35 protein-coding genes are annotated in these 57,671 nt (G+C 61.0%); 24 read left to right on the top strand and 11 right to left on the bottom strand.

The window, feature by feature from the left end; genetic code table 11:
- The first annotated feature begins 588 nt into the window (after positions 1–588).
- The 14 genes from AU192_RS12120 (at position 589) to AU192_RS12065 (ending at position 20,900) form a co-directional block, all read left to right on the top strand.
- The gene (locus AU192_RS12120; RefSeq protein ID WP_064396427.1) at positions 589–1,008 is read left to right on the top strand and encodes an MmpS family transport accessory protein; all 420 of its coding nucleotides are present in this window, start codon (positions 589–591) and stop codon (positions 1,006–1,008) included.
- Entirely contained in the window at positions 1,005–3,890 is a 2,886-nt protein-coding gene (locus AU192_RS12115) for an MMPL/RND family transporter (protein ID WP_064396403.1), read from the top strand. Before AU192_RS12120 ends, AU192_RS12115 begins: the two co-directional genes overlap by 4 nt.
- A gap of 9 nt (positions 3,891–3,899) precedes the next feature.
- Positions 3,900–6,851, top strand: coding sequence for an MMPL/RND family transporter (locus AU192_RS12110; protein ID WP_064396401.1), 2,952 nt, complete (start codon positions 3,900–3,902; stop codon positions 6,849–6,851).
- A 106-nt stretch (positions 6,852–6,957) separates the two neighbouring features.
- On the top strand, positions 6,958–8,085 hold the full coding sequence (locus AU192_RS12105; RefSeq protein WP_082695000.1) for an NAD-dependent epimerase/dehydratase family protein: 1,128 nt from the start codon (positions 6,958–6,960) through the stop codon (positions 8,083–8,085).
- A gap of 244 nt (positions 8,086–8,329) precedes the next feature.
- Positions 8,330–9,136, top strand: coding sequence for a TylF/MycF family methyltransferase (locus AU192_RS12100; RefSeq protein ID WP_064396399.1), 807 nt, complete (start codon positions 8,330–8,332; stop codon positions 9,134–9,136).
- 83 nt (positions 9,137–9,219) lie between these two features.
- On the top strand, positions 9,220–10,488 hold the full coding sequence (locus tag AU192_RS12095) for a glycosyltransferase (RefSeq protein ID WP_064396396.1): 1,269 nt from the start codon (positions 9,220–9,222) through the stop codon (positions 10,486–10,488).
- A gap of 221 nt (positions 10,489–10,709) precedes the next feature.
- On the top strand, positions 10,710–11,975 hold the full coding sequence (locus AU192_RS12090) for a glycosyltransferase (RefSeq protein WP_082694999.1): 1,266 nt from the start codon (positions 10,710–10,712) through the stop codon (positions 11,973–11,975).
- A gap of 105 nt (positions 11,976–12,080) precedes the next feature.
- Entirely contained in the window at positions 12,081–12,869 is a 789-nt protein-coding gene (locus AU192_RS12085) for a TylF/MycF/NovP-related O-methyltransferase (protein ID WP_082695002.1), read from the top strand.
- A 162-nt stretch (positions 12,870–13,031) separates the two neighbouring features.
- Entirely contained in the window at positions 13,032–13,799 is a 768-nt protein-coding gene (locus tag AU192_RS12080) for a TylF/MycF/NovP-related O-methyltransferase (protein ID WP_064396393.1), read from the top strand.
- A 977-nt stretch (positions 13,800–14,776) separates the two neighbouring features.
- Complete coding sequence (locus tag AU192_RS25095; protein WP_341271748.1) at positions 14,777–15,460, top strand: class I SAM-dependent methyltransferase; 684 nt, start codon at positions 14,777–14,779, stop codon at positions 15,458–15,460.
- A gap of 157 nt (positions 15,461–15,617) precedes the next feature.
- Complete coding sequence (locus tag AU192_RS12075) at positions 15,618–16,868, top strand: polysaccharide biosynthesis protein (protein WP_064396392.1); 1,251 nt, start codon at positions 15,618–15,620, stop codon at positions 16,866–16,868.
- Between the two features lie 840 nt (positions 16,869–17,708).
- Positions 17,709–18,053, top strand: a complete 345-nt coding sequence (locus tag AU192_RS26125; RefSeq protein WP_278183962.1) for an acyltransferase — start codon at positions 17,709–17,711, stop codon at positions 18,051–18,053.
- Positions 18,050–19,636: a GMC oxidoreductase gene (locus AU192_RS12070; protein ID WP_082694995.1), complete on the top strand. Its 1,587-nt coding sequence runs from the start codon at positions 18,050–18,052 to the stop codon at positions 19,634–19,636. Before AU192_RS26125 ends, AU192_RS12070 begins: the two co-directional genes overlap by 4 nt.
- Positions 19,575–20,900, top strand: a complete 1,326-nt coding sequence (locus AU192_RS12065; protein WP_278183961.1) for a DegT/DnrJ/EryC1/StrS family aminotransferase — start codon at positions 19,575–19,577, stop codon at positions 20,898–20,900. The genes AU192_RS12070 and AU192_RS12065 overlap by 62 nt, the downstream gene beginning before the upstream one ends.
- Before the next feature lie 204 nt (positions 20,901–21,104).
- Here the strand turns inward: AU192_RS12065 and AU192_RS12060 are convergent, their stop codons facing one another.
- From AU192_RS12060 to AU192_RS12030, 7 genes are all read right to left on the bottom strand, one after another.
- Positions 21,105–21,770, bottom strand: coding sequence for a NeuD/PglB/VioB family sugar acetyltransferase (locus tag AU192_RS12060; RefSeq protein ID WP_064396387.1), 666 nt, complete (start codon positions 21,768–21,770; stop codon positions 21,105–21,107).
- A 2-nt stretch (positions 21,771–21,772) separates the two neighbouring features.
- The gene (locus AU192_RS12055) at positions 21,773–22,537 is read right to left on the bottom strand and encodes a phytanoyl-CoA dioxygenase family protein (protein WP_064396385.1); all 765 of its coding nucleotides are present in this window, start codon (positions 22,535–22,537) and stop codon (positions 21,773–21,775) included.
- 8 nt (positions 22,538–22,545) lie between these two features.
- A complete protein-coding gene (locus AU192_RS12050; RefSeq protein WP_064396383.1) occupies positions 22,546–23,391 on the bottom strand; it encodes a class I SAM-dependent methyltransferase in 846 nt (281 codons plus the stop codon).
- The gene (locus tag AU192_RS12045) at positions 23,388–24,320 is read right to left on the bottom strand and encodes a glycosyltransferase family 2 protein (protein ID WP_064396381.1); all 933 of its coding nucleotides are present in this window, start codon (positions 24,318–24,320) and stop codon (positions 23,388–23,390) included. Before AU192_RS12045 ends, AU192_RS12050 begins: the two co-directional genes overlap by 4 nt.
- Before the next feature lie 55 nt (positions 24,321–24,375).
- Positions 24,376–25,542, bottom strand: coding sequence for a dTDP-4-amino-4,6-dideoxygalactose transaminase (gene rffA / locus AU192_RS12040; protein WP_207544935.1), 1,167 nt, complete (start codon positions 25,540–25,542; stop codon positions 24,376–24,378).
- Between the two features lie 106 nt (positions 25,543–25,648).
- Positions 25,649–26,347 (bottom strand): WbqC family protein, encoded by a 699-nt coding sequence (locus AU192_RS12035; protein WP_064396379.1) that lies wholly within the window; start codon positions 26,345–26,347, stop codon positions 25,649–25,651.
- A 305-nt stretch (positions 26,348–26,652) separates the two neighbouring features.
- On the bottom strand, positions 26,653–28,188 hold the full coding sequence (locus tag AU192_RS12030) for a glycosyltransferase family 87 protein (RefSeq protein ID WP_082694994.1): 1,536 nt from the start codon (positions 28,186–28,188) through the stop codon (positions 26,653–26,655).
- A 435-nt stretch (positions 28,189–28,623) separates the two neighbouring features.
- On the opposite strand from AU192_RS12030, the gene gmd reads away from it, so the two are divergent.
- From gmd to AU192_RS12010, 4 genes are all read left to right on the top strand, one after another.
- Positions 28,624–29,646: a GDP-mannose 4,6-dehydratase gene (gene gmd, locus AU192_RS12025; RefSeq protein ID WP_064396376.1), complete on the top strand. Its 1,023-nt coding sequence runs from the start codon at positions 28,624–28,626 to the stop codon at positions 29,644–29,646.
- On the top strand, positions 29,643–30,617 hold the full coding sequence (locus AU192_RS12020) for a GDP-L-fucose synthase family protein (RefSeq protein WP_064396375.1): 975 nt from the start codon (positions 29,643–29,645) through the stop codon (positions 30,615–30,617). Before gmd ends, AU192_RS12020 begins: the two co-directional genes overlap by 4 nt.
- Before the next feature lie 56 nt (positions 30,618–30,673).
- Positions 30,674–31,405: an FkbM family methyltransferase gene (locus tag AU192_RS12015; protein ID WP_064396374.1), complete on the top strand. Its 732-nt coding sequence runs from the start codon at positions 30,674–30,676 to the stop codon at positions 31,403–31,405.
- Positions 31,406–31,522: 117 nt separating this feature from the next.
- The gene (locus tag AU192_RS12010) at positions 31,523–32,329 is read left to right on the top strand and encodes a glycosyltransferase family 2 protein (RefSeq protein ID WP_064396371.1); all 807 of its coding nucleotides are present in this window, start codon (positions 31,523–31,525) and stop codon (positions 32,327–32,329) included.
- A gap of 32 nt (positions 32,330–32,361) precedes the next feature.
- On the opposite strand, the gene AU192_RS12005 is transcribed toward AU192_RS12010, so the two are convergent.
- From AU192_RS12005 to AU192_RS11995, 3 genes are all read right to left on the bottom strand, one after another.
- Positions 32,362–33,057, bottom strand: coding sequence for an ABC transporter permease (locus AU192_RS12005; RefSeq protein ID WP_064396420.1), 696 nt, complete (start codon positions 33,055–33,057; stop codon positions 32,362–32,364).
- A gap of 95 nt (positions 33,058–33,152) precedes the next feature.
- Positions 33,153–33,896 (bottom strand): ABC transporter permease, encoded by a 744-nt coding sequence (locus AU192_RS12000; protein WP_064396369.1) that lies wholly within the window; start codon positions 33,894–33,896, stop codon positions 33,153–33,155.
- On the bottom strand, positions 33,893–34,840 hold the full coding sequence (locus tag AU192_RS11995; RefSeq protein WP_064396367.1) for a daunorubicin/doxorubicin resistance ABC transporter ATP-binding protein DrrA: 948 nt from the start codon (positions 34,838–34,840) through the stop codon (positions 33,893–33,895). Before AU192_RS11995 ends, AU192_RS12000 begins: the two co-directional genes overlap by 4 nt.
- A gap of 535 nt (positions 34,841–35,375) precedes the next feature.
- Between AU192_RS11995 and AU192_RS11990 the strand changes: the two genes are divergently transcribed.
- The 6 genes from AU192_RS11990 (at position 35,376) to AU192_RS11965 (ending at position 56,209) form a co-directional block, all read left to right on the top strand.
- A complete protein-coding gene (locus tag AU192_RS11990) occupies positions 35,376–35,639 on the top strand; it encodes a hypothetical protein (protein ID WP_064396366.1) in 264 nt (87 codons plus the stop codon).
- A gap of 1,124 nt (positions 35,640–36,763) precedes the next feature.
- Positions 36,764–36,994, top strand: a complete 231-nt coding sequence (locus tag AU192_RS11985) for an MbtH family protein (protein ID WP_064396364.1) — start codon at positions 36,764–36,766, stop codon at positions 36,992–36,994.
- Between the two features lie 26 nt (positions 36,995–37,020).
- Positions 37,021–47,280 (top strand): non-ribosomal peptide synthetase, encoded by a 10,260-nt coding sequence (locus AU192_RS11980; protein WP_064396361.1) that lies wholly within the window; start codon positions 37,021–37,023, stop codon positions 47,278–47,280.
- A complete protein-coding gene (locus AU192_RS11975) occupies positions 47,277–54,938 on the top strand; it encodes a non-ribosomal peptide synthetase (protein ID WP_064396360.1) in 7,662 nt (2,553 codons plus the stop codon). Before AU192_RS11980 ends, AU192_RS11975 begins: the two co-directional genes overlap by 4 nt.
- 2 nt (positions 54,939–54,940) lie before the next feature.
- Positions 54,941–55,738 (top strand): GAP family protein, encoded by a 798-nt coding sequence (locus tag AU192_RS11970; RefSeq protein ID WP_064396358.1) that lies wholly within the window; start codon positions 54,941–54,943, stop codon positions 55,736–55,738.
- 132 nt (positions 55,739–55,870) lie between these two features.
- Positions 55,871–56,209, top strand: a complete 339-nt coding sequence (locus tag AU192_RS11965; RefSeq protein ID WP_064396355.1) for a hemophore-related protein — start codon at positions 55,871–55,873, stop codon at positions 56,207–56,209.
- Positions 56,210–56,239: 30 nt separating this feature from the next.
- Here the strand turns inward: AU192_RS11965 and AU192_RS11960 are convergent, their stop codons facing one another.
- Positions 56,240–57,508: a glycosyltransferase gene (locus AU192_RS11960; RefSeq protein ID WP_064396352.1), complete on the bottom strand. Its 1,269-nt coding sequence runs from the start codon at positions 57,506–57,508 to the stop codon at positions 56,240–56,242.
- Positions 57,509–57,671: the final 163 nt, after the last annotated feature.

The following is a 57,671-nucleotide window of genomic DNA, read 5'->3' as shown; positions in this document are numbered from 1 at the left end:
CGTCTGTCAGACATTCCATTACGGAGTCGGCGAAGCGAGGGTGTCCGGACTGCATCCCGAATCTTGTTCGTACACAAGCTGGCTCAGGCTCGACCGGAGTAAGGACGTGGTGTTGGACGCCCGACAAGTCTTTACCTGCAGCAGCTGCGAAGGGGAGTGCTGAGGTACCTCTGGCATCTTCGCGCGCCTGTGGGGTTACCTGGGGGATAACCCCCGTAACAGTTTGTTTTCTTTTCCGTCGCATCGCTGACCGGTACACTTCCCCGCCTATTGGGAAGGCCTACAACAAGATTTGCGGGATGGTGGCTTGTTTCGTATCGTGCCTTCGCACACTGCGTGTGTGTTCCGATCCCATATCGCCTTGGGAACGGGCGGATATAGGGGGACACCGGCATGGTTTACTCGTCAGGACCGCGTCGCGTCGCGGGGGCGCTATTTGTTTGCGGTGATGGTCGTTCGCCCAGCGTGCGACGGCAGCCGCAGCGAGGGAGCCGTTCCTTGCGTGGCGTGTCCGGTGTGTAGTTGCATGGTCGCCGGAACAGTGCCGGGTGTGGAACTAGGTGGAGGGGGTCTCCCATCTTCAGGCTTCTGAAGCGGGTGTGGATTCCGCTGGTCATACTAATTGTTGCGGTCAGCGGTGGTTTCATCGTGTCGCGGCTGCACGGCATGTTCGGCTCCGACCAACGTCCGTCCTACGCCGACACGGCAGTCGCCGACACCAAGCCGTATGACCCCAAGCGACTGACATACGAGGTCTTCGGCGCTCCGGGAACCGTCGCCACCATTAGTTATTTCGATGAAGAATTCAATGTGCGCACGGTCCGAGGGGCAAGTATCCCCTGGTCGTTGGATTTCGAGATCGGTTCGGCTACCGCAGTGGCGAGCCTCGTCGCCCAGGGCGACACCAACACGATTGGGTGCCGCATTCTCGTCGACGGTGAGGTCAAGTCGGAGAAGGTGTCAAATCAGACGAACGCCTTCGCATCATGCGTGCTCGAGGCCGCATGACCGGCAGGCACGTCGGCGAGGAGACCACGCCGCGACCGTTCATCGCACGGTCAATCCGTAGATTTTCAGTGCTGGTCATCTTGGGGTGGCTGGCAATCACCGTCGTGACTACTCTCTTCGTTCCTCCGCTGGAAGTAGTCGAACGCGAGAAGTCAGTGCCTCTAGTGGTTCAGGATGCGCCGTCATACGAAGCGGCTGTCCGTATGGGGGACCTCTTCGCGCAATCCAGCGCCGAAAGCATGGCGGTCATTGTCCTCGAGGGCGAGCAACCCCTGGGCGAAGACGCACACGGCTACTACACCGAATTAATTCGTCAGCTAGAAGCTGATACAGAGCACATCCAGCACGTTCAGGACTTCTGGGGCGACCCGCTTACCGCAGGCGCCGCGCAGAGCACTGACGGTAAAGCGGTTTACGTTCAGGTCAATCTGCGTGGGGCCACGGGTTCGGCGGCCGGCAACGAGTCCGTCGCGGCGATTCAGGGCATTGTCTCCGGGATTCCGCCGCCGCCGGGTGTGCAGGCGTATGTGACGGGTCCGGCCCCGATCGTTGCGGACATAGGCAAGAGCGGCAATAGAACGGTCATTTTGATCACGGTCGTCACCTTTGCGGTGATCTTCCTGATGTTGCTTCTGGTCTACCGCTCAGTGACAACTGTGGTGCTGCTGTTGCTCATGGTTGGCATCCAATTGCAGGTGGCCCGCGGGATTGTCGCGTTTCTCGGACTTCACGGCATTGTGGGTCTGACGACCTACGTCGTCAACCTGATCGTGTCTGTAGGAATCGCGGCGGGAACCGACTACGGCATCTTCTTCACAGGTCGTTATCAAGAAGCGCGTCAAGCCGGCGAGGATAAGGAAAGCGCCTACTACACGTCTTATCGCAGCGTCGCCAAAGTTGTTTTAGCCTCCGGTTTGACCATCGCCGGGGCAATTGCGTGCCTCAGCTTCACTCGCCTCCCGTTCTTCCAGCCTCTGGGAACCGCGGGCGCGCTGGGCATTCTGATTGCAGTCGCGGTGGCCCTCACGCTGATTCCAGCAGTGATAGCTTTAGGTAGTCGTATCAACTTGTTCGAACCGAAGCGCCTTATCGTCACTCGCCGCTGGCGACGAATCGGGACTTCGGTTGTTCGGTGGCCCGCGCCCATCTTCGTCGCGACGCTGGCGATCTCATTGATTGGGCTGCTCACACTGCCGGGATATAACCCGAGCTACAACGACCAGGAGTTCATACCCGAAGACATTCCCGCAAATCAAGGGTATGAGGCCGCAGCCCGACATTTCCCGGAATCGCGTCTGGCAACACCCGACATCCTGATGATCGAGGCCGACCATGATTTGCGGAACCCGGCCGATATGCTGATCTTGAACAAGCTCGCCAAGGCGGTCTTCGCCGTTCCCGGTATTGCCGATGTTCAATCGATTACTAGGCCGGAGGGGACCCAGATCCCGCACACGACTATTCCCTTCATGTTGAGTGTGGGACAGGCCAATCAAGCTCTCCAAATGCCGTTCCAAAAGGACCGCATGGATGACATGCTCAAACAGGCCGAGGAGATGTCCACCACCATCGGCATCATGACGCGGATGTATGAACTGATGCAACAGATGGTGGCTACGACGCACAGCATGGTCGAGACCACACACGAGCTTCAAGAAACCACCGACGAACTGCGCGACGCATTAGCTAATTTCGACGACTTCTTCCGTCCGATCCGCAATTACTTCTATTGGGAGCCGCACTGCTTCAATATCCCGATTTGTTGGTCGTTGCGGTCGATCTTCGACGCACTTGACGGTGTCGACCAGATCTCCCTGAAAATGGACTCGCTCGTCGAAAATCTCGACCGGCTCGATGTTTTGATGCCGCAGATGCTCGCACAGTTCCCGCAGATGATTGCGACGATGGAAAGCACACGCACCATGATGCTGACCATGCACAGCACGATGTCGGGAACCATCGGTTCGATGGAGCAGACGGCCGATACCGCGACTGCGATGGGTAAAGCGTTCGACGCCGCCAAGAATGACGATTCTTTCTATCTGCCCCCGGAGATCTTCGAGAACGAAGACTTCAAGCGCGTAATGGAGATCTTCCTGTCGCCAGACGGGACGGCCGCTCGCATGCTGATTTCACAAAAAGGTGATCCCGCAACACCGGAAGGGATCTCCCGAGTCGAACCGATCGAGATCGCCGCCGAGGAGGCACTCAAAGGAACGCCGCTGGAGAATGCCAATATTTATTTCACAGGTACCGCGGCGAACGTCAAAGACCTGGTCGACGGGTCCAGATACGATTTGCTGATCGCGGCGGTATCGGCAGCTTGTCTCGTGTTCATCATCATGCTGCTCATCACGCGAAGCTTCATTGCCGCCCTTGTCATCGTCGGAACGGTCGCTCTTTCACTGGGTGCATCGTTCGGGTTGTCAGTTCTTTTCTGGCAATACCTCCTCGGCATACAGATCAACTGGGTCGTCCTGGCGATGTCTGTGATCGTGCTTCTCGCCGTCGGTTCCGACTACAACCTGATGCTCGTCTCGCGAATGCGGGAGGAGATAGCCGCAGGTCTCAACACAGGAATCATTCGGGCGATGGGCGGCACCGGCAAGGTCGTGACGGCAGCGGGCCTGGTGTTTGCGGCAACGATGGCTTCGATGGTGGTGAGTGATCTGCTCACAATCGGTCAGGTCGGCATGACCATCGGCTTGGGTTTGTTGTTCGACACTCTGGTCGTCCGTGCGTTCATGACGCCCTCGATCGCCGCGCTGCTCGGCCGGTGGTTCTGGTGGCCCATGCGGGTGCGTCAGCGCCCGGCCAGCGCACTTCTTCGCTCGGTCGGCCCCCGCCCGTTGGTCCGTTCCCTGCTGCTGAGGAACGACTAGCGCGAGCACATGAACAACGAACGCACGCGCCCACCCTTGATCCCCCGGGTGATACGCAAATTCCCGGTCTTCGTCATCCTGGCTTGGCTACTGCTGATTGTGGTCACGACATTGGCGGCGGTGAACGGCAATTGGGGTGCCGCGATCCCGGCTCTGGAAAAAGTCGGGCGAGAGCAGTCCGTTTCGGTGATGCCCGCGGATGCACCTTCGGTGCGCGCGATGACACGCATCGGCGAGGTCTTCGAGGAATCCCACTCGGACAGCTTCGCGATGATCGTGCTCGAGGGGCAGGAACCCCTTGGCGAAGATGCGCGCCAGTATTACGCAGAGCTTGTTCGTGAACTCAGAAGCGATCCCGAGCACGTCGAACATGTGCAGGATCTCTGGGGCGACCGGCTCACCTCATCCAGCGTGCAGAGTCCGGACGGCAAGGCCGCGTATGTGCAGTTGAACCTCGTGGGAAACCAGGGCACGTTCGTCGGGGAAGAATCGGTGAACGCGGTCCGCGAGATCGTCGACCGGACATCGCCGCCGCCGGGTGTCGACGTTTATCTGACGGGTGCGGCGCCACTGGCATCGGATATGCAGCGTGCCGGTGACAATTCTATCCTGAAGATCACCGCGGTAACGGTGGTGGTCATTTTCGCGGTGCTTCTGCTCGTATATCGCTCAATCGTCACAGTGATTCTGCTGTTGGTGATGGTTGGCGTAGAACTGGCGGCGGCCCGTGGTGTCGTCGCGTTCCTTGGCCACAACGAAGTTTTCGTTCTTTCGACATTCGCAGTCAATATGCTGGTGTTCCTCAGCATTGCCGCCGGGACCGATTACGGCATCTTCTACTTCGGCCGTTATCACGAAGAGCGAGCGGCGGGCGTGGATCTGGAAACTGCGTACCACAAGACGTATCGCAGCGTCACTCCGGTGGTTCTCGCATCCGGCACAACAATCGCCGGCGCTCTTTTCTGCCTGAGTTTCACCCGCCTGCCCTATTTCAAAACAATGGGTATCCCGTGTGCGTTAGGAATGTTGGTCGCCGTTGCGGTCGCGGTGACGGTGGTTCCCGCGGGGATCGCGCTGGCCACCCGCTTCGGCCTCTTGGAGCCTAAACGTAAAATTCGGGTCGCTCGGTGGCGGGGACTCGGTACCGCCATCGTTCGCTGGCCCGCGCCGGTTCTCGCGGCAACCTGCGCGGTGACCCTTGTCAGTCTGCTCACGCTGCCGGGCTACACGACGAGCTACGACGATCGCCTGTACGTTCCCGATGACATTCCCGCCAACGCGGGGTACGTGGCTGCGGAACGCCACTTCTCTCAGACGCGGTTGATGCCGGATATCCTTATGATCGAGACGAACCGAGATTTGCGAAATCCAGCCGACTTCATCACTTTGAATAAATTAGCCAAGGCCATCTTTCGAGTTCCGGGGGTGTCGCGGGTCCAGGCGATTACGCGGCCGGAGGGAACCCCTATAGAACACACATCGATCCCATTTATGATCAGTTTGCAGAGCGCTGGCCAAGTTCAGATGATGCAGTTTCAGAAGCTGCGCATGGACGACATGCTGAAGCAGGCAGAAATGCTGCAGACGATGATCGACATCACAGAGAAGCAATACGTCCTGATGCGAGAGATGGTGGGGCTGACTCAGCGGATGACGGAGCAGACGCATGAGCTCAAGATCGTCCTCGATGAATTGCGTGATTACATCGCCAATTTCGACGATTTTTGGCGACCCTTGCGCAACTATCTTTACTGGGAGCCACACTGTTTCAATATTCCGATTTGTTGGGCGATTAGGAGTCTATTCGACACACTTGATGGCGTCGATGCGATCAGCTTGCAAATGGAGGATCTTCTTCAAGATCTCGACAGGATGAACGAGATCATGCCGCAGATGGTCAGATTGATCCCACGTATGATCGAGTTTCAGAAATTCATGAAGCAATCGATGCTGACCATGCACAGCACGATGTCCGGCTACATGAGCGGGCTAGACGAGGCCAGCAAGAATGTGGCGGTCCTGGGGCAGGCGTTTGACGCCGCCCAAAACGATGACTCTTTCTTCCTTCCGCCGGAGGTCTTCGAGAATCCAGATTTCAAGCGGGCGATGAACTCTTTTCTCTCTCCGGACGGAAAAGCGGCCCGCTTCATCATTTCGCACCGTGGTGATCCGGCGACACCCGAAGGGATTGCGCGGGTTGACCAGATAAAGCACGCGGCGGAGGAAGCGCTCAAAGGTACGCCGTTGAAAGACGCCAAAATCTATATGGCCGGGGCCGCGTCGACGGCCAAAGACTGGCACGACGGATCCACGTATGACCTGTGGATCGCCGGCATTGCTGCAATCTGCCTTGTCTTCACGATCATGCTCATAGTCACGCGAGGTTTCATCGCGGCTCTCGCCATCGTCGGAACGGTGGCGCTGTCGCTCGGTGCATCCTTCGGTGTGTCAGTCCTGCTCTGGCAGTACATTCTCGGAATCCATTTGCACTGGATGGTCCTCGCGATGACGGTGATCATCCTCTTGGCCGTGGGATCCGATTACAACCTGCTCCTGGTTTCACGAATGAAAGAGGAGTTAGGCGCCGGCATCAACACGGGCATCATTCGGGCGATGGGGGGCACCGGCAAGGTCGTCACCACGGCGGGCTTGGTATTCGCCGCCACCATGGCCTCGATGGTCGTGAGCGACTTGTTGATCATCGGGCAAATCGGAACCACCATCGCATTGGGCCTGATGTTCGATACCCTGATCGTGCGAGCGTTCATGACACCGTCGATCGCTGCTTTGCTCGGACGATGGTTCTGGTGGCCGCAAAAGGTGCGGCCGCGACCGGCCAGTGCCCTCCTCGAGTCGGTGGGTCCTCGCCCCCTGGTGCGGTCCCTCCTACTCGGGGAAGGTCGACAGAGGACCGAGGACGACGATCCCCCCACGACAGAGATTCCGAGGCAATCGCCGTAGATCGATTCCGAAGGCCGACGGCGTCGCCATGGTACGCAGTCTCGGTAACGCTTGCGGGTAGCCGCCCGCCAGATGGATGAGAGGGCGCCGGCATTTGTCAACATCCGTGCTGATCACTGGTGGGGCCGGGTTCATCGGGTCCGCACTTGCCCGCCGCCTTGTTCGCTCCGGCTACGAGGTCGGCGTATTGGACGTACTGCACCCGCAAGTCCATAGCGGCAGTCAACCGCTCGATCTCCCGGAGTCCGCGCGGTTGTTCACCGGTGACGTCACCCACGGACCGGATCTGGATGCGGTGCTGCGGCTCTTTCGTCCCACCCAGGTCGTCCACTTGGCGGCTGAAACCGGGACGGGACAGTCGCTCGCCGAGGCGACGCGTCACGGCTCGGTCAACGTCCTGGGTACGACCCAACTGCTAGATGCCCTCACGCGTTCGAACTATGTGCCCGCCCAGTTCGTTTTGGCCTCGTCGCGGGCCGTCTACGGTGAGGGCGCTTGGCAGTCCGCGTCTGGAACCTTCTATCCGCCGCCCCGCAGTCACGCGCAGTTGCAAGCGGCGGTGTGGGATCCTCGAGGGCCTGCCGGCGAAGATGCGAGGCCACTTCCCAGTTGCGCTGGTCAGACGGAGCCTCGTCCCACGAACATCTATGCCGCGACCAAGCTCGCTCAGGAGCACATACTGAGTGCATGGACGGCGGCGCATGACACCAATCTCAGTGTGCTCCGCCTGCAGAATGTCTATGGCCCAGGACAGTCGTTGGCCAACTCGTACACCGGGATAGTCACTCTTTTCGCGCGGTTGGCCGGGGAGGGACAACCGTTGGAGGTCTACGAAGACGGCAACATCATTCGCGATTTTGTTTTCATCGACGACGTGGCAGACGCGCTGTTCGCAGCCGTCCAGGCGCCTGCAAACCAGCAACGGTGCGTCGATATCGGATCGGGAATCGGTACGACAATCTTGGAGCTGGCCCAGAAGATCGCGGCGATTTGTGATTCTCCTGAACCGACCGTCGTATCGAAATTCCGCGACGGTGACGTACGCGCTGCGAGCTGCACCGTGGAAGCGGCCAGGGTGGAGCTTAACTGGAGCCCGACCTGGTCTCTCGACCAGGGCCTGCACGCACTGCTGGAGTGGATTGCCAGCAAGCACCTGTTTCCTGACCAAGGTCGTTCGGTGGTCAACTCAACTATCGCTCCAAGCCAATCGGGGTATTGGGACAGAGCCCGCTGACTGGCGGGCAAACGATGTCAGACATCGGAGCGGTAATGATTCCGCGTAACGGAGACGTGGCTCGGCATGGCCGGAATGCCTGCAAGAACTCCCTATCCAACGAACGTTGAATGAGTCTGGGTCTCTTATTGGGCGGGCGTGTCTCTGTCGGGCAGCAATTTATCTGCGTTCGCAACAGGGTAGACTGACGCGGATCGAACCGCTCACCGGTGGGCGGGCGCCGACGTAAGACAGGAGCAGTTTCTTGACTGTGACCGAGAACGACACGAGAGCTGCGTACCTCGATCTACTTCGACGGGATCTCACGAACTACGGCCGTGACGAACTGGTGCCTATCGGGTGGTACCGCCTCGGACGCCCCATCTTCAAGTTCCGCAACGTCATGGTCGTCCGCAAGCATCCCTTCGACAAGCGTGGGCGTGACTTAGGCCTCGACTGGCCGGCGGAGGCGCTGACGATGATCGGAATGCAGCGGCTCACCAGTCTTCAGCACTGTGTGGAAACCGTCCTTGAAGACAACATTCCCGGCGACCTGGTCGAATGTGGAGTCTGGCGCGGAGGGGCGTCGATCCTGATGCGCGCAGTCCTCAGCGCGTTTGGGGATCAGACGCGTCGGGTGTGGTTGGCGGATTCTTTCGCCGGTGTACCGCCGCCGGACCCCAAGAACTTCAAGGCTGATAAGGGAGACAAGCTGTACCGTGCCGCAGCCGTCCTGGCGGTGCCTGAAGCTGAAGTCAGGGCGAACTTCGAGCGTTACGGACTGCTGGACGACCAGGTGCGGTTCCTGCCCGGATGGTTCAAGCACACGCTGCATGACGCTCCGATAGAACGCATCTCGGTGTTGAGGCTCGATGGCGACCTCTACGAGTCGACCATCCAGGCCCTCGATGCGCTGTATCCGAAACTCTCCTCCGGAGGGTTCTGCATCATCGACGACTACCACCCGATCCCGGCCTGTAAGCAAGCTGTCACCGACTACCGCGAAAAGCATGGAATCTCGGCGGAAATAGTCGAAGTCGACGGAACCGGCGTGCTGTGGCGCAAGGAATGAGCGCTGGTCGCGCCTAGGTCGATGCTGAACTTGATGCCGGTGCGTATTCGCCGCCGTGGCATAACCGGTAATCTTCCCGACCGATGAAGTTTGTGCTGGCGAGCTACGGGACTCGCGGCGACGTCGAACCGTCTCTCGTCGTCGGGCGTGAATTGCAGCGCCGGGGGCATGACGTACGGATGGCCGTGCCCCCGGATCTAATGACCTTCACCGAGTCGGCGGGGCTTCCGACGGTGGCCTATGGACTCGACACGGGGACTTGGCTGGATATTTACCGAAATTTTTGGGGTTCTGCCTTTCAGACGTTTTGGAAGGTCCGGCAGCTGCGGAAATTGTGGCGCGAGATGTGGGACGTCAGCGACGAGATCTGGGCGCACATGAATACCACCCTGACTTCGCTGGCTGCCGATGCTGATGTGTTGTTGGCAGGCCAGAGTTATCAGGAAGCCGCGGCCAACGTCGCGGAGTATCTCGATATCCCATTGGTGACGCTTCACCACGTTCCGATGCGGCCCAACGGACAACTCGTCGCCGTCCTCCCTCCCGTCGTCGGTAGGGCGGCGATGACGGGATTCGACTGGGTTGCTTGGCGCTTGAACAAGAAGGTTGAGGACACACAACGCCGTGAACTGGGTCTGCCGAAGGCAACGGCTCCCTCGACGCGGCGGATCACGCAACGGGGATCGCTGGAAATGCAGGCGTACGACGAGGCGTGTTTTCCCGGGCTCGCTGCCGAATGGGCTGAGTGGGGCGGCCTCCGCCCCTTCGTCGGGCCGCTGACGATGGAGTTGAGCACCGATGTCGACGAGGAGGTTTCCTCGTGGATTGCGGCCGGGACTCCGCCGATATGTTTCGGTTTCGGCAGCATGCCGGTCGAATCGCCGGAGAAGACGATCGAGATGATCGGTTCGGCCAGTGCCGAACTGGGTGAGCGGGCGTTGGTGTGCGCCGGATGGAGTGACTTCAGCAAGGTACCGCACCATGAGCACGTCAAGGTTGTGGGGAGCGTCAACTACGCCGCCGTCTTCCCGGCCTGCCGGGCTGTGGTCCATCACGGGGGATCGGGAACGACGGCCGCGAGCCTGCGCGCGGGGATTCCGACCCTGATTCTCTCGATGGACGCGAACCAAGCGCTGTGGGGCGGACAGGTTAAGCGCTTGAAAGTAGGGACGACTCGGCGCTTTTCGGCTACCACGCGGGACTCGTTGGTGAGGGACCTACGCCGTATCCTCGTTCCGGAGTACATCACCCGCGCGCGGGAGCTCGCCACCCGGATGAGTGCACCGGCCGCAAACGTCGCTCCGGCGGCCGATCTCGTAGAGAAGTTCGCGAACTCGAGTCCCTCTGCCTGACCGTAAAGGACACGCTTATTTGCGCTCCCGCTGATTTATGTTTGCGATTTGCAACGCTTCTCGCGAGCGGACACCTTGCCTCCACGCGACGGACGTGGTACTGCTACGGTCGAGATGGAAACTGTAAAGGTAGGTAGCACTCTTTCGAGGAAAGTGTGTCTTCTGACGCTGCCACCCGTAAACTGTCGCGCAGAGTAGATAGTGTGGACTGGGGGGTCCCGATGAAGTTTGTGCTGGCGAGCTACGGGACTCGCGGCGATGTCGAACCCGCTCTTGCGGTGGGGCGCGAATTGTTGGGGCGCGGACACGACGTTCGCATGGCCGTCCCACCGAATTTGATCGAACTCGCTGAGTCGGTTGGGCTTACTGCGGTTTCCTACGGGCCGCCCCCAGACGATTTCTGGGACGAAGACATGCTCCGCAAGTTCTCGGATCTCTACCGCAACTGGTGGACGATCCGCGAGCCGATCAAGATGATGCGCGATGCTTGGGAGCCGGTCACCCGGCACTGGGCGAATATGAGTTCGGCCCTCGTGGAGGCCTGCGACGGGGCCGATCTGCTGTTCAGCGTGCAGCTGTACCAGGACCTCGCATCCAATGTCGCGGAGTATTACGACATTCCGCTGGCAACCCTGCACTACTTCCCAATGAGGCCGAGCGGCAAGATCGTTCCACTTGTGCCGGCACCGTTGGCGCGCATGGGAATCCGCGCCTATGACTGGATTTGTTGGCGCATGGGCAAAATCGCTGAGGACGCGCAGCGCCGCGAACTCGGCCTGCCGAAAGCGAAGGCGCCGTCACGGCAGCGCATCATGAACCGCGGATCGCTCGAGATTCAGGCTTACGACGAGGTCGTGTTTCCCGGGCTGGCATCGGAGTGGGCACGGTGGAGTGAACAACGGCCCTTCGTCGGCGCGCTGACAATGGGGCTCAACACTGAGATCGACGAGGAAGTCGCGTCGTGGGTCGCCGCGGGCTCGCCTCCGATTTGCATTGGGTTCGGCAGTATGCCGGTGAACGATTCCCCGGCCGACACTGTGAAAATGATCAGTGCCGCATGTGCCGAGCTCGGCGAGCGAGCGCTGGTCTGCTCGGGATGGTCCGATTTCAGCGACGTGCCTGCGAGCGAACATATCAAGGTCGTTGGCGCCGTGAATTACGCGAAGATCTTCCCCGCCTGTCGGGCGATCGTCCATCACGGCGGCTCAGGTACCACCGCCGCGGCCTTGCGTGCGGGAGTACCGACGTTGATCTTGTGGACGGCGGGTGATCAACCATTCTGGGGAAACCAACTCAGGCGCTTGAAAGTTGGTGCTGCTCGGCGCTTTTCGAACTCCACGCAGGAAACGCTGGTCAGCGACCTGCGTAAGATACTCGCCCCGGAATACGCACGGAATGCCCAGGATCTCGCCGCTCGCATGACCAAGCCTGCCGAAAGCGTGGGCTGCACAGCCGATCTCTTGGAGAAGTTCGCCAGCTCGAGGTGAATCGCTGACTAGGCAACGACCGGGGAGTTTCGTGACCGTTGCAACGGCGGCGATGCCATCGTTCCGGCCGCCGAGGCGGTGGTGGCCGATGCTATCGTTGCCGCCGTGGCTTCCGGACTGTCGGCCAGGACCCGTCTCTGGCTGCGAGCGGTGCGCGTCGAGTACTGGCTCGCGCGCACGCTTCTGCCCAAGGTGTATGCGAACGATGCGCTGATTTGCTTCAACAGCTACGCATTCGTGGACGACCCGGCGTTCCAGCGCGCCTACCGTCGTGGTGCTCGGGCGCTCGGCGGCGAGGACTGGTATCAGTGGCAGTGGCGGGTGCACGTGGGGCTTTGGGCGGCGGCCAGTGCCAGCAAGCTGAAGGGTGATTTCGTCGAGTGCGGTGTCAGCTACGGCTTCTTGAGCAGCGCCATCATGGAGTATCTCGACTGGGATCGGCTCGACAAGACGTTCTACTTGCTCGATACATTCTCGGGCTTGGACCCGCGCTTCGTCACCGCCGCCGAGCGGGAGGCGGGGGCGCTCGAGGTGAGCGAGCATCACATCAACAGCGGTATGTACGTGAACTCGGTGGACAGCGTGCGGGCGAACTTCGCGCAGTGGAAGAACCAGCGCATCATCGTGGGTGCGGTTCCGGAGACACTCGATGAGGTGGATGCGGACACGGTGGCGTACCTGCATATCGACATGAACTGTGCGCCACCAGAAGTGGCGGCCCTGCGCCATTTTTGGCCGCGGCTGACTCCGGGAGCGTTCGTACTGCTGGACGACTACGCCAATCGTGGACGTGATGAACAACGCCTGGCCATGGATGAGGTGGCGAAGGAGTTGGGCGTCTCCATTGGCATGTTGCCTACGGGACAGGGGCTTCTCATCAAACCGGCAGTCTGAGGTCGGGCACGTTTAAGTGTCCGCGCCGTTCCAAGCTCCTGGTGGTCTGGTGGCTCCGCGTTGTTTCTCGCGTTTGCTGCCAATCCGTATCAATCGCCGTCTCACTCGATGTATGTTGATCGCGTGGGGATCAAAAAGACATGGCCCATCCGATTTCGGCTTATGTGGCTTGCCTTGAGGGCCGGGTATTGGTTCCCACGAACTTTTCTCCCAGACGTCTATTGTGACGATGCGTTGCTCTGCTTCAACAGCCATGCCTTCCTGGATGACCCGGCTTTTCGGCGTGCCTACAACCGTGGTGTTCAATCTATCGGTGGTGAAGACTTCTATCACTGGGAATGGCGCTTTCACGTCGGACTATGGGCCGCGAGCAGCGCCAGCAAGCTCGAAGGGGATTTCGTTGAATGCGGCGTCAGCCATGGATTTCTGAGCAGCGCCATAATGCAACACCTCGATTGGGATCAGCTGGGTAAGACCTTCTACCTTCTGGACACCTTCGGCGGGATGGATCCGCGCTTCGTCACGGATATCGAACGCCAAACGGGTGCCCTCGCCAAGAGCGAGGCAGCGATCGACTTCGGCATCTACGCGAATTCAGTCGAGAACGTAAAGAGGAATTTCGCCGAGTGGCAGAACGTCCGCATCGTCCCGGGCACGGTTCCAGACACGCTCAATGAAGTCGATGCGCAGGCGGTGGCCTACTTACACATCGATATGAACTGTGCCCCTCCCGAAGTCGAGGCACTCCGCTTCTTCTGGCCGCGGCTCACTCCAGGCGCCTTCGTGCTGCTGGATGACTATGCACAGAGAGGCCGCGACGAACAGCGCTTGGCGATGGACGCAGTGGCTAACGAGTTGAGTGTTTCCATCTGTACGTTGCCGACCGGTCAGGGTTTATTGATGAAGCCGGCGTCAAAGGTGGGTGCGTGATGGATGTTTCGCCGGTCAACGTGTTGAGCGCCGAGCGTTCGGCGGGCCGTTAGTGGCCCGCATGTGATCTTCTCGAGGAAAATCAGTATTGCATGGGGGCGGGGAGACACCGGTCTGCGCGGCAGAATCGCGGATGATGTAAGCGATCTTCTCCCGCGGCTTTGCTCCGGTGCAGCGCGGCATCGGCTTTCTTGAGCCTGGCTGACCTTTGACAGGAGTTCAATGAACCATCCGTCGCCCTACACGCGACAACGCGAAAGCCCCTCGGTAAGGCGGAAAACCTCGCCGAGGGCGATGCTGGCGCCAACGCCACCCGAGAGCCGCGATGCGCCCCCCTTCCTCGCGTTGTTCGACGGAATGCAGGTCTCGCTAGACGCCGAAGACACGTGCCCGACAACGCTGCCATGGTTAGGTTGCATCAACGAGGCACCACTGTCGATGTTATGCGGTGATGGAAGAACCGCAGAGGTGCCGAGACTACGGCCCTCGGGGTTAGTCCTTCGTGCTCGGTAGGACGACTTCGTCGCTGCCTCCCTATGGATCACTTCAGATCCGCTCCGAGCTAGCAACCAGCTGAAGAGTTCACTACTCGCGCCCGCACCCAGAAATCCGCCCGAGTTCTATCGCTTCATCCGAGAAAACGCGGGTACAAATCCGTTCTACTACCAATGTCGAGCCGGGTGTGTGACTATATCGTGATTGTGGCCGCAGGCGCTTACGATCACTGCATCGATTGTTCGATGATGTGAAATGAGCGCGCCACGGACCGCTTGCCGCTCAGGGCGGCGTATTAGACATACTGGATACCACGTTGCACGGGTTAATTTTTCGGACCAGCGCGTCGGGTGCGCGTCAACTTCGAGGGGCGGGATTCAATGTGGTGAGTGGATACGCTGGGCCGTCTACCACGGCTCCGCCGGCCCCCAGTCAACTCGGATGGCCACCGGCATCCCGTCGACTGGCTTTGCCTCCGTGCCATGACCCAAGCCATATCCTCGCGATGTTGCAGCCCATCGCAACTTTCTCTTTGGGGGGAAACTGACGTGGGGCAGGTGACATCGGGTGTTCGGGCTGTACTTTCGCATCCAGTTGTGTACGAGGCGTTCCAACGGATCATGGGTGCCAAACGTGGGCGTGAGTGGTTGGTATGCAAGTTCATCCGCCCGTTCCCAGGCATGCGGATTCTCGACCTAGGTTGCGGTCCAGCAAACATACTCGCGTCCTTGCCTGCGGATGTGGCATATACGGGGTATGACATGAGCGCCGAATATATTGCGGCGGCAGAAGAGAAATTCGGTCGACGCGGGACATTTCATTGTCGCCTCCTGGAACAGGCGGAAGTGGCGGCCCTGGAACCGTTCGATCTCGTCATGGGCATTGGCGTTCTGCACCACCTCGATGACCGCTCGGCGCGCCAATTCATGACACTGGCGAAGGCTGCGTTGAAACCCGGTGGGCGGGTGCTTACACACGATGCATGCTATGCGCAGGGACAGAACCCTATCGCACGCTTCCTTATCAACAGGGATCGAGGCCAGCACGTACGCGGTATGGCGGACTATCGCTCATTGGCAGAAGGGACATTCACAACCATCACTGGTGCAGTAACACATTGGGCGTGGCCGCCTTATACACACTGGACCATGGAGTGCAGCGGGTAGCGCAACGCTGGCCGAGAGCAGCACCTGCGAGTCGCGTATGACTATCTGATGAGCTATCCGTCGATAGCGTGCACTTTGAAATCCGTTGAGGGTCAGGGCGCGGTGGCGCACGTCTGCACGAAATGTGGGCCGGCGCCGCGCCTGCGTGCCGGCAAAGATGACTGACGTCGGGGGGACAGGGGCCTCCACCGGGCCAGTCGCGCGAGGCAGCGTCGCGCGGGTGGGCGGTTCGACGGTGTTGATGGTCGTTTGCGCATACGCAGTCATCTACCTGGCAGCCCGTGATCTTTCCCCTGATCGCTTTGCGGTATTCGGTGTGTTCTGGGGGGCTCTGGGTATGGTCACAGGCGCCACGAATGGTCTCCTTCAAGAGACGACACGAGAGGTCCGCTCGGCGCGATACGCCGAATTGGGTTCAGGTCCTCGTGTTTTCCCCTTATACGTAGCGACCGTGATCGGTGCGGTCGCCGCCGCAGTAATCGTGGTCACTTCGTCGGTATGGGGCGCCTTCGTATTCAGCGAGGCTGGTACTTTGTCAGTGGCGTTACTCAGCGTTGGATTGGCTGGATTCTGCGGGCAAGCGGCCGTGATGGGCGCGTTGGCGGCCCTCAACCGGTGGACTCAATACGGTGCACTGATGGTGACCGACGCCATTCTACGTGTATGTGTGGCTGTGACAGCAGTGGTGATGGGATGGGGTTTGGGCGGGTTCTTGTGGGCCATCACTGCCGGCGCTGGCGCCTGGCTCTTACTCCTGGTCGTATCACCTACGGTGCGTGCCGCCGCCCGGCAGCAGACTCCAGGGAGAATCGTCACGTTTCTGCGCGGCACCGCTCATTCGACTACCGCCGCCGGCGCCAGCGCCATTCTGGTTATGGGCTTTCCGGTTCTGCTCAAAGCGACCTCCAACGAGTTGGGGGCGACGGGTGGCGTAATCATCCTGGCGGTCACCTTGACTCGCGCGCCATTACTAGTCCCCCTCAGTGCGCTGCAGGGCAACCTGGTCGCCTATTTCGTCGACCAGCGCGCAGGAAGGCTCCGCGCATTGATCGTTCCTGCGCTGCTCATAGTCGCGATCGGCACCGTCGGGGTGCCTGCGGCAGGGCTTACCGGCCCCTGGTTGCTGCGCGTCGGATTCGGTCCCGACTACCACGTCAGCGGGGCATTGATGGGCTGGTTGGCGGCGGCGTCTGTGGTCCTCGCCATGCTGGCCCTCAGCGGTACCGCCGTGGTAGCGGCTTCACTCCACCGGGCATATTCATTAGGCTGGGTTGGCGCGACGGTGGCATCAACGTTTCTCTTGTTATTGCCCTTGCCATTGGAGACGCGCACCGTGGTCGCGCTTATGTGCGGCCCACTGTTAGGAATTGGCATCCATTTGGTAGCGCTCGGGCGAGCACCCGTATGAGGCAACCATTTTCACACCCACCCGCCCGCGCACTTACCGAAGTTGTCGCTACGCGTGCTCGTATCGAAAGGCGGCGCGTGAGTTGCGTACGCTTTCCGGATACGGCCGCTGCCGGGTTGCGTCTTCTTCGGGCGAGGTATGTCTCCCAGAATCGGCATCGCGACGGTTGACGGTACGTAACATCTCCGTCGTGCAGAAAACTATCGCGCTCTTCGACAGTTCGTTCGCACGAGCGATCTGCTACGGCGCGCGCATTGGCGAAACCCCAGCAACAGAGGTTGCCGCGCGGGGCGCGCGCACAGCGATGCCTGGCTATGCGGTCCCTTGCGCGCAGAAGCGCAACCCATTCGAGAAGAGCGTTACATCAAGGGGTGGAGTCGATTGCGGCAGCGCTCATTTCGATAGATGCCAACGCAAGATTACGGCCGTTCCCGAAGGTGTCCGAGTTACCTGGCACTGTCGTTCACTGCGCATGCCGGTTGGCATCACTAGGTCCGAGCTGTTGGCCGGTCCACCGTCTGCGCGTGCGGCATGGAAGCGTCGCTGGGAAATGTCGTGGCTTACGCTTTCCGCCTTGTATGGCGTCGGTCCGTTAGAAGTCGTCGAGTCCCGGTACCTCGGATCCATCCTCGCCTGCCGCTCGGTCGTAGCGACAGTCGCGATATGCCACCTCTCGGGCGCCGCCAGTCGCCGGAGGCCTTGAGCATGACTCCATCGCTTGCTTTCAAATTACTCTTCAGGCGGTTCTTTTGCCTTAAGCTGGCCAATCTTTGCCCATTCACGGCTGGGCGTATTTTCTTATACCGACTTATGGGCATACGAATTGGTGAAGATGTCTACATGGGCTTCGGTATCGAGCTCGAGACAAACTTTCCAGAACTCGTGAGAATTGGCAATCATGTCACAATCTCTCATCGCTGCATCATTTCTGCCCATATGGGCAGCCCTTCCGACACGCCTGTGAAACGTTCCTATCCGCTGAGCTCGAAGCCCGTAGTCATCGAGGATGGAGCCTGGATTTGCATCGGCGCAATAATTTTGCCCGGGGTCACGATCGGCCGAAACGCGGTAGTCGCGGCAGGAGCGGTGGTATCTCGAGACGTGGAGGCGGATTCCATGGTCGGCGGCATTCCCGCGCGGTTTATCAAGCGTCTTGAGTCCGCTAACCCGGAGGCCGGAGAATGACGACGGTTGGCATAGTAGGTTCGGGGCACACTGCGATTGCCGCTGCAAAAGTGCTCGTACAGCGCGGAGTTCGCCCCACCATCCTCGACGTCGGAGAGACACTCGACCTGGACCGACAAGCCGTCGTCGCGCGGATGAGCGCGCAACAGAAGACGGAGTGGGACGCCGAGGATTTAGCCGTGATCACCCACAACCCCACCGTCTCGCACGAAAAGGTGCTGCGCCTCGCGTTCGGATCGGCATATCCGTACGCCGGCACCAGGGAGAGCGCACCGCTCGATGTTGCCGAAGATGGGCCGAGCCCTTCGATGGCACGCGGTGGTTTCAGCACGATTTGGGGTGCCGCAATGCTGCCCGCCGCGTATTGTGATCTGAAGGCATGGCCATTCCCCTCAGGCGATCTCGATCCGTACTACGAGCTCGTCCTACGAGATCTGCCGTTCTCTGCAACGAAGGACAGACTAGCGGGCGAGTTCCCGTTGTATCGAGATGACACAGAACCGCTCGCCCCGTCTCCCATCGTGCGATCGTTTCTGCAGACGCTCGACCGCTCGCACTTCCTTCGAGGTCGCAACGATTTGGCCTACGGACAGGCGCGCGTCGCGGTTCGCGCACACGATGGTCCAGACGGCCGTGGGTGCGTTTACTGCGGGCGCTGCCTGTCGGGCTGTGTCTACGGATCAATCTATTCCGCTGAACAAGACCTTCAAAAGATGATTCAGCGTGGGGAAGTCGACTACCGGGCCGGCCGAACGGTACTTGAGTTTTCGGAGCGTGGCAACGATGTGGAAGTCGTCTGCGAAACCAAGGGAGGTCTCGAAAATATCCTAGTGAATCGTCTTTTCGTCGCGGCGGGGGCGCTGAATTCGACGCGTCTTGTGCTGGAATCGAAGCGGCTTTACGACCGACCGGCCGTCTTGAAGACGACTCAAGGCTTCGTAGTCCCGATGATCAATATTCGGGGCGCGCCGTTCGAGTGGCCAAACGCTAATACGCTCTCGGGAATCTTCTTCGAGTTCAAACTACCCTCGGTTTCAGACAATTGGGTTCACTCGCAGATCAGCCCGGCCAACGAGCTCATCTTGGCGAAGGTGGGTTACCAAGCAGGTACCGGTTTTCTCCAGTACATTCGGAAACTGGCGCTCGGGCGGCTCCTCGTTGCCCTCTGCAATTTCCACTCGGATCTCGCGGGATCCTACTCGCTGCGCCTACAGCGCGGTTCCGCCAGTAAGCGAAGTGTGCTTTCGATTGCGAATCAGCCGTCTTCGGACTTTGCAGATGTTATGAAATTGGGGTCGCGACGCCTTACACGGCTTCTATCTAGGGTCGGGGTATTTCCTGTCACCCCGTTGATGTACGGCGACCCCTTGAAGCCGATCGGCTGGCACTTCGGCGGTTCGCTGCCGATGACGCGCGACCCCAGAGACGAGATGCACACCGATGTATTCGGACGCCCCAAAGGGTGGCAGCGAATTCACGTCATCGACAGCAGCGTGTTTCCCTCCGTGCCAGCAACGACGATTGCCTTACTCGCCATGGCGAACGCAACTCGAATCGCTCAAACCGTTACACTCGAAGATTGAGGTCCTCTTGGCCATTCCCCGCACTATCGTTTATCACTCCCTATGGTTCGACGCGCGGAACTATTTCGGCTCATACCGGGGAAGCCGCATCGCCGGTCGTCATACGGCCGGAAAAGTCGCAGAGTTCGAATTGGCCTTCGCACGCTACATGGGTGTGAGCAGCGCCCGCGCGTTTCCGTTCGCGAGGACAGCGCTCTACTTTTCGTTGAAGGCTCAGAACTTCGAACCGGGCGACGAAGTAATCATGCCGCCCATCACGATCAAGCCGATGATGGATGTCGTGATCAGCCTCGGCCTGAGACCAGTTTTCGTCGACATCGAACTCGACACGCTTTGTTTCGATCCCGATGAAATGAAGAAGGCGATAACTTCCAGAACACGCGCGGTCCTCATCACTTATCTGTTCGGAGTGGCGCCCGACATGAGCCGGCTCGTGTCCGTGTGTCGCGAACACGACTTGTTCGTGGTCGAAGACTTCTCACATGCCCTAAACGCCTCATGGAACGGTAGGAAGCTCGGGACATTCGGAAACGTCGGCATCTATTCGTGCTCAAGGACTAAGACCCTAGACGCCTACGGCGGTGGACTGGCAATTACGGACGATGCTGTGCTCGCCCAGCATCTCGAAAAGGCTAAGGGCTCGCTGACCCCGACACCATCCAAGCGCCTCCGCGCGAAGATCGCTGAAACGTTCATCACTAACGTGGCTACACGCCGTCCAGTCTTTACCGCTGTTGTCGCACCGATGCTTTCGATCGTCGGAAAGATCAATCCAGAGAGGGAGAAGGCTCTCACGGGAGCGCGGCAAAACCTCAAACCTGACGCGGTGCTTCCCCAGGACTACTTCGAGCGATTCACCTCCGCACAGGCGGAAGCTGGATTAGCGATGCTAGAGAAGGTCGAAGAAGGGGATGCGAAACGAATATCCAATGCTGCGGAGCTTCGCCGATCCCTAAGGCCGCTGGGCGAACCGTGCGCACGAACTAGCAAGGAGGCACGGAACGTCTACTGGCAGTTCGTGGTGTTCGCCCCCGACCCAGGACGATTCCGGAGAATTCTCGCCCGCCGTGGAATCGACACAGGAACGACTAATCTTTCACTCGTTTGTGGCTTAGGAATCTACCCCGAGTACGAAAAGGAGTGCCCGAACGCCGAACGGCTGAAAAACAATGCCATGTACATTCCTGTCTACCCACGGATCGGCCAAAGAGACTTGGAGCGCGTCACAGAGGCTATTCGACTTGCTCTCCGGCAGTCGGCGTGATTTAAAGCGTCTTCAACAATGGGGACGCCTAGGCTTACAGGCATATTTCTCTTCTCCCGCTAGCGCGAGGTCGCCGCCGGGGCGCGCCCATTAATTCCTATGATCGCGGTGCCAGTTGCTGCAGCATTGTTGCGCCACTTATGGAGAATGCGGCCATGTCTCTAAATGACAACGTAGAAGTAATGAGTGGGCGAACGTAATCCGTCACTCTACGCAGACACCGTGAACTGGGTCGATTGTGCCGCGCTCTTTCGCTGGTACTCCCCAATATTGGCGCAGGCTATCAGTCGGACGGTGGATGAGAGCCTGCGCTCCAATCAGAGTCTCGTCCCCAACAGCGATGTCCTGCAAGACGGTTGCGGAGAAGCCAATGAAATTCGAATCGCCGATACGAACCCGACCACCTAGTGTGACATTTGCGGCAAAAAAATTATGGTCACCTATGACCGAATCGTGGCATATCGTCGTATTCGACCACAGGACGTTGTTATTGCCCAAGAAAACTCCCGGCTCCACGACGACCCCGGGGAAGATCATGTTATTCTCACCGATATGGGAAGTCTCCGACACATAGCTGGCAGGACTCACTAGATTGATACAGCTGTAGCCAGCCTGCTGGACATTCTCATAGACTTCTCGGCGCCGACGCATACTGCGATATCCAACCGCTATAAAGAAATCAGTATCTGCGGGATTGAAGCGTTGCCGCATATCGGGCCAAGAGACGACGGGAATGTCGTGGAACACGTCTTGCTTCTTGAAGCTGGCATCCACGACGAAGGCGGCGATATTGCGTCCGTGATCCTCGACGGCATATTGCCGAGCCATTCCCCCAAGTTCCCCCGCACCGAAGATCACAAGGTCATGCATCGCTATCCTTGGTTCGGCTTATAGAGTCGCTGCTCTGCCGGCAGGTAGAACTCCTCGAGCGAGGTCGGCATCCGCACGTTCATACCGATGAGCCGCTTGCCGTTCTCGCCAAGAGAATCGATGATCGACTGCGGCACTAACCGGGGAAAATCAAACCGCTGGCGCATATATGAGCGACACAAATTTATAGTCAAGCTATGTCGTGTCCTACGGGTCCTATTGATTCCTGCCGCGTGCACCAACCGCCCATGGAATACGACCATATCTCCCGCTTCGCAGAGCGCGCGACTAGCATTCTCAAAGAAAGTCTCCGCCTCAGGCACAGTCTCAAGGTGATGGGAGCCCTTCAAGTAATATGTAGCGCCATTGTCCTCGGTGAAATCATCGAGCGCCAGAATAATGCCAATGTTCGTAGTATAGCCTGGAATATGACGTGGTGAATCAACGTGCACACGACTGCCGTAATTGCCCTGCTGTGGGGGAAGGGAGGAGGACTGGTACGCGTAGATGATGCACGTATCACTTAGGACCGCGGGTAGGTAATCATTCAAGACTGGATTATCGAGCAATGCCGCCATTCGGCGTCCGCGCACCATACAGTTGTGCACCATACCTTTGTCGAAGACATCTGGGTAATTGACCGCATCTTCAGCGATTGCCGCTTCGAGCTCACTGCGCAAAAGAGCTACTTCCGCTTGCGAAACAGCTTGAGGTATAACGGCCAAACCGTCGCGTTCGAATGTTTCTAATATTGTTTCGTCAACCATTGTATAACCTATTTTGTAAGGATGAAGTTGAGGTATTTGAATAGAGGGGATGCGACGGGTAAGGCACTTGTAAGGTACAAGTGAATCTGATCGGCAAGCTCGAACGACTTTTCGTGCATTACCATGGCTTGCCCGAGGAACCAATTGTAGTCGATTCGGCATGCGCTGAAGCCGATACTGATCGCGAGGTCGTGCACCTCCTTCGCATCGAATCCCTTCTGCACGGCTTTGATCGGCTCGGCTTTATCAAGCATCGAGCCGTCGACTCCGAAGTTCTCGGCGTAATATTCGCCATTGTGGAGGGCGCCTTTGATCTCCCGTGTGACGATCTGGGGGAGGCCAGTTATGGCTGCACGCTTGGCCTGCTCCATCGCTTGGATGAAATCGCGATTTGGGTTGAGGCCAGCGAAGAATACTCCACCGGGCTTAAGTACGCGGTGAACTTCTTTCAAAAATAGATGTGCATCGAAGAGATGGTCCATAAAGGAGTAGGCTGTCGCGAAATCAAAATATTCGTCTGCGAACGGCGTGTGCTCCGCCATTGCCTCGTGCAAAAAAACGTTGCCGGTACTCAGGTCCACTTCTTTCATCATCGCCTGCGTAATATCTACTCCGTGTATTTCACCGAATCGATCTTTCATCAGATCGATCATGAATCCGGTACCGCAGCCGAAATCTATAGCCCTACTATCCACCGACTCGATATCTGCGGTGAGCGTCAGGATGAGATCACGAACCTTCGCGATGTTCTCTGGTCGAAAATGTGGGCTCTTTTGGTATTCACCGGTCTCGACTAAGACCGAGTGAACGTACCGATTCGCTTCGAGCGTTTCCTGATTGTCGTGCTGGCTCATGCGAGATTCTCCCAGTAGACGTTCTTGACGATGCTCTTTGGGCGCTGCTTTACTTCAGTATAGATCTTAGCGGTGTAGATACCGACGATACCCAGCGAGAATATGATCATGCCGCCTATGAAGAATAGTATCGCGACCAGCGATGCCCAACCGACAACGGAATATCCGAATAGAATCTTGCTGATAATTAGATATAGGATGATGAGGCAGGCGCTCACGACAAACATAACGCCAGTGTAGAACACCATCAGCAATGGCTTTGCGCTGAACGATGTAATTGCCTCCACCACCATCGTAAGCTTCCGTCGGAGCGTGTAGGTGGAGTGTCCGTCAAAGGTCTTTTCAGCGGGCACATAATGCTGATTGTAGCCAGCGTGCACCCAGATACCTGGAATAAATAGCTCACGTTCCTGGTAAGCGACGAGAGTATCGACATATGCTCGGCGCATCAGGCGAGATACTAATTCCTTATTTGAGATCTTGACATAGGATAAGGAATTGAACAGGTCATAGAACCACGAACTGGCGAGTCTTCGTGTAAGGCCACCTTGCTTCTTCGTTTGGATTTCGCCGATAACGACGTCTGCCTCAGGATGCGTTCGGAGGTAATTCCAGAATATTACGAGATTTTCGGGATCTTCTTCTAAATCTACATCGATCAGAAAGACGAAATCGCCTTTAGTGTGTTCGAGACCGGTCATCATCGCGCGATGATGACCGAAGTTGCGTGACAGCTCGACTATAACAATACGGCGATCCCTAGAAAGCAGCTTCTTAGCGGCCTCTAGCGAATCATCAGGCGAGCCGTCATTCACCAAGATAAGCTCGTAATTATCGGTTATAGTACTTGCTGCTTCCGTGATCCGCCGATAGAATTCTTCAAGGTACCGAGAAGATTGATAAAGTGTCGTGACGATTGAAAGTTTCATGCAAAAGAACTTCCCCTTGGAGGTGGCTCATTGCCATATGCGAAGGTCAAGACATCTATTGCCATGAGTTCCCTTCTCGGCCGCGTGTTTGATAGAAGTCCCACACAGCGCCTGCGACTTCCTCCACTTCATCGTTTGTGAGGTCAAAGTACAGCGGTAGTCTCAGCAGTCTTGCACTAAGGTCTTCCGTCCGTGGGAGATGAGTTTGAGGGACGCCGAGCATCCGGGCAAAGGGCGATGAATGGAGCGGTACGTAGTGAAATACAGCATGAATTCCTATTCCGCGAAGGTGCGCGATTAGCGCCGTACGCTCCTCGATGTCGGCGGTCAAGATATAAAACATATGATGGTTGGCATAGCAATGCGAAGGGATAACTGGTAGTCGTATGCATCCGCGCGCCTCTAAAGGAGCCAAGAGAGCGACATAGAGATTGAAGATTTCCCCTCGGCGTGCGGTTATCTTCTCCATGTTCTCTATCTGGCCAACTAGGAACGCGGCGAGCATATCGGAAGGCAAAAAGGAAGAGCCCATGTCGACCCAGGTGTATTTGTCGGTCTGCCCTCGTATGAATTGACTACGGTTAGTGCCCTTTTCCCGTATAATCTCAGCACGCTGTTCCATTGCGGCATTATTTATGACGAGGGCGCCACCCTCACCACACGAGAGATTCTTGGTTTCGTGGAAGCTATAACAACCAAGATGGCCGAGCGTGCCAAGCCAGCGATCCTTATAACGAGCGTGCACGCCCTGCGCCGCATCTTCGACCACCCATAGACGGTGGCGGTCAGCTATATCCATGATTGCGTCCATCTCACAGGCGACGCCAGCGTAGTGGACTGGGCAAATAGCCCGCGTGCGCGGCGTAATCGCACGTTCGATTAGTTCCTCATCGATGTTAAGCGTGTCGGATCTGATGTCGACGAACACCGGTCGGGCTCCGCGGAGTACGAACGCGTTGGCCGTAGATACGAAGGTGTAGGAGGGAACTATCACCTCGTCGCCGGGCTGCAAGTCGCAGAGAAGCGCGGCTAGCTCGAGCGCGGAGGTGCAGGATGTGGTGAGCAGGACCCGCTTCGCGTCAAATTCCGCTTCCAGCAGTGCTTGCGCGCGTTTCGTGAATGGACCGTCACCGCTGGCGTGTAGGCCCGCGACAGCTTCTCCGACGTAAGTCAACTCAGGCCCGACGATCGCCGGCTTGTTGAAGGGGATACGGATTGTCATCGGAGAGGCCTCATGGGTTCCCGGCCCGCCGTTTTGGATGCCTCAATTGGGTGCGCTAAGAAAGCCACATGAGGGTGGGAGAGTGAACGGTGATACCATTGCTGGTTCATTCCTCGTCTCCCCAGATGAATTGCGGAGCTTCGGGCCCAACCATCATCAACAAGTCAAGTATCGAGACCTGCGGGTCGAAAGGCGGATGCAACTGACTGTACGGACGATATGCGTAGTCCAAGTATTCAAGCGAAATCCCGGCTCCCGCGAGCTTGTCTTCCTCGAGGTAGTTCCGCGCAGAGGGACCGCTGATGTAATGCGTCGCCCCGACTTGCTGAAGAATCGAAATCAGGCGATCTGTCTTCGTCCCTTCAGCTTTCAACTGGGAGGAGCGGACGAACCGCTTGCCCGCAAGCCCCAGTAATCCCGCGATCTCGATCGTCGATTCGATCGTGAAGTCTGCTAAAAGTTCTGGATGCCGCCCATAGATCCTTTCGAGGATGCCGCGGTACGTCTCGAAGAACGGTGCTTTCGAGTAGGCTTGCCGGATCGTCGTCCAATGCGACTTCGTCCATTGGCGGTTCCAGTCGATGCGAATCGTATTGATTGCCGCGCCAGCTTCGACCGAACCCTTTTTCGCGACGGGGATCGTCAGCCATACGGAGCCGTTGGCGGTCTTTACGCGGTTGCGGTTTCGCCAGCCTCCGCGGTCGTATTGCACATCGTCATAAAACACGAACACGTCGGCCTTCTGGATCTGATGAAAGTAGCCGCGCCAAGGAATGTACGAGGGTTGAAGTATGACGCAATTCATCGCCCGATTGCACCTCCGCGGCTAGGACACCGAACTTCGCAGTCTTGCATGGAACTCATGCGCTGCCCTCGCTTCTCGCCGACCCGAACGCAGGCACGATCGCGGTTCCGCCCTCGGCACGAAGCCGTGGCAGGCACGCTGGCACTTCGAGACGATCTGCGCTTTCTACTAGACGGTGCCGGCGCAAGGTATCCGGCCGCTGGCATGATGACGCTCCAAGAATCCGGAGCGACCTGCGTGCCAGTCGTCCTGGGGAGGCAAACCTTCTTCATCAGTTGAACTGCGTCATAATCCATTACACGAAACTACGGCTGACCTTTTTCGGTCGTACCCGGTATCAGCATCGAATGACCGGAAGAAACGCTAACGTCGGTGTCGGTACTACTTTCGCGGCTCAGCACCTCTGCACCTTCATCTGATCGCGCGGGTTTCCGCGCGTATGAGACGAGGATCACCGCACAGGCGAGGAGCCATAAGAAGGGTGTTACCACTGTCGTCGTTATGAACACGACGGGCGTGGTGTCGATTACCCCTCTCTCGCCCAGCTGGCCGAAGATGGGTGCATTCACCACGGGACCCGGGACGGCAATCTGCGCAATGCTGAGAGCTGTAGCCAAACTGACGACGAGTCCAACCACCGGACGGCGACCACTCTCCAACGCAAGTTTGTCGAAGACGCCAGAGCCTCTGGGCCCGTTGGGATCTCGAACAATGATGGCAGCGATCGGGAGGACGAAGACCAGATAATAGTAGTAAGCCAGGGGTGGGAAGAGCGTGGCGGTAGCGAGCAACACAATTCCCGCCATAACCGGCGGGATCCGCCGTCCGAGCACGAGCACGGCACCGACGATGACGACCATCACGACATACCCGAACAGGGACCGTGGACCAGCAAGGAAGCCATCGGTCATCTTGCCGCCCGTCCGGATGAAGTCGAAGGTGTCCGGCAGCAGGGCGAACGCTCTGCCGAAAGAAACATTCCGCAAACTGACGAGATCCTGGAATGAACTGCCGGCGTGGAAGAGATTTTCGACCGACTGGGGAATTGTTCTTGGAAAGTCGCGAGGCCAAAGAAGGTAGGCGGCCACGTTCGAGACGACCACCCCGATGATCGCGAAGCTGCCAATTCGCCATTGCCGACTGGCGAACAGTGCGAAGACCAACACGAAGAACCACGGCTTCACCAAGGTGGCTAAGACGACCATGAGGGCCGCCAGGCGCCACTGCCTTCGGCGCAGCGCAATCAGGAACCCGAGCGCGGCAGGCACGATAAAACCGGCAGAGTTGCCTCGATCGATCACTGCCCATACTGGGATGGCGGCGACGCCCAACACCACGAAGATCACGATCCGCTCAAGTCCATATGCGCCTTTGGCAGCCCAGATCGCGGGCGCAATGACCGCCGCCGTTAGCGCGAGCAGGTATCCGAGGAGACCGAGTGTTGGCACGCCCAACATATGTGCGGGAAACCCGAACAACATATGCGGCAGCATTGCGGTCGCTGGGCCACCGGTAGCGTGTGGCTCATAATTGCCCCAAGGCAACGAAGTCTCGTACGACCAAGGATTGGGTTGTAGCCCTACGCCGACGATCATCGAGTAGTCACTGAAACAGTGCTGACCGATACCCATCCCCCAAGAGAGCCAGCAATCCTTGGAAACATTCAGAAGAGAAGCGACAACGTCGACCGCAAAAAGTTGGGTTAGCAAGTACGCAACCGCCGCCGAAATCGCGGATACGACCAAAACAGTGCCAAGCAGCAGGGTTCGCTCAGATTGGCTAGCAATTCGTTCCCGGATAGCGGCTGGGATACCCTGCAGCACCTTGAGCGGTCGATTCATCTGTCTAGCCCCCTAATTAACCCAGAGGTCAGCTGACCCCCCCGGTTTCCCTGGAGACGGTAGCAAAAACGAATGCGCTTTTCGTAGGAACTACAGCCTCTCCATTGGCATCCCCCGCTGCGTCCGTCAGGTTCGTTCCGGTCGGGTCTGCAGCGTGATGTGTCCGGAGTTGCCGATTCCGCCTATCTCACGGCAGGCGTTTGTGCGCTTGCCGACCATCCGCCCAGCGTCACAAGCACCGTATTGTGTTACGCGTGCGCGTGCTTCCGGCGGCCGGTTCGTGAGGCCGCTCGAGCTGTAGCTTATATCGACATAGCTGACTTCAGACCGACATCTACTATGAAGCAGTAGCAACCCGGGCGGTTACTTCAAGGGGCAAGCATCAGTCCTGGATGTCGTGCGGTCGGGGCGTGGGCCGATAGAAGCGGGGAGCCAGTGAAGCGAGCACTCATCACCGGAATCACCGGTCAGGACGGCTCTTATCTGGCCGAGCTCCTATTAAGCAAAGGATATGAAGTCCATGGGCTTATCCGGCGTGCTTCGACCTTCAACACCTCACGGATCGACCATCTCTACGTCGATCCCCATGAACCAGGTGCTCGGCTATTTCTGCATTATGGCGATCTCACTGATGGTTCTCGTCTAGTCACACTGCTCAGCACCATCGACCCTGATGAGGTTTACAACCTGGCGGCGCAATCGCATGTGCGCGTCAGTTTCGACGAACCCGTTCACACATGTGCTACGACAGCTATGGGATCGATGGCGCTCCTGGAGGCGGTGCGACTCTCGCGGGTGGACTGCCGATTCTATCAGGCGTCCTCCTCGGAGATGTTTGGCGCATCTCCGCCGCCTCAGAACGAGCAGACCCCGTTCTACCCTAGGTCACCTTATGGCGTCGCAAAGGTCTACTCTTATTGGGCGACACGGAATTACCGAGAAGCATACGACCTGTTCGCAGTCAATGGAATCCTGTTTAACCACGAATCCCCTCGGCGCGGCGAGACTTTCGTGACCCGAAAGATAACCCGGGCCGTTGCGCGTATCAAGGCAGGTCTCCAATCCGATGTTTACATGGGCAATCTCGATGCCGTGCGCGACTGGGGATACGCACCGGAGTATGTCAACGGAATGTGGCGGATGCTGCAGGCGGCCGAGCCGGACGACTACGTTCTTGCGACGGGACGTGGTTTCACGGTTCGGGACTTCGCCGAAGCGGCGTTCGAATACGCCGGGCTGGACTGGCAGAAGCACGTCAAGTTCGATGAGCGATATCTGCGGCCCACCGAGGTTGACTCGTTGATCGGCGACGCCACCAAGGCCAACAAGACACTGGGGTGGAGGGCCTCCATACACACTGCTGAATTGGCGCGGCTCATGGTGGATGCGGACATTGGGGCGTTGGAGTGCGAAGGCAGGCCATGGATCGACAAGCCTATGGTTGTCGACCGGACATGAGCACGACGGTGGAGACAGCAGCTGGTGTTCTTGACCGGTCGTCGTCCGTTTACATCGCGGGGCACCGTGGGCTCGTGGGGTCCGCCTTGTACCGGAAGTTTCGTGCCGAGGGATTCACCAACATTCTCGTACGGTCACACGATGAACTCGACCTGACGGATCGCACTGCAACATTCGACTTCGTCCTTGCCTCGAAACCTCATGTCGTCATTGACGCAGCCGCACGAGTCGGCGGCATCATGGCGAATAACACCTACCCGGCCGACTTCCTCTCGGAAAATCTGCAGATCCAGGTCAACCTGTTGGACGCCGCAGTCACTGCCAGGGTGCCGAGATTGCTCTTCCTCGGATCGTCGTGCATCTATCCGAAATTTGCCCCGCAGCCGATCAAGGAGAGTGCGCTACTCACCGGCCCCCTCGAGCCGACCAACGACGCATACGCCATCGCCAAGATCGCCGGAATCCTTCAAGTGCAAGCTGTCAGGCGCCAGTACGGCCTGTCATGGATCTCGGCCATGCCCACCAACCTGTATGGACCGGGTGACAACTTCTCGCGCGACGGCTCCCATCTTCTTCCAGCGCTCATCCGAAGGTACGAGGAGGCCAAAACTGACCGCGCGCCGTCAGTGACGAACTGGGGCACAGGAACGCCTCGTCGCGAACTCTTGCATGTTGACGATCTTGCGAGTGCGTGTCTCCATCTCCTTGAGCACTACGACGGTCCCGGACATGTCAACGTCGGGACAGGTGTGGACCACTCCATCAGCGAGATCGCCGACATGGTGGCCGGCGCCGTGGGATACCGCGGTGAAACCCATTGGGACTCAGGCAAACCGGACGGGACTCCCCGGAAGTTGTTGGACGTTTCGGTGCTGAAAGAGGCGGGGTGGCACCCGAAGACGTCACTGCGCGAAGGGATCGATGCAACAGTACGTTGGTATCGAGCAAACGCAAACGGGGTAAGAACGTGAACTCACAAATATCGCGTCGGTTGTCAGCTATCGATGGCCCTTGCTAGGGTTGCGCAGTGGAATTGTGGGACCGTGCTCGCTTCCTCGCGCGCGGTGCCGCGGTAGAGTTATCGCGCTCATATTCTGAGCGGCAGTGGAAGCGCCAATTCGCTGAACAACTGATTTCCCAGGAAGTTAACGTCGTTTTCGATGTCGGAGCCAACTCCGGACAGTATGCGATTGGCTTGCGCAAGGCGGGTTACAAGGGCCGGATTGTCTCGTTCGAACCTCTTTCTTCGCCGTTTTCGGTTCTTGAAGAACGTGCGTCCGGAGACCGGCTGTGGGAATGCCGAAAGTGGGCCCTCGGTGACACGGATGGCACTATCACGATAAATGTCGCAGGCAATGCTGCACAAAGCAGCTCAGCGCTGCCTATGCTGCAGAGACATCAGGATGCGTACCCACCCGCGAACTATGTCGGCATGGAAGAGGCGCCAATTCGTCGACTCGACACAATAGCGCCGGAACTCATGCATGGGGCCGAAAACGCCTTCCTCAAGATCGACGTTCAGGGCTTCGAGAAACACGTGCTGGCCGGCGGTAAATCGATGATCAATGATCGGTGCGTCGGTATGCAACTGGAGTTGTCGTTTGTGCCTCTTTACGAAGGCGCCATGCTGATCCCCGAAACGCTCGACCTAGTGTATTCCGCTGGCTTCAAATTGATGGGATTGCTGCCATGTTTTGTCGATCCGCGGAACGGTCAGATGTTACAGGCCGATGGCATCTTCTTTCGCGAGTGGAACTGACGCAATCGCTGATCTTGGGTTGCACTCGTCCAGTCGCCAGCGCGCTGGAGAGAAGCGCCAAAAGTGTGGCGGTTGGAACGGTACGTGTCATCGACCGCTGCTAACGTGACTAGCGCCATGACGACGCCAATGTTTTCGATCATCGTGCCCACGCTGAACGCGGCCGGGGTGGTGCATAACTGCATCGACAGCCTGAGTCGCCAGACGAACAGGAACTTCGAACTGGTTCTAGTCGACGGCGGTTCGACGGACGGAACTCGTGACATCGCAAACAATTTCGCGGCTCAGCTCGGCGAGCGTCTAGTGGTCCACTGCGGCTCCGATCGAGGGGTGTATGACGCGATGAACCGGGGCGTCAGTTCGGCCAAGGGGGAGTGGTTGCTGTTCCTAGGAGCCGACGACACCCTTTACGAAGACGACACCTTGGCTCGCGTGGCGTCTTTCATCACCGAGCACGATCCGAGCGACTTGGTCTACGGGGACGTGATCATGCGCTCCACGGGAGCTCGTCATGGCGGTGAATTCGACCTAGACCGTCTCCTATTCGAGACGAATATGTGCCACCAATCAATCTTCTACCGCCGCAAGCTCTTCGAGGGTATCGGCCCCTATAACTTGCGATATCCGATCTGGGCCGATTGGGATTTCAATATCCGGTGCTTCTCTAACCCGGCGCTTGCTACCCGGTACATGGATATCGTGGTGGCCGAGTACAACGACACAAACGGCCTCAGTATGAGGACAGGCACGGACAAGGAATTCAGAAAGCGGTTGCCTATGTACTTCTGGGTGGGCGCCATGGAGACCGGCGGCAGGATGCTGGCGTTCTTCCGTCAGAAGGAGAACCGACAGTTGGCGATGCGTGCGTGGGTCACGCGTTACAAGGCGGCGTCGAAAGCCCGGGCACAAGAGGCGACACGATAGACGTCGCCCGTCAGGGTTCTGGGTCCGGATACCTATGAGGTACCAGACTCGGCGGCGAGCCGAAATCCTCGGACGGCCAAAGGGATAAAGAGCGCAAGAAGCACGACCGCCCACACGAGGGTCATGGTCAGAGGCCAGGCGAGCGGTCCTCCAAGGGCAAGTGATCGCATCGCCTCGACAGGGGGCGACATGGGTTGCATTCGGACAAATGGCTGGACCCAGTCCGGAAACGTTTCGATCGGGGTGAATCCGGGATTGATAAACGCCAGCGCGACGGTGGCACTGACCAGCCAAGTCATGAGCTGGCGGCCGTTCCTCCGGCTCGCCAGCGCTAACACCAGTGCGGTGAATCCGATCACCACGATCGACGGAATCAGCACGAAGATCAGTGCGGCACCCCAACCGTGGGTGAACCGCAGACCCATGATCAACCCCAGACCGGTGATCAATATCGTGCCGATCAGGGCTCGGACCGCCTCTGCGAAGAACCGACCGGTCAGCGGACTCACACGGTGGATCGGGAGCACGTAAATCCTGCCGAGCAGACCTGCCTCGCGATCCAACGCGATGCTGGCGGCGTTACCGAGGGAGCCGAAAAGTGCTGAGAGAACGGCACAAATCGGTACCAGACCGTAAACGCTGCGGGTGCCGGTGAGCCGCTGGACGCTATCGCCGAGCACCACCTCGTAGAGGACGAGCAGACCGATAGGAACGAGCAACGAACCCAACAGCACTGCTCGCTCACGGCGCCACCTGATGAGAAGGCGGCCGGCGTGTAGCCAGGTCTCCGTCACCAGTGAGCCTTCGGTTTTCCGCTGCACCGCTACGGGTCCCGCCGTTGCATTCGTACGGTGATCGCGCCGAAGACCAGCGCCATGCCCACACACCACGCCAGGCTGACGGCGACGTTGTCGAGCGCCACATTTCCGCTTGCGAGGCCGCGAAGTGTTTCGGCAACCTGCGACACCGGCTGGTTGCGCACCCACGGCTGTAGCCATTCAGGGAAAGTTTCCTCGGGCGCGATCCCAGTGGAGAGCAGGAAGAGAAGGAGCGAGAAGACGAGCAGGACATAGCTGGCGCCGTAGACGCTGCGGGACCTCGATCCAAGTGCGTCCGCCCCCAACCCGACGGCTAAGCACAGCAAGAGCGAGAACAGTACGAAGCCAGCGACGGCGACCGGCCCGCCTGTGATCCGGAATCCGATGACGAAGCCGGCAGCGATCGCCACCGTGAGCACACCTACCGCTCGGACAAGAGTGGCGGTCATGCGGGCGGTCACGGGCGCTGCCGCTGCAACCGGCAACGTCTGCAACCGTCGACCGAACCCGCACAGCCGATCCCGTACGGCGCGGTCCGCGGCGACCAGCCCGACATAGATCATCGACTGGACGATCACCGCGGGCACGAGGTATTGCGAATAGCTTATTTCGCCGGTGTCGATCAAGCCTTGCAACGCCACGCTAAAGCCTGCGAGATATGCTATGGGACTTACGAGTTCGAAGACCAGTTCGCCATCTCGGGCTGCGGAGATCAACGACCGTTCGGTGAGTGCGGCCAAGGCGCTCACGGTCGGGCCACGGTCTGTGAGGTGAGGTGGAGAAATACCTCGTCCAACGATGGCTTGCGCAACGAGATATCGGCAAGCTCGATCCCGAGCGCGTCAACCCGGCGGAATACCCGCGTCAGCGTGGCTATGCCGTCGGGCGCAAACACTGACACCGAGTTCGTTTCGTCATCGATCTCGACACGATCGAGGTCGCCCAGCGCCGCTGCGACCTTGGGCAGGTCGGCAGGATCGGCAGGAGTCACCTCGCAGTAACTGGTACCCACGCGGCGCTTCAGGTCCTCGGCGGTTCCGTTGGCGATCACCTTGCCGTGGTCGATCACGACGATCGAGTCGCTCAACACGTCTGCTTCTTCCAGATACTGCGTCGTCAGCAGTACAGTCGCCCCTTGCGCCGACAGGGAATTCACCAGCGCCCACACCTCGCGTCGGCTACGCGGGTCCAGGCCGGCGGTCGGCTCGTCGAGGAAGAGTACCTGCGGCAGCACCATCAGCGCGGCGGCGAGATCGACGCGCCGCTGCATACCGCCCGAATAGGTTGCTATGCCGCGGTTAGCGGCGTCTACCAGGTCGAACTGCTCGATCAGCTCGTCGGCGCGGGCCTTCGCCTGGCGGCGGCGTAGCCCTCGGAGCCTGCCGAACAACACCAAGTTCTCTCGACCGGTGAGCAGGGGGTCGAGGGCGGTGAACTGACCGGTCGTCGCGATACTGGCCCGCACTTGGGCTGGTTGATCCGTGATGTCGTATCCGGCGACCCGGGCACTGCCCGAACTCGGCCTGATCAACGTCGAGAGGATGTTGATCGTGGTCGTTTTCCCGGCACCGTTGTGGCCGAGCAGACCACATACAGTCCCGGTCGGAACCGAGAAACTCACACCGTCCAGCGCACGTGTGCTTCGTCCGAATGTCTTCGCGACGCCGACAACCTCGATTGCCAGTGCGCTCACAGCGGTGAGTATTCCACGCTGCGGGCGACGGATTTGCCATTTGCACCTAGAGAAGGTTGCTCTCGGGCCGTAAACCCACCGGTGGGTTGCTGTCTCCCCGAACGTTCGGATATCGAACGCCACCGGAACGCGTCATGATGCCGATCGATGGGACGCCTCCTTGAGAATGCATGGAGATGCACACATTGCGGACTACTGTAAATCGTTGCGGTGCAGCGGTAGTGACCTGCCCTATTGACGGCGACTGCCCTTCCGGCTGCATGCGAGAATGTTCGCCCACCGCCACGATTTCACAGCCATGTTGTTTGATGCCGTCTATGCCGACGGTCTCGCCCTGCCGCGGAGTTGAAGTCTCTGGAACTGGCTACTCCGCAAGATTGCACCACGTTTGCTTGATGCTCCGAATCTCGGGTGGCTATAGCCTTTGTGCCTCCCAAACCCATTGCACTGCAGCGGATCTACTGTTTGAGGGCCGGTATCGGGGAGATCGTTGTTGTTATCTGCGTGCGTCGCACCTGCGGGTATAGTCGCCGGTATGAATGTGATCCAGGCCATCGAGCGTGGCCTGAAATGGTTGTCGACCCCCAGATACATCCCAGGTCGCTTGGAGATGCAGACCCAACGCGGTAAGCGCTTGGAGATGGAAGTCGTGTCTTTCGCGATCCGCATACCGATCCCGGGGGGCGCCGTTGTGAGTATTCCGGTGTTCTTCACAATCATGCCGGCGGGGTCTTCGCCTATTGAAGGCTCACAGGTTCGCTCAGAAGTGGAAAAGAATCAAGAAGGGCGTGAGTCGTAAAGACATCGACCATTGTCACGCAGTCAAGATCAATTGGATAATATTTTGAGACCGAAATGGTTACAGCGCTCAAATTGATAACAATTAATACCCAGGACTGCGTACATAGACTCACAGGCTTCTTCCGCGTTTCCCGGAGCGGTTCGAGGGGCTCAGCTCGCGGGACCGTCATACGTATTTGCGGGAGCCCGCGCTCCAGCCTTGCCGAGATTTCGCTGACGGATGACCCCCTGAGTCGCTAGCTGCGGTAACCCGCGTTCGATGGTCGCCAACCAACGCGGTAGGCAAGAACGGCGTTCTGCAAATCGGATTCCGTCTTCTTCGCCGGACGCGCAGCCTTCGGAAACTCCCTGTGGCAGCCAAAGGGCTCTGCCGCAGCGTCCGCGGTGGTGCATTCGCCCCGCGCGCCTGACCGCCGGCGCGATACATACGCCTGAATCGTCCCAGCGGTCGTATGCCTGCGCGGAGCGTGAACATCGAATCAAGATCACCGCAGGTAGTTCCGTACGCTTCCGGCTGCTGCCTGAACTTCAAGACGCCGGCTCAGATTCGTTGGCTCCCCACGAGGGTATTTGCAGGGCGGCCGTGTGCCGTTGCTGAACTTGTTCCCGTGTGATGCTCGTCGAGCCTTGCGGCCGCGTGGTGGCGGCAGTGTACGTGACATCGGCAAGACTTTGGATGTAGCAAACATGCTCTGAGGTTTGGAAGCCGTGTCTGAACAGATCAAACGGTGGTCCAAACGGTTTCCAGCGATTCTGCGGGGCGATAGCTGCCATACAGCCTCTAGAAGCCCCCAAAATTTTGCACGCTCGTTTGCTGCGACTGCCGACTTCTGGGGCAGTTTTTAAGATGTTTGCTTTACGGATACTTAGCGAGCTCACAGATTTCCCATAAGCTGTGGTTGCTCGCAACCTGTCAAGATCAGAGGAATCAAGGCTTGAACAGGACAAAGAGGAAGCGCTATTAACGCGACAGTTAATTTAGAAGATCAGCTACCTAAAATTTGCTGGAGATGGTCGCGTTGGAAACCTCTAGGTAACGATTTGCCCGCCTCTACAGCAGGCGGTAACTTTGCGATAGGCTCGCCAATGGTTTGCGGTGTCTGATGACTAGCCTGGAGAGACGTGAGCATCAATCCGTTCGATGACGACAAGGGTACCTTCTTCGTTCTGGTCAATGACGAGGAGCAGCACAGCCTTTGGCCCAGCTTTGCCGAAGTGCCGGCCGGATGGCGGGTTGTATATGGCGAAGCGGACCGGGCCGCGTGCCTTGAGTATGTAGAAGAGCACTGGCCAGACATCAGGCCGAAGAGCCTGCGCGAGAGGTTGGCGCAGGGTGGGGCTCTCGACGGCTGACCGGCTTTGTTGGGGGAAGTCGACTAATGGGACAAGACGACGGGGCGCTACCTCTGTCGCGAGGACAGCTGGATATCTGGCTGTCCCAAGAGAGCGGCCTCGCCGGCACGGAGTGGCAGCTCGGTCTTCTTGTACGAATTGACGGCCCGATCCAACGTGACCATTTCCACCAGGCCATCCGTCAGGCCCTGCAAGAAGCCGAACCCGCCAGAGCCGTTTTCTTCGAGGAGGACGGCCGGATCCTGCAGCGGCCGATGGACTACTCCGACCTCGAGCTGCCCTTCTACGATGTCAGGGACGCATCGGATCCCGAAGGAAAAGTCCGCGAGATAGCGTCGTCCATTCAGCACACGCCGATGCCGCTTACCGGCCGCATGGTGACATTTGCGCTATTCCAGACAAAGCCCGATCAATATTATGCATATGGATTGGGGCATCACATTTCCGTTGACGGAATGGGAATGGCGCTCGTATGCCGTCGAATCGCAACGATTTATACGGCACTGGCCAAAGGGCAACCGGTTCCACCTGCATACTTCGGTTCGATCGAGGACCTCGTCGAGTGCGAGGCGGCGTACGAGGCATCTGACGATTTCGCCAGCGATCAGGCGTACTGGCGCGAGAACCTCCCACCTGAAACCGGGCTGGATCCGCGCGCCCCCCAGGTGGCGGACGGTCGTGACGCCTACACCCCGTCGACATCCGTCGACATAGACCAGGGAGCGGTCAGCCGCATCAAAGAGCTTTCGAAGGCTCTGCGGATTCGCCGCTACTCCGTGACGACCGCAGCGTGTGCGCTGCTGGCGCGTTCATGGTCAGCGGGCGGTTCCGATGTGGCGCTTGACTTCCCGGTGAGCAGGCGCGTCACCGAGGAGTCGAAGTCGATTCCCGGGATGCTGGCCGGGGTTGTCCCGTTGGTCCTGAGCGCGCGACCGGAGCTGACCGCAGCAGAGTTCTGCAAACACGTGGACCTGCGCATTCGTGAATTGTTGAAGCATCAGCGGTTTCCTGTGCACACCCTCGAGGGAGCGGGTGGCCTAAGACAAGGGACGAACCGCGTAGCGATCAGCTTCCTGCCGTCCCGCCTCACGCTCGACCTGGCGGGTGTTCCGGCGACCGCGTCGTACACCAACCACGGTCCGGTCGGCCACTACGGGTTCTTCTTCTCCGGCGCCAGCGACCAGATGTCGCTCAGTACCGCCGGCCTGGGTCAGCCGTTTGCGAATTTCGACGCAGCCGATCTGGCGGAGCGTCTCCAGCGGATCATCACCGCGATGGCGGAGGATCCCGATCGTCCGCTCTCGTCCATCGATGAGCTCAGTGCGGAGGAGCGTGTCGAACTCGATCGGATGGGGCAGCGAAACCTACTGACCGACGAGCCCCCCGCACCCGACTCGATCACCGAATCGTTCGCCGCGCAGGTGGCGAAGGGTCCGGATAAGACGGCGTTGGTATTCGGAGAGCGGTCGTGGACCTATCGCGAACTGGACGAGGCTGCCGATCGGTTCGCGCGATCGCTTGCGGCGCGGGGAGCCGCGCCTGGCCGATGCCTGTTGCTGCTGGCGGATCGGTCTGACTGGGCCGTCATCGCGATCTTGGCGGTCCTCAAGACCGGGGCGGCGTATCTACCTGTCGACCCAGTGGTGCCGGAAGCGAGGTTGAAGTTCATCCTCGAAGACGCCGCGCCTCTCGCCGTGCTCACAACCGCCGCATTGCGCTCTCGACTGGACGGGTCGGACGTCCCGGTGATCGACATCGAAGGTCTGGCTGCCGAAACCGATGAGGGCAGCGCGATGTCGGCCCCCGCTCCCGACGACGTGGCGTACATCATCTACACCTCGGGCACCACCGGTGTCCCCAAAGGCGTTGCGGCGACACACCAGAGTGTCACCCAGCTCCTTGAGCCGATCGATTCCGGTCTGCCGCACCCGGGCGCGTGGGCGCAATGCCACTCGTTGGCCTTCGACGCTTCGGTGTGGGAGATCTGGAACGCGCTGCTGCGCGGCGGAAGCGTTGTCGTGGTGCCAGAAGCGGTCACCAGCTCGCCCGAAGACTTCCGCGACGAGCTGGCCCGCCAGCGAGTCACCGTGCTGACCCAAACCCCCTCGGCGGTCGCGATGCTGTCGCCCGAAGGGCTGGACTCGATGGCGCTGGTGGTCGTCGGTGAGGCGTGCCCACCGCCAGTGGTGGATAGGTGGGCGCGTGGACGTCTGATGGTCAATGGCTACGGCCCGACCGAGACCACCATGGTGGCAACCGTCAGTGCGCCGCTGACGCCTGGCGACACCGTGGTCCCAATCGGATTGCCAGTCCCCGATGCGGTGCTGTTCGTGCTGGACACCTGGTTGCGGCCAGTGCCCGTGGGTGTCGTCGGCGAGTTGTACGTGGCCGGTGCCGGCGTCGCCGCTGGATACGTGGGTCGCCCCGATCTGACGGCATCAAGGTTCGTCGCCTGCCCGTTCGGCGGGTCGGGTGCGCGGATGTATCGCACCGGCGACTTGGTGTGTTGGGGCGAGGACGGCCAGCTGCAGTATCTGGGCCGCGCCGATGAGCAGGTCAAGATCCGCGGCTATCGCATCGAGCTCGGGGAGATTCAAGCTGCACTGGGACGGTTGGACGGCGTCAACCAGGCAGCGGTGATCGCGCGTGAGGATCGCCCCGGCGACAAGCGGCTGGTGGGTTACATCACCGGCACCGCCGATCCCGGCGAACTGCGCGCCCTGCTCGCGGACCGGCTGCCTCCCTACATGGTGCCGGTCGCGATCGTTGTCCTGGAGTCGTTGCCGCTGACATCGAGCAACAAGGTGGACGTCCGCGCTCTGCCTGCACCCGAATTCACCGGTGGCAGAGCTGATTACCGTGCTCCAGGCAGTGCCGTCGAGGAGATTCTGGCCGGGATCTACGCCGAGGTGCTCGGCGTTGAGCGGGTCGGGGTCGATGATTCGTTCTTCGATCTGGGTGGCGACAGCATCTTGTCGATGCAGGTGGTGGGTCGAGCCCGGGCGGCTGGCCTCTTCTGCCGGCCCCGCGACATCTTCGTCGAGCAGACCGTGGCACGCCTGGCGGCTGTGACCAAGGTGGTCGGTGGTGAGGCCGCGGTCGTCGATGAGGGTATCGGCCCGGTGGTGGCGACGCCGATCATGCACTGGCTGCACGAGATGTCCGGCGCCGTCGACGAGTTCAACCAGACATTGGTGGTGCAGGCCCCGGAGGGCGTAACCGAGGCCGACGTCAAAACGGTGTTGCAGGCGCTGCTGGATCGACATGCGACGTTGCGGTTGCGCGCCGAGGACGGTGTCGACGGTTGGTCGTTGACAGTGCCCGAGGCTGGTGCGGTTCAGGCCAGCGATCGTGTGCAGGTCGTCGACGAGCTGACCGACGAGGCGTTGGTGGCGGCGCGATCGCGCCTGAATCCGCGCACTGGTGCGATGGTGAGCGCGGTGTGGGTGCCGAGTGCCGGACAGCTGGCGTTGGTGATCCACCATCTGGCGGTGGACGGGGTGTCGTGGCGCATCCTGTTGGAAGACCTCAACATCGCCTGGGCGCAGTACCATAACGGTCAGCCGATCGAATTGCCTACCGGAGGAACGTCTTTCGCTCGGTGGTCCTCGCTTCTGGCTGAGCACGCCGGCGCTGTCGATGTCGTCCGGCACGCCGACACCTGGCGGCAGGTCGCTTCGACTCCGGCGGCGCTGCCCGCCGTACAGCCCGAGGTGGACACTTACGCCAACGCCGGACGTCTCACCATGTCGCTGGACGCCGCGACCACCCGCCAGCTGCTCGGAGAGGTGCCCGCCGCGTTTCACGCTGGCGTGCAGGACATTCTGTTGATCGCCTTCGGGTTGGCCTGGGCCGAATTCCTGGGCTCCACTGGGGCGCCGATCGGCATTGACGTGGAGGGCCACGGCCGCCACGAGGAATTGGCCGCCGACGTCGACCTGTCCCGCACGGTCGGTTGGTTCACCACCAAGTACCCTGTCGCGCTGAGCGTGAGTGGGGTGACCTGGGCTCAGGTGAGTGCCGGTGATGCCGCATTGGGCACGGTGATCAAGGACGTCAAAGAACAACTGCGCGCTCTTCCCGAGGGTCTGACTTACGGTCTGCTGCGCTACTTGAATCCCGACGTCGACCTTTCCGGTCCGGACCCGACGATCGGGTTCAACTATCTCGGACGCCTAGGGGCCGGTGCGGGCGAGTTGTCCGACGACTTCTGGCGAATCAGCTCCGACAGTTTGGCGCTGACGGACATCGCGGCGGCGGTGTCGATGCCGTTGGCGCACACCGTCGAACTCAATGCCGGCACCGCCGACACCGAGGACGGCCCGCAACTGCAGGCGGCGTGGACCTGGGCGCCCTCAGTGCTGGACCGGGACAAGGCCGAGCGGCTCAACCAGCTGTGGTTCGAGGCTCTGGCCGGTATCTGTGCCCACGTGCAGAACGGTGGCGGCGGGCTCACCCCGTCCGACCTCGCTCCCGCCCGACTCACCCAACAGCAGATCGATGATCTGACCCACCGGCACAACCCCGCCGACGTACTGCCGCTGACACCACTGCAACGAGGACTGCTCTTCCAGTCCAGCTTCATCGAGGACTCCGACGACGACGTCTACGCGGTGCAACTCGGCATCACCCTGACCGGCTCCCTGGACCCGGCCCGCCTCCGCGATGCGGTGCAGACCGTCGTCGCCCGCCACCCCAACCTGGCCGCGCGCTTCAGCGAGGACTTCGGCGAACCAGTGCAGATCATCCCCGCTGATCCCGTAATCGCCTGGCAGTACCGCGAATTGGGCGACGGCGATGCGTCCGACCAACGCGTCGAGCAGATGTGCGCCGACGAGCGTGCCGCGGTATGCAAGTTCGCGGATCAGCCGCTCTTCCGCGGTGCCCTGATCCGTCTGCCGGGGAATCAACACCGGCTGGTGATCACGATCCATCACATCGTGATCGACGGCTGGTCGCTGCCGGTCTTGCTGCAGGAGATCTTCGCGAGCTACTACGGGCAACGGCTTCCTGCGGCCCCGCCGTTCCGCAACTTCGTCAGCTGGCTGACGGATCAGGATGACGACGCAGCGCGGGCGGCCTGGCGCGAGGTGCTGACCGGTTTCGAAGAACCCACCTTGGTCGCGCCGCCCGCTCAGGCCGGGCCACGGGCCGTCGCGTCACATCGGATGCCTGCGGACCTCACCCAATCGCTCGGCGAGTTGGCGCGTGCCCGACAGACCACCGTCAACACAGTCCTGCAGGCCGCATGGGCGCAGCTGTTGATGGCGATGACGGGCCACCACGACGTCACCTTCGGCACCGCGGTGTCCGGCCGGCCGGTCGACCTTTCCGGTGCCGACTCGATGGTCGGCCTGCTGATCAACACGGTTCCGGTGCGCGCCGACATGACGGCGGCGACCACCGTCGCGGACTTACTCGATCAGCTGCAGCGCGACCACAACAACACCCTCGATCACGAGCATCTCGCGCTCGCCGAGATTCATCGCGTCGTCGGACACGATCGTCTCTTCGACACCCTGTTCGTCTACGAGAACTATCCGATCGACGTCGGCGCGCTGATGAGCGTGCAGGACCTCGCCGTCACCGATTTCAACAGCCGCGAGTACAACCACTACCTGCTCTCGATGGTGGTGACCCCCGGTAACGAACTCAGTCTGCGCGTCGAGTTCGACACCGACATCTTCGACGAGTCTGAGATCGAGACGCTCGTCGACCGATTGCGGCATGTGTTGACGGCCATGGTCGCCAATCCGACCGGGCGGTTGTCTTCGATCGACCTGCTGGGCTCCGGCGAACGCGAGCAACTCGACGGCTGGGGCAACAGGGCGGTACTGACTCGGCCTGCCACCACGCCGGTGTCGATCATGGCGATGTTCGACGCCCAGGTCAGCCGCGCCCCAGAGGCGGTGGCGGTCACATTCGAGGGTCGGTCGACGACCTACGGCGAGCTCGACGAGACCGCGAACCGGTTGGCATCACTGCTGTATCACCGAGGCGCGGGACCGGGACAGCGTGTGGCACTTCTGCTTCCGCGTTCCACGGAGGCGATCGCGGCGATCCTGGCGGTGCTCAAGACAGGCGCGGCCTATCTGCCGATCGACCCCGCTCACCCCGACGCACGAATCGAATTCATGGTCGGCGACGCCGCGCCGGTTGCCGCCGTCACGACGGACGACCTCCGCTCGCGGCTGGAGTCCTATGACGTTCCGATCATCGACGTCAATGACTACGGTGCCGACGAGGAACCCGCGGCGGTGCTGTCGGCTTCGGCGCCCGACGACATCGCCTACATCATCTACACCTCCGGAACCACCGGCACCCCCAAAGGCGTTGCTGTCACGCATCGCAACGTCACGAGGCTGCTCGAGTCCCTCGATGTGGAGCTATCCCTCGGGCAGGTGTGGACGCAGTGCCATTCCCTGGCGTTCGACTATTCGGTCTGGGAGATCTGGGGCGCGCTGCTGTACGGCGGCCGGCTGCTGATCGTGCCCGACTCGGTCGTCCGGTCGCCCGAAGAGCTCCACGCGCTGCTGGTCACCGAGCAGGTCAGCGTCCTGAGCCAGACGCCGTCGGCGTTCTACGCATTGCAGACGGCCGACGCGCTGCAGCCGGAGCTGGGCCAGCAACTTAAGCTCCAAACCGTCGTGTTTGGTGGTGAAGCGCTTGAGCCGCAACGACTTTCGACGTGGCTGCACAGCCATCCGGGGCTGCCGCGCATGATCAACATGTACGGCATCACCGAGACCACGGTGCACGCGTCCTTCCGCGAAATCGGTGCCGGCGACGTCGATACCACCACCAGTCCCATCGGTGTGCCCCTCGAACACCTGGCGTTCTTCGTGCTCGACGAGTTTATGCGGCGGGTACCAGTCGGCGTGACCGGCGAGCTGTACGTGGCAGGCGCCGGGCTGGCCTCGGGCTATCTCGGCCGGTCTCTGCTGACGTCGACGCGGTTCGTTGCCTGCCCGTTCGGCGGGCCGGGCTCACGGATGTACCGCACCGGCGACTTGGTGCGCTGGGGCGCCGACGGTCAGCTGCGGTATGAGGGTCGCGCCGACAAGCAGGTGAAGATCCGCGGCTACCGCATCGAGCTCGGTGAAATACAAGCCGCGATGGCCGGGGTCGACGGGGTGAACGAGGCGGCGGTGATCGCGCGTGAGGACCGCCCGGGCGACAAGCGGTTGGTCGGCTACGTCACCGGCCAGGTGGACCCGACCGCGGTGCGCGCGAAACTCGGCGAACGGCTACCGACGTACATGGTGCCGACCGCGGTGGTGGTGCTCGATGCGTTGCCGCTGACCGTCAACGGCAAGCTCGACACCCGTGCCCTTCCGGCGCCCGAATTTTCCGATGCCGACCAGTACCGCGCGCCGAGCACGGCGGTGGAAGAGATCCTGGCCGGGATCTTCGCCCAGGTGCTCGGCGTGGACCGCGTCGGCGTCGACGACTCCTTCTTCGACCTCGGCGGCGACAGCATCCTGTCGATGCAGGTGGTCGCCCGTGCGCGGGCGGCCGGACTGGTGTGCCGGCCGCGCGACATCTTCGTCGAGCAGACCGTTGCCCGGCTGGCGCAGGTGGCCACGTTCTCGGACACCGAAGGCGCGGTCGACGAGGGCATCGGTCCGGTGGTCGTCACGCCGATCATGCAGTGGCTCAACGGTGTTGACGGTCCGATCGACGAGTTCAACCAGACGGTCGTACTGCAGGCTCCCGCCGGGGTGAGCGAGGCGGACGTGGTGGTCGTCCTGCAGGGACTGCTGGACCGGCATGCGATGTTGCGGTTGATCGTCGACGACGACGGCACCGGCGGTTGGTCTTTGAGCGTCCCCGAGGTGGGCGCCGTCGACGCACGCAGTTGCGTGCAATCGGTGGACGCGGTGTCCGATGACGTGCTGCTCGAGGCGCGGTCCCGGTTGAATCTGGCTGCCGGCACGATGCTCAGCGCTCTGTGGGTGGCCGACACCCGCCAACTGGTGTTGATCGCCCACCACCTTGCAGTCGATGCGGTGTCATGGCGAATCCTATTGGAAGACATCAACATCGCCTGGGCGCAGCATCACGGGGGACAGGCCGTCGAGCTCCCCACCGGCGGCACCTCGTTCGCGCGCTGGTCTTCGATACTGAAGGAGCATGCACATCTGTCGGCGGTGGTGGACCTGGCCGACGCGTGGCGACAGGTGGCGGCCATACCGGCTGCGCTGCCGGCCGTGCAACCCGATGTCGACACCTACGCCAACGCGGGGCAGCTGTCACTGGAGCTGGATTCCGACACAACGCGACTGCTGCTCGGCGAGGTGCCCGCGGCGTTCCACGCCGGGGTCCAGGACATCCTGCTGATCGCCTTCGGTCTGGCGTGGGCCGAGTTCCTCGACGCCAACGAGGGCCCGATCGCCATCGACGTCGAGGGCCACGGCCGCCAGGAGGAACTGGCCGGTGACGTCGACCTGTCGCGCACGGTGGGCTGGTTCACCACTAAGTACCCGGTGGCACTGACCGTCGGCGGGCTGTCCTGGGACCAGGTGGCGGCAGGCGACGCCGCTCTGGGCCCGGTCATCAAGGCCGCCAAGGAACAACTGCGGGGCCTGCCCGACGGCCTGACGTACGGGCTGCTGCGCTACATGAACAGCGACGTGGACCTCGCAGGCTCCGACCCCGCGATCGGGTTCAACTATCTGGGCCGGCTGGGCGCCGCGGCGGCTGAGCTTTCCGAGGACCTGTGGCGCATCGACCACGACGGCGTCTCCATCACCGCCGCAGCGTCGGCAGTGCCCACACCGCTGGGACACACCGTCGAACTCAATGCGGGCACCATGGACACCGAAGCGGGGCCGCATCTGCAGGCGACCTGGACTTGGGCGCTGTCGGCGCTGGACCGTGAGCAGGTCAACCGGGTCGGTCAGCTGTGGTTCGAGGCGCTCGCGGGGATCTGCGCCCACGTGCAATCCGGTGGCGGCGGGCTGACCCCGTCCGATGTCGCGCCGGCACGCGTCACTCAGGAGCAGATCGACGATCTGCAGCGGCGATACCAGGCCGTCGATGTCCTGCCGCTGACTCCGCTGCAGCAGGGCCTGCTCTTCCACACCGGCGAAGCCGACGGCAGCGAAGACCTGTACGCGGTGCAGTTGGACGTGTCGGTGACCGGACGGATCGAGCCGGAGCGCCTCCGCGATGCGGTGCACACCGTCATCAACCGGCATCCGAACCTGGTGGCCCGCTTCTACGAAGATTTCGGTGCGCCGGTCCAGGTCCTCTCGGCCGCTCCGGAGTTGGCGTGGCAGTACGTCGAACTCGACCCTGAGATCGGCGACATCGAAGCGCAGATCGACCAGTTCAGCCACGGTGAGCGCGTTGCGGTCTGCGCCCTGGCTGATCGACCGCCTTTCCGGGCTGCGTTGATCCGCACCGCCGAAGACCAATACCGATTCGTCCTCACAAATCACCACATCGTGCTCGATGGTTGGTCGAAGCCCATCCTGCTGCAGGAGATCTTCGCCAGCTACTTCGGTCACCGGCTTCCGCCACCCGTGCCCTACCGCCGGTTCGTCACCTGGCTGGCCGAGCAGGACCTCGACGCTGCCCAGACGGCGTGGCGGAACGTGCTCGCCGGCTTCGATACGCCCACCCTCGTGGGTCCTCCGGGCCGGCTGGCGCTGGGCCGTCGCGGAGTCGAGTCCTTCACGGTCTCCGCCGACACCACGCAGGCTCTCGGCGAGCTGGCCCGCTCCTGCCGCACCACCGTCAGCACGGTGCTGCAGGCGGCGTGGGCGCAGATCCTGATCTGGTTGACGGGGCAGACCGACGTCGCCTTCGGTACAGCCGTCTCGGGACGTCCGGTCGACATGCCGGGCGCCGAGTCCATGGTCGGGCTCCTGATCAACACCGTTCCGGTGCGGGCGAGCGTCACTCCGACCACGACGATCGCCGATTTGTTGACGCAGCTGCAAAACTCTTACACTGACACGCTGGAGCATCAGCACCTGGCGCTGACCGAGATTCATCGCGCCACTGGCCACGATCAGCTTTTCGACACCGTTTTCGTTTACGAGAACTATCCCCTCGATGCAGCGGGGTTGTCGGAGGTGCAGGAACTGGCGATTACGGGGTTCACAAATCGCGAGTTCAACCATTATCCGCTATCGGTGCAGGCCGTTCCGGGTAACGAAATTGGCCTGCGCGTCGAATACGACAAGGACGTCTTCTCTAGCGCCCGAATCGGAAAGCTGGTCGATCGTTTCCAGCGGGTGTTGGTGGCTATGACTGTAGATACGAGGGGGAAGTCATGAGCGCCGATCCGAGCCGGACTTTACTGTCGTTGGACCTTTTTGACGACGACGAGCAGGACCTGCTTGCCGAGTGGGGTAACCACTCGGTTCTGACCGAGTCGGTGCACAGCCGTGTCTCGATACCAGATTTGTTCGCCACCCAGGTCTTGCGTGCCCCCGATGCGGTGGCCCTGGTGTGCGGTGAGCAGTCGTGGACCTACCGTGAGCTGGATCAGGCGTCGAACCGGCTGGCCAATGTTCTGGCTGAACGCGACGCCGGCCCTGGTCGATCAGTTGCGTTGCTGATTCCCCGATCGGCCGAGGCCATCATCTCGATTCTGGCGGTGCTCAAGAGTGGGGCGGCGTATCTGCCGATCGATCCCGCGCACCCCGACGAGCGCATCAAGTTCATGCTCGGCGACGCCGAGCCCGTCGTCGCGGTCACCACGGGAGATCTGCGCTCGCGCTTGGATGATTCGGACGTCGTGGTCATCGATGTCGATGATTCCGCCGTCAACAACCAGCCCGACGTCGTCGTTTCGGCGGCAGGGCCCGCGCCTGATGATCTGGCCTATATGACGTATACCTCGGGTACGACGGGTGTGCCCAAGGCGGTGGCGGTCACGCATGCGAATGTGGCGTCGCTGCTTGAGGTGTTGCATGCCGATCTGCCGGCGGGGCCGGGGCAGGTGTGGTCGCAGTGGCACTCGCTGGTGTTTGACGTCTCGGTGTGGGAGATCTGGGGTGCGCTGCTGCATGGTGGGCGCCTGGTGGTGGTGCCGGAGTCGGTGGCCAGTTCGCCGATGGATCTGCACAACTTGTTGATCACCGAGAAGGTCAGCGTGTTGTGCCAGACCCCGTCGGCGGCGGGCATGTTGTCGCCGGAGGGGCTGGAGTCGACGACGTTGATCGTGGCTGGTGAGGCCTGCCCGACCGACCTTGTTGATCGGTGGGCGAGCGGTGATCGGGTGATGATGAACGCCTATGGGCCGACCGAGGCGACGATTTATGCGGCGATGAGCAAGCCGTTGGTGGCCAATGCGGGGGTGGCCCCGATCGGTTCGCCGGTGCCGCAGGCGGCGTTGTTCGTTTTGGATCAGTGGTTGCGCCCGGCGGCCGAAGGTGTGGTTGGTGAGTTGTATGTGGCTGGTGCCGGGGTGGCGGCTGGTTATGTCAATCGTGGGGGGTTGACGGCGTCGCGTTTTGTGGCGTGCCCGTTCGGTGAGCCGGGTGCGCGGATGTATCGCACCGGGGATCTTGTGCGGTGGGGCGAGGACGGGCAGCTGCAGTATCTGGGCCGCGCCGATGAGCAGGTCAAGATCCGCGGTTATCGCATCGAGTTGGGCGAGATCCAGGCCGCGTTGGCCAAGCTGGATGGGGTCGACCACGCCGCGGTGATCGCGCGTGAGGACCGCCCCGGCGACAAGCGCCTGGTCGGCTATATCACCGGGACCGCGGATCCGGCCGAACTGCGCGGCGCGCTGGCCCAGCGCCTGCCCGCCTACATGGTGCCCACGGCGATCGTGGTGCTCGAGACGCTGCCGCTGACGGTCAACGGCAAGCTCGACAAGCGCGCCCTGCCGGCTCCGGAGTACCGCAGCACGGCGGCGGACTACCGTGCTCCGTCCACCCAGGTCGAGGAGATCCTGGCCACGATTTATGCCGAGGTGCTCGGAGTGGACCGGGTCGGGGTCGATGATTCGTTCTTCGATCTCGGTGGCGACAGCATCTTGTCGATGCAGGTCGTCGGCCGGGCCCGCGCAGCCGGGTTGTTGTGCCGGCCCCGCGACATCTTCGTCGAGCAGACTGTGGCCCGGTTGGCGGCTGTGACCAAGGTGGTCGGCGGCGAGGCCGCGGTCATCGATGAGGGCATCGGCCCGGTGGTGGCCACGCCGATCATGCGCTGGCTGCAGGACGTCGAGGGCCCCGTCGATGAGTTCAACCAGACCCTGATCGTGCAGGCGCCTGCGGCGGTGAGCGAGGCCGACGTCGAAGTCGTCCTGCAGGCGTTGTTGGATCGGCACGCCACGCTGCGTCTCTACGTCGACGACGACGGCGCCGGCCAATGGTCCTTCAGCGTTCCCAAGCCCGGCACGGTCAACGCGCGCGATTACCTGCACGTGGTCGAGGCGTTGTCCGACGAGGCACTGGTGGCGGCGCGGTCGCGGCTGAACCCGGGTGCGGGCGCGATGCTGTCTGCGTTGTGGGTGACCTCGACGAACCAGTTGGTGCTGATGTTCCATCACCTGGCGGTCGACGGGGTGTCGTGGCGCATCCTGCTCGAGGATCTCAACATCGCCTGGGTCCAGCGCCACAGCGGACAACCGATCGAGCTTCCGGTCGGCGGTACCTCGTTTAAGCACTGGGCGTCCCTGTTGGCCGAACATGCCCTGCGTCCTGAGGTCGTCGCGCACGCTGAGGTCTGGCGGCGGGTGGAGGCGGCGCCGGCGATGTTGCCGGCGGTTCAACCCTCGGTGGACACCTATGCCAATGCCGGTCAGTTGTCGGTGCCCTTAGATGTGGACACCACGCGGCGACTGCTCGGTGAGGTGCCTTCTGCGTTCCACGCCGGCGTGCAGGACATCTTGCTGATCGCGTTCGGGCTGGCCTGGACGGAATTCCTGGGTGGCGCCGAAACCCCGATCGCCATCGACGTCGAGGGCCACGGCCGCGTCGAGGAACTGGCCGCCGACATCGACTTGTCCCGTACGGTCGGGTGGTTCACCACCAAATCTCCGGTCGCGCTCACTATCGCTGAGTTGCCTTGGCAGAAGGTGCTTTCCGGTGACGCTGCACTGGGAGCGGTGGTCAAAGAGGCCAAGGAGCAGCTGCGTGGGCTGCCTGATGGGTTGACCTATGGTCTGCTGCGGTATCTGAACCCGGATGTGGAGTTGTCGGGTCCAGATCCGGTGATCGGGTTCAACTATCTAGGCCGCCTGGGCGCCGGGGCCGGTGATCTCGGTGATGACTTGTGGCAGCTCAGCGAGGAGAGTTTCTCGCTGTCGGATGCGGTCTCGGCGGTGGCGATGCCGTTGATGCACACCGTGGAACTCAACGCCGGCACCATCGATACCGATGAGGGTCCGCAGTTGCAGGCGGCGTGGACCTGGGCACCCTCAGCACTTGACGCCGACAAGATGCAACGCTTGAGCCGGCTGTGGTTCGAAGCGCTGACCGGGATCTGTGCCCATGTGCGCAACGGCGGCGGCGGTTTGACCCCGTCGGATCTGGCTCCGGCTCGGCTCACCCAGTCCCAGATCGACGACCTGTGTGCCGAGCACGACATCGCTGATGTGTTGCCGTTGACCCCCTTGCAGCAGGGGTTGTTGTTCCATTCGGCGATCGCACGCGGCACCGGTGATGACGTGTATGCGGTACAGCTCGATATCACCGTGGCTGGTGCGCTGGATGCGCACCGCTTCCGCGATGCGGTGCAAAACGTCGTCCAGCGCCACCCGAACCTGGCCGCACGGTTCACTGAGGAGTTCGGTGAGCCGGTGCAGATCCTGCCGGCCAATCCGGTGATGGCGTGGCGGTACCTGGATCTGCGTTGGGATGACCGCAAGTCCGAGGCCGAGCTGGATGCGTTGTGCGCTTCAGAACGCGCGGCGGTCTGCGATCTGGCGGATCGGCCCACCTTCCGCGCTGCGTTGATCCGCACTGCGGGCAACCAGCACCGGTTCGTGTTGACGTTCCACCACATCGTCATCGACGGCTGGTCGATGCCGATCCTGTTGCAGGAAATCTTGGCCAGCTACTACGGGCACCGGTTGCCGGCGGCCCCGTCGTACCGCGCCTTTGTCACCTGGCTGCACGGTCAGGACCGCGAAGCGGCGCGGGCGGCCTGGCAGCAGGTGCTCGATGGGTTTGAGACACCGACGCTAGTGGCCCCGCCGGGGGCGCCTGGGCCGCGTGGGGTGGAGTCGTATCGGATGCCCACCGAGTTGACTCGGGCGTTGGGGGAGTTGGCGCGCGCCTGCCACACCACGGTGAACACGGTGTTGCAGGCTGGGTGGGCGCAGTTGTTGATGGCGTTGACCGGCCAGCACGATGTGGCCTTTGGTACCGCGGTGTCGGGTCGGCCGGCGGATCTGGCCGGTGCCGAGGCGATGGTCGGGTTGATGATCAACACGGTGCCGATCCGGGCGGACATGTCGGCCGCGGCCACCGTGGCTGATCTGCTCGAGCAGTTGCAGCGCCACCACAATGACACCGTCGAGCATGAGCATCTGGCGTTGACCGAGATTCACCATGCTGCAGGGCATGATCAGTTGTTCGACACGCTGTTTCTGTATGAGAGCTACCCGATCGACACCAGCGCTTTGTCGGGTCTGCAGGAGTTGGCGGTCACCGAGTTCACCAACCGCGAGTACAACCACTACCCGCTGTCGGTGATGGCTCTGCCCGGCCACGAACTGGGACTGCGCGTCGAATTCGACGCCACCGTGTTCAGCACCACCGAGATCGACGCCATGATCGATCGGTTCCAGCGGATCCTCGTCTCGATGACCGCCGACGCCGCGCAGCGGTTGGCCGAAATCGAGGTGCTCGACGCCAACGAATGCGAGGAACTCGACGCGTGGGCGAACCGGGCGGTTCTGAGCCGGCCAGTGAGCACCCCGATGTCGATTCCCGCGCGGTTCGAAGCGCAGGTGGCCCGTGCGCCCGAGGCCATGGCGATCACCTTCGATGGTCGCTCGATGACCTATGGCGAACTCGACGAGGCCGCCAATCGGGTTGCCACCCTGCTGGCCATGCACGGCGCGGGGCCGGGCCGATCCGTGGCGCTGCTGGTTCCCCGTTCTGACGACGCGATTGTTGGCATGCTCGCCGTGCTCAAGACGGGTGCGGCGTACCTGCCGATCGACCCGGCCGTGCCCGCTGCGCGGTTGGACTTCATGCTGGAGGACGCGGCGCCGGTCGCCGCGATAACCACTCCGGAGTTGCGCTCTCGGCTAGACGGGTCGGGCGTGCCGGTCGTTGAGGTCGACGACCCCGCTATCGACATGTATCCCAGCACCACCTTGCTCCCGCCGGCTCCCGACGATGTCGCCTATCTCATCTACACGTCGGGTACGACCGGGGTGCCCAAGGGTGTGGCGGTGACCCATCACAACGTGACCCAAGTTCTGGAGTCGTTGCATTCGGATATGCCGGCGGGTCCGGGCCAGGTGTGGTCGCAGTGGCATTCGTTGGTTTTCGATGTGTCGGTGTGGGAGATCTGGGGTGCCCTGCTGCACGGCAGCCGCCTGGTGGTGGTGCCCGAATCGGTGGCCGCGTCGCCCGATCACCTTCACGAGTTGCTGGTCGATGAAGGTGTCACTGTTCTGTATCAGACTCCGTCGGCGGTGGGGATGTTGTCGCCGGAGGGCCTGGAGGCGACGACCTTGGTGGTCGCTGGGGAAGCATGCCCGAGTGAGGTGGTGGATCGGTGGGCGCCAGGGCGGGTGATGCTCAACGCCTACGGTCCGACCGAGACGACGATTTATGCGGCGATCAGTGCGCCGTTGGTGGCGGGTTCGTCGGTGGTGCCGATTGGTTCGCCGGTGCCCGGTGGGGCGACGTTCGTCCTCGACGAATGGTTGCGCCCGGTTGCGGCCGGGGTGGTTGGTGAGCTGTATCTGGCGGGTCGCGGTGTGAGCCTGGGCTACGTCAACCGGTCCGAACTGACGGCCTCGCGGTTTGTGGCATGCCCGTTCGGAGAGCCGGGAGCGCGGATGTACCGCACCGGGGATCTGGTGCGCTGGAATTCTGATGGGCAGCTGGAGTATCTGGGCCGGGCTGATGATCAGGTCAAGATCCGCGGCTACCGCATTGAGCTCGGGGAGATTCAGGCGGTGTTGGCCGCGCTCGACGGGGTCGAGCAGGCGGCGGTGATCGCGCGCGAGGACCGTCCCGGCGATAAGCGTCTGGTCGGCTATGTGACCGGTGGTGCCGATCCGTCTGAGTTGCGTGCCACGATGGCCGAGCGGCTGCCGGCGTACATGGTGCCGTCAGCGGTCGTTGCGCTCGAGGCGTTGCCGTTGACGGTCAACGGCAAGCTCAACCGGCGGGCGTTGCCGGCACCGGAATACCGCAACGCCACCGAGTATCGGGCCCCGTCGAGCGCGGTCGAGGAGATCATCGCCGGCATCTACGCTCAGGTGCTGGGTGTGGAGCGGGTCGGGGTGGATGATTCGTTCTTCGATCTGGGCGGCGACTCGATCTCGGCGATGCGGGTGACCGCCGCCATCAACACCGCCCTCGACAGCCATCTGTCGGTGCACGCCTTGTTCGAGGCGCCGACGGTGTCCGGCTTGAGTCACCGCCTGGAGGCGGCGGGTTCTGCTGACGACGCCAGTGCGGTGTTGTTCGACCAAGTGCATGGGCGCGGTGCCAGCCAGATCCACGCCCGCGATCTCACGTTGGACAAGTTCATCGATGCAGGCACTCTCGGGGTCGCGCCGGGGCTGCCCGGTCCCAACGCCGAAGTGCGCACCGTGTTGTTGACCGGAGCGACCGGTTTCCTCGGGCGCTATCTGGCGCTACAGCTGCTCGAGCAGATGGAGCGAGTCGACGGCAGGCTCATCTGTTTGGTGCGGGCCAAGTCGGATGATGAGGCGCGTCAGCGTCTCGAGAAGACTTTCGACAGTGGCGATCCGCATCTGTTGCGCCGATTCCACGAACTCGCGGCCGGGCATCTGGACGTCATCGCCGGTGACAAGGGCCAAGCCAACCTGGGCCTGGACGAGCACACCTGGCGGTACTTGACCGACACCGTTGACCTGATCGTCGATTCTGCGGCGGTGGTCAACAGCGCCCTGCCGTACAGCGAGTTGTTCGGACCCAACGTGGTGGGCACCGCCGAACTGATCCGTTTCGCGTTGACCGCCAAGGTCAAGCCGTACGCGTTCGTGTCGACCTCGGATGTCGGTCGCCAGATCGAGCCGTCGGCGTTCACCGAGCACGCTGATATCCGTGACATCAGCGCGACGAGGGTTGTCGATTCCGGGTACGCCAACGGCTACGGCAACAGCAAGTGGGCCGGCGAGGTGTTGTTGCGTGAGGCTCATGACCTGTGTGGGCTGCCGGTTTCGGTGTTCCGCTCGGGCATGATCCTGGCCGACACCCGCTATGCGGGTCAGCTCAACGTGACCGACATCGTCACCAGGATGGTGTTCAGCATCGTGGCCACCGGGGTGGCGCCGGTGTCGTTCTACCAGCGCGACGCTGCAGGCAAGCGCAAACGTGCCCACTTTGACGGGCTGCCCGTCGATTTCGTCGCCGAGGCGATCTCGACCCTGGGCTCACAAACGGTGGACGGCTTCGAGACCTACCACGTGATGAACCCGCACGACGATGGGATCGGACTCGACGAATACGTCGACTGGCTCATCGAAGCCGGCTATGACATCGAACGCATCGACGACTTCGACCAGTGGCTACATCGCTTCGAAACCGCACTGCGGACACTGCCAGATAAGCAGCGCCAGCAGTCGGTGTTGCAGATGCTGTTGATGATGCGGGCGCTCGGCGCTCTCCAGCCGCCGGAGCCGACCCTGGGTTCGTTCGCACCGGCAGACCGATTCCAAGCCGCGGTGCAGGAGGCGAAGATCGGTCCTGACAACGACATTCCGCATGTCTCGGCGCCGGTCATCGTCAAGTACGTCACCGACCTACAACTGCTCGGACTGCTGTAGGTATGTGGGGTTCGCTTCTCGGGCTGGCGCTTTTGATCTCGCTGAATCCGGTTCTCCTCGGGTTCATCCTCCTCATCATCTCCAGGCCCCGGCCTGTCCAGAATCTATTTTTCTACTGGGTCGGCGCGTTGACGGTAAACCTGCCGCTCTTCTTGGTCCCACTGGCGCTGCTTCACATGACCCCTGGGTTCGCGTCGTTCGCTGATGGTCTGGGTACGCCGCCGGAGGCGGTAAGTGGCACCCTGCAGCCGTTCCCGCTCATCATCGCCACCGTGCTGCTGGCGATAGCCGTGGTGATGGCTGTGCGGCCCCGACTACGCGAGCGTGCAAGCGCGCGGGCAGGTGGTGGCGACGATTCGTCGGCGATGCATCCACACACCGTGGAGACGAACCCAGCACCGCGCAACCGGCTGGTGGGCAGGGTGAACAACGTCGTGGCGGCCATCCAGCGTCTGTACGAACGGCTGACCAGCGTGTGGGATCGCGGGTCGCCGTGGGTGGCGTTCGTATTCGGCATGATGTATCTGCCGTCGGCGACACTCGTGCTCTTGATCGATACCACCATCGTGGCGTCCGGAGCCGGTATCGGCGAGCAGGTCGCCGCCGCGATCGCGTTCGTGCTCGGCTTCCTCGCGGTACTAGAACTCGTCTTGCTCAGTTATGTGTTCGCCCCGGCGAAAACTGAAGCCGTGCTCCGGCCACTCCACGAGTGGGCGCGTGCGCATAATCGCCATATCCTGATCGTCTTCTTCGTGCTCATCGCCATCTGGCAGCTCGCTCGGGGTTTCAGCCTCGCTTGATGTGGGTGGTTCGTTCGGTGGTAACGGACACGAGAGCTTGTGCGACGAAATAGCATGTGCAAGGTCTGAGCTGCGCATTGGGAGCCGGTCGTGCGAGCGTTTTGGGCCGGTTCATCAGGGAAAGGTCGTTATATGATCAATCTGTCGTTGGCCAGAATGACCGCCGCGTTCGGCGGTATGGCGTTGGCCCTGGCGGCCGGGGCGGGGCTGGCTTCCGCCGATCCCGACTTCGGCCCGATGATCAACACCACGTGCACCTACGATCAAGCGATGGCTGCGGTCCGTGCGGAAAACCCGATGGCGGCGCAGTACCTTGACGCGTCCCCGCCGAACCAAGAGTTCTTGCGGGTCTTCCTCAGTTCGACGCCGGATCAGCGGATGAACCTGATTAACCAAGTGAAGAACAATCCTGGTGCGGCCGAGGCTTTCCCGATAATCCAGCAGATGTTTGCCAGCTGCAATAAATACTGAGTTTTAGAAGTCCGATTCCGGCTGGGACTTTCACCGTCCTCGTACTTCGGCTTTCGCCTTGCGTGCGGCGTTCTCAAAGAGGTCGGCGGTCTGGGTGACGCTTTGGGCGGGCGGGGTCATCTGGCCTGAGAGGTCGTGCGCGCGTGTGGCGTATTCCGGTGTCAGGATGCGGCGCAGATCTTTGATCAGTGTCTTGGTATTGGTGGTTGAAAAGCGCCGGGATGCACCGACTTTGAGCCTCTGAAGTTGACTCCCCCAGTACGGTTGGTCCGCTGAGCTCCAGAGGATGAGGGTGGGTACCCCGGCTCGCAGTGCCGCGGCGGTCGTGCCTGAGCCGCCGTGGTGAACGATGGCGCGGCAGGCTGGGAAGACTGCCGCGTAGTTGACCGCTCCCACCACTTTGACGTGTTCTGGATGGTCGATGCCGCTGAGATCGGTCCCGCCGGCGCACACCAATGCTCGTTCGCCCAGCTGCGCGCAGGCGTCACTGATCATCGCGATGGTGCGGGCGGGAGATTCGAGCGGGATGCTGCCTGTGGCAAAGCAAATTGGAGGTGATCCTGCAGCGACCCAGGACGTGACCTCTGCATCGGCGTTTGTCTCCAGTTGCATCGTGAGCGCGCCGACGAATGGTCGACGGTCGCCCCATTTCGCCCATTCGGTCGCCAGCCCCGGTACGCAAATTTCGTCGTAGGCTTGTACCTCCAGTATTCCCCGCTCAGCAAAGCGCACTGAGGATCGAGTTGAAGTCTCGGAAAGGCCGAGTTCACGACGTTGGGCGTTTTCGACCTCGTGTGTAGCACGCCAGAATAGCCATTCGGATGCCGTGCCCGCCGAGCGAACCAAAGGCGGTGGAAGTTGAGTGAGGAGCTTCCCATTGGGGCGCATTGGAAAGTGGTGTAAGGCGATCAACGGAATTCGGTGATATTCGGCGACATTGGCCGCGGCCTGCTCGAAATTGATGCCGGTGGACAGCAGGTCGGCGTCATGTGCAAGTGCCATTAGTGTCGCGCTCACATCGTGCCAGTGTCGAATGATCGGCGCCCACAGATCGCGCAGCAGTCCGACCGGGTTGCGCATGAAGTTCGCCCAGAGGTTGCGGACGAAATCTTCGTTGAGCAGCGCCTGGACCTCCGGTCCGTACGGGACCGCCACAAGACCCGCTGACTCTACGAACTCGATGAGATCAGGCGGAACGGCGAGCTGCACTCCGTGGCCCCTGTTGGCCAGTTCGCGACCTACCGCAAGCGAAGGCTCAACATCACCGCGACTCCCGAAACAGGCCAGGGCAAACTTCATCAGAGGTCGGTTTCTCTTCCGTATGCGAGCACGAACGAACTACCAGGCTATGCGATCGGTGAACTGGACATGCCGACGCTAGCGAACTGAATCGCCCTGGAAATGTTGGAGGCTCCTGACCTTGGAAACGAGGATGCAGGTATGCCGAAGGAACAGTCTGCCG

Source organism: Mycobacterium lehmannii, from assembly GCF_001499925.1.
In the GTDB taxonomy this organism is placed as follows: Bacteria; Actinomycetota; Actinomycetes; order Mycobacteriales; family Mycobacteriaceae; genus Mycobacterium; species Mycobacterium lehmannii.
The sequence above is the reverse complement of the archived record's forward strand: the minus strand, read 5'-3'. Positions and strand labels throughout refer to the sequence as shown.

Bases quoted from the DNA above. Each gene is read 5' to 3' on its own strand.
- AU192_RS11960 (WP_064396352.1), bottom strand. From the start codon at position 57,508: ATGAAGTTTGCCCTGGCCTGTTTCGGGAGTCGCGGTGATGTTGAGCCT.
- AU192_RS12030 (WP_082694994.1), bottom strand. From the start codon at position 28,188: ATGAATCGACCGCTCAAGGTGCTGCAGGGTATCCCAGCCGCTATCCGG.
- AU192_RS12055 (WP_064396385.1), bottom strand. From the start codon at position 22,537: ATGGTTGACGAAACAATATTAGAAACATTCGAACGCGACGGTTTGGCC.
- AU192_RS25095 (WP_341271748.1), top strand. From the start codon at position 14,777: ATGACCCAAGCCATATCCTCGCGATGTTGCAGCCCATCGCAACTTTCT.
- AU192_RS12045 (WP_064396381.1), bottom strand. From the start codon at position 24,320: ATGAAACTTTCAATCGTCACGACACTTTATCAATCTTCTCGGTACCTT.
- AU192_RS12035 (WP_064396379.1), bottom strand. From the start codon at position 26,347: ATGAATTGCGTCATACTTCAACCCTCGTACATTCCTTGGCGCGGCTAC.
- AU192_RS12050 (WP_064396383.1), bottom strand. From the start codon at position 23,391: ATGAGCCAGCACGACAATCAGGAAACGCTCGAAGCGAATCGGTACGTT.
- AU192_RS12010 (WP_064396371.1), top strand. From the start codon at position 31,523: ATGACGACGCCAATGTTTTCGATCATCGTGCCCACGCTGAACGCGGCC.
- AU192_RS12095 (WP_064396396.1), top strand. From the start codon at position 9,220: ATGAAGTTTGTGCTGGCGAGCTACGGGACTCGCGGCGACGTCGAACCG.
- AU192_RS11980 (WP_064396361.1), top strand. From the start codon at position 37,021: ATGGGACAAGACGACGGGGCGCTACCTCTGTCGCGAGGACAGCTGGAT.
- AU192_RS12115 (WP_064396403.1), top strand. From the start codon at position 1,005: ATGACCGGCAGGCACGTCGGCGAGGAGACCACGCCGCGACCGTTCATC.
- AU192_RS12060 (WP_064396387.1), bottom strand. From the start codon at position 21,770: ATGCATGACCTTGTGATCTTCGGTGCGGGGGAACTTGGGGGAATGGCT.
- rffA (WP_207544935.1), bottom strand. From the start codon at position 25,542: ATGACAATCCGTATCCCCTTCAACAAGCCGGCGATCGTCGGGCCTGAG.
- AU192_RS12080 (WP_064396393.1), top strand. From the start codon at position 13,032: ATGTGGCTTGCCTTGAGGGCCGGGTATTGGTTCCCACGAACTTTTCTC.
- AU192_RS12020 (WP_064396375.1), top strand. From the start codon at position 29,643: ATGAGCACGACGGTGGAGACAGCAGCTGGTGTTCTTGACCGGTCGTCG.
- AU192_RS11990 (WP_064396366.1), top strand. From the start codon at position 35,376: ATGAATGTGATCCAGGCCATCGAGCGTGGCCTGAAATGGTTGTCGACC.
- AU192_RS12090 (WP_082694999.1), top strand. From the start codon at position 10,710: ATGAAGTTTGTGCTGGCGAGCTACGGGACTCGCGGCGATGTCGAACCC.
- AU192_RS12070 (WP_082694995.1), top strand. From the start codon at position 18,050: ATGACGACGGTTGGCATAGTAGGTTCGGGGCACACTGCGATTGCCGCT.
- AU192_RS11965 (WP_064396355.1), top strand. From the start codon at position 55,871: ATGATCAATCTGTCGTTGGCCAGAATGACCGCCGCGTTCGGCGGTATG.
- AU192_RS26125 (WP_278183962.1), top strand. From the start codon at position 17,709: ATGGGCTTCGGTATCGAGCTCGAGACAAACTTTCCAGAACTCGTGAGA.
- AU192_RS11975 (WP_064396360.1), top strand. From the start codon at position 47,277: ATGAGCGCCGATCCGAGCCGGACTTTACTGTCGTTGGACCTTTTTGAC.
- AU192_RS12110 (WP_064396401.1), top strand. From the start codon at position 3,900: ATGAACAACGAACGCACGCGCCCACCCTTGATCCCCCGGGTGATACGC.
- AU192_RS12075 (WP_064396392.1), top strand. From the start codon at position 15,618: ATGACTGACGTCGGGGGGACAGGGGCCTCCACCGGGCCAGTCGCGCGA.
- AU192_RS11970 (WP_064396358.1), top strand. From the start codon at position 54,941: ATGTGGGGTTCGCTTCTCGGGCTGGCGCTTTTGATCTCGCTGAATCCG.